Origin of the sequence: Pseudomonas sp. BN606 (assembly GCF_029873115.1) — a bacterium.
GTDB lineage: Bacteria > Pseudomonadota > Gammaproteobacteria > Pseudomonadales > Pseudomonadaceae > Metapseudomonas.
In genome coordinates, this window is sequence record NZ_SSOF01000057.1 from 114699 (window position 1) to 170197 (window position 55499).

Sequence of the window (55499 nt, forward strand, 5' to 3'; positions counted from 1 at the left end):
AAGCCCATGGCAAGCGCCCAGTCGACCAGATGGCCATAGAGTCCCATGTGGTCGTAGTAACCGTGCAGCATCACCAGGCTGGCGCGCGGCTCGGGCGGCAACCAGAGCTGGGTCACCAGCGAGTATCCGGCTGCCTCGACGCAACCCAGGCGTGCCTGCACCCCCGGATGGCGCGTAGCAAAGTCCAGCCGGTAAAAGGTGCGGTAGGTCTGTGCCTGGCGCAGGTCAGCGCCGCCTGCGGCCAAGGGTCGCAACAACGGGCGCAGGAGATCGGGCTGGAACGGGTCTGGCATCGGGCTTTCCCTGGATGAGGCAATTCTGTCCACAGGACCGCATGGGGTCCTGGCCGGCTGCCGATATTCTGCTGCCCGACGCAACGTGGCAAGCTACGCGCCCCCGCACAGGCCCGTCACAATGCGTGCACTCAATCCCAGAACCCTGATCACCAGCCTCGCCCTCCTCGCCTGCGTCGGCGCCATCCTGTTGGCCCTGCGCTGGTACGAGTCGCGCTATGTGCGCCCTTTCAATACACAGGCCACGGTGTTCTCCGGCGAGCAGCTGCGTCTACCGGCCGAGCTCGCTGGCCCGGGCCCGATCCGCCTGGTGCACTTCTGGGACCCGGCCTGCCCCTGCAACGCCGGCAACCAACAGCATCTCGCCGAACTGATTCAGCGCTTCGCGCCCCAGGGCGTGACCTTCCATGCGGTGCAGAAACCCGGCAGCAAAGGCCATTTGCCCCCTGGCCTGGAAGCTCTGCAGCCGCTGGCTATGATGCCCGGTTCCGAGCAACTGCCGGCGGTGCCCGCTGTGGGCATCTGGGACCGTGACGGCCGCCTCGCCTACTTCGGCCCCTACAGCGAAGGCGCGGTCTGCAACTCGGCCAACAGCTTCATCGAGCCCATTCTCGAAGCCTTGATCGACAACCGCCCGGTAAGCGCCAGCAGCACCCTGGCGGCGGGTTGCTTCTGCGCCTGGCGAAAGCCGAGCTAGCCAGCGCCGAGACGCGCGCGCCAGGCTTCCGGCGGCATCCCGTACCAACGACGAAAGGCCCGGTAGAAGGGCGACTGCTCGGAGAAGCCGCACTCCCGGGCCACCTCGCGCATGGCCCGGCCCTCTTGCAACAGCTCCACCGCGCGCAACTGCTGCACCGACTCGCGTACCCCCCGCAGGCTGCTGCCCTGTCCGGCCAGCGCCCGCTGCAAGCCGCCGGCGCTGAAACCCAGCTCCGCCGCGCAGGCTTCCAGCGAGCAATCCGCCTTGCCCAGGCGAACACCCAGCAGGTAACGCAGGCGATTGAGCAGGTCGTTTCCCACCAGCGCCTCCATCTGCGCCTCGGCGTGCTTCCAGAGCAGTTGGTGCAACTCTGGATTGGCGGTGCGCGACGGGCGCTTCAGCAGGGCCGTCGGGAACAGCAGGGCATCATGCTCGCGGCCGAATACCGGCAACAGACCGAACAAGCGCTGGTGTTCGCTCACCCGCGCCGGTCGGGCATGGCGGAACTGCACGCCGTCCAGACGGAACTCACCATCGGTAATGAAGCCCAGCAGCTTGGTGAAGAGCAGCGCCAGGCATTCCATCTGCTGGCGCAGCGACGAGAAGCCCAGGTAGTTGAGGTCGATCACCAGGCGCGCCACCGCACCTTCCACATGCAACTGGGCGACGAAGCCGCCGGAAAGGATGTGCTGGAAACGCAGGAAGCTCGCCAAAGCCTCGCCCAGGTCACGGCTGGCCAGTAGCAGATAGCCCACCACATCGAGCAGGCGCGGCTTCATGACCTCGCCCAGATGCAGGCCGATGTCGGGGTCGCCGATCAGTGCGTCGGCGGCCAGCCAGAATTGCGGCGCATCGTCGTGGCGTAGGCGGCCGTCCACCGGCGGTGGTCCCAGTCGGCGGTGCTGGTTGACGCCAAGATAAACCCGGCCAGGATCCAGGCCGAGCTCCGTCAGCGCTTCGTAGAGCAGGCGGCGCAAGGTAGCGGAGTGGGTCAGCGGGACGAAGCTGGCGGCGTCTGGCTCGGTGGCGGACATGGCGATTCCTCGTGCATTGACCGAAGACTTTCACCTAGCGCGTGTTTGGTCAATGCCTGCCAGCCCGGCCTTGGGGAGAATGCCGCGACCATAACAACAAGGAATTTCGTGCATGAAACGCACCCTGACCGTCCTGGCCGTCCTGATCGCAGCGGCTGCCGGCGGCGCCACCTGGTACAGCGAGAGCAAGAAGCCCGTGCGCGACGGCGAGCTTGCCATGGCCAACCTCCAGGCCCCGGTGACAGTGCGCTACGACGAGCGTGGCGTACCCCATATCCAGGCCGCCAACGAAGCCGACATGTACCGTGCCCTGGGCTTCGTCCATGCCCAGGACCGCCTGTTCCAGATGGAAATGCTGCGCCGCCTGTCGCGCGGTGAGCTTGCCGAAATCCTCGGCGCCCGCCTGGTGGACACCGACCGCCTGTTCCGCACCCTGGGAATCCGCGCCCACGCCGACGCTTACGCCAGCAAGATGGACAAGGACAGCCCGGCCACAAAGGCCCTGCAGGCCTATCTCGACGGCATCAACCAGTATCAGGACAGCCGCCCGGCACCGGTGGAGTTCGACCTGCTGGGTATCGAGAAGCGCCCCTTTACCATCGCCGACACCCTCTCCGTGGCCGGCTACATGGCCTACAGCTTCGCCGCCGCCTTCCGTACCGAGCCGGCGATCACCTACGTGCGTGATGAACTGGGCGCCGACTACCTGAAGGCCTTCGATCTCGACTGGCACCCCGAAGGCGTGATCGGCCAACCTCTCGCCCAGGGCGACTGGCAAGACCTCAACCGCCTCGCCCAGCTCAGCCAGCAAGCGCTGGTCGAAGCCGGCCTGCCACAGTTCGAGGGCAGCAATGCCTGGGCGGTTTCCGGCAGCCACACCGCCAGCGGCAAACCGCTGCTCGCCGGCGACCCGCATATCCGTTTCGCCGTTCCGGCGGTGTGGTACGAGGCGCAATTGAGCTATCCGGGCTTCGAGCTCTATGGCCACCACCAGGCCCTGAACCCGGTTGCGTCCCTGGGGCACAACCGGCAGTTCGCCTGGAGCCTGACCATGTTCCAGAACGATGACCTCGACCTGATCGCCGAAAAGAGCAATCCGGACAATCCCGACCAGGTCTGGTACCAGGGGCAGTGGGTCAACCTGGAAAGCCGCGAGGAAACCATCCAGGTCAAGGATGGCGAACCGGTGAAGCTGACCCTGCGCCGCTCGCCCCACGGCCCGATCATCAATGACGCCCTGGGCGCGGCCGCCGGCAAGACGCCGATCGCCATGTGGTGGGCCTTCCTGGAGACCGAGAACCCGATCCTCGATGCCTTCTACCAGCTCAACCGCGCGGACAGCCTGGACAAGGCCCGTGCCGCCTCCGAGAAAATCCATTCACCCGGCCTCAACATCATCTGGGCCAACGCCAGCGGTGACATCGGCTGGTGGGCTGCAGCGAAGCTGCCGCAACGCCCGGACGGCGTGAATCCCTACTTCATCCTCAACGGCAGTACCGGCGAAGCCGACAAGCCTGGCTATCTGCCCTTCAGCGCCAACCCCCACGAGGAAAATCCGCAGCGCGGCTTTATCGTCTCGGCCAACTATCAACCGCTGTCGCCGACCGGCGTCGCCATTCCGGGCTACTACAACTTGCCGGATCGCGGCGTACGCCTGAACCAGCGTCTGGCCGAGTCCGGCGTGAAGTGGGACGTGCAGAACAGCCAGGCGCTGCAACTGGACACCACCACCGGCTATGGCCCGCGCCTGCTCGCGCCGATCCTCGGCGACCTGCGTGCTGCCGCAACCGACGACGCCGAGCGCGGCCTGGTGGAGCAGCTCGCCAACTGGCAAGGCGACCACCCGCTGGATTCCACTGCCGCCACCCTGTTCAACCAGCTCACCTACGAGCTGTCCAATGCACTGATGCGCGACGAGCTGGGTGATGCCTTCTTCGACAGCCTGCTGCAGACGCGCATCCTGGACTCTGCCCTGCCGCGCCTGACCAATGAGCCGGCCTCGCCCTGGTGGGACAAACGCGATACACCGCAGAAGGAAACCCGCGCGGATGTGGTCAAGGCTGCCTGGCAGGCCAGCCTGGCGCACCTGAAGAAGACCCTCGGCGAAGACAGCTCGAAATGGCAGTGGGGCAACGGCCATACCCTGACCCACAGCCATCCGCTGGGGCAGCAGAAACCGCTGAACCTGCTGTTCAACGTCGGTCCCTTCGCCGCACCTGGCGGCCACGAAGTGCCCAACAACCTGTCCCAGCGCGTCGGCCCGGCACCCTGGGAAGTGTTCTATGGCCCCTCAACGCGCCGCCTGATCGACCTGGCGGACGCCGAACATGCCCTGGGCATCAACCCGGTGGGCCAGAGCGGCGTTCCTTTCGACCGTCACTACAAGGACCAGGCCGAGGCTTACATCCGTGGCGAGTACGTGCCGATGCACTTCGCCGAGGATGAGGTGAAAGCCAATAGCCGCGAGACGTTGAAGTTGGTGCCTGGGAACTGACTCCCTCCACCCGCCCCTCTCCCGCAAGCGGGAGAGGGGCGACTCAGGGCCTGACCTCCTGGCACAGAATGCCCCCTCTCCCTGAGGGAGAGGGCTGGGGAGAGGGGGAAGAGCCCCACCTCACGAAGTAGCGTTGACGTCCTCAAACCCTCCCCAACGCCTGCGCCAGGTCTGCGCGCAGGTCCTCCAGGTCTTCCACACCCACCGATAGCCGCACCAGCGAATCGCCAATGCCCAGCTCCGCGCGAATCTCCGCCGGGATGCTGGCATGGGTCATGATCGCCGGGTGCTCGATCAGACTCTCCACGCCGCCCAGGCTCTCGGCCAGGGTGAAGATTCGCACCGTTTCGAGGAAGCGCCGGGTTCCCGCCAGGTCGCTGGCCAGGTCCAGGGAGATCATCCCGCCGAAACCGTGCATCTGCCGCTGCGCCAGCACATGTTGCGGATGCGACTCCAGGCCAGGGTAGTAGACCCGCGCCACCTGAGGCTGGCACTCCAGCCAGCGAGCCAGTTCCAGGGCATTGCTGCAGTGGCGCTCCATGCGTAGCGCCAGGGTCTTCACCCCGCGCAGGGTGAGGAAGGCGTCGAAGGGCCCGGCGATTGCACCCACGGCGTTCTGCAGGAAACCCAGGCGCTCGCGCAGCGGCTCGCAGCGGCTGTCGCCGGAGACGATGGCGATGCCACCGATCACATCCGAGTGGCCATTGAGGTATTTGGTGGTGGAGTGCACCACCAGATCGAAGCCCAGGTCCAGCGGCCGCTGCACCCATGGGCTGGCGAAGGTGTTGTCGGCCGCGAGGATGATGCCGCGCCCTCGGCAAAGCGCCACGATGGCGCTGAGGTCGGCCAGGCGCAGCAGCGGGTTGCTCGGCGTTTCCACCCAGAGCATGCGGGTGTCGTCGGTGAGCGCCGCACCGATCGCACCGATGTCGCTGAAGTCGACGAAGCTGAAGCGGTGCCCGGCGCTGACCCTGCGCACCCGCTCGAACAGGCGGAAGGTGCCACCGTAGAGATCGTTGCTGGCGACGATGTGTGAACCGCTGTCGAGCAGCTCCAGCACCGTGGAGATTGCCGCCAACCCTGAGGCGAAGGCGAAGGCCTGGGCGCCGCCTTCAAGGTCCGCGACGCAGCGTTCCAGGGCCCAGCGCGTGGGGTTGTGGGAGCGCCCGTAGTCCAGCCCCTTGTGCACGCCGGGGCTTTCCTGCGCATAGGTGGAGTTGGCGTAGATCGGCGGCATGATGGCGCCGGTCGACGGGTCGGGCGCCTGGCCAGCATGGATCACGCGGGTGGCGAAGGCGCGCGGGAAGGTGTCGTCCTGCTGACTCATGCAAGGGTCCTCCGCAGGTGGTTAAGCAGGTCGGAACGGGTGATCAGGCCGTGGAAGCCAGACGCGTCGGCAATGATGGCGACCAGCCCACGGTCGAGCTCCGCCTGCAGTTCGGCCAGGCTGGCATTCGGCGCCAGGGTCTCCAGGCGGGCGGTCATGACGCTCGCCACCGGTTGGCGGAAGTGCGTGGCGTCGGTGTGCACGCCAAGCAGGATATCGGACTCATCCACCACCCCAGCCAGGTGCCCGTCCCGGAGCACCGGGAGCTGCGAGACATCCGCCAGGCGCATGCGCTGGAAGGCGGTGAGCAGGGTGTCGTCCGGCCCCACACTGATCACCCGGCCGTCCTCGTAACGCCGCGCGATGATGTCGCGCAGGTCGCCATAGCGCTTGCGCGCCAGCAGGCCCTGGTCGGTCATCCACTGGTCGTTGTAGATCTTAGAGAGGTAGCGGGTGCCGGTGTCGCAGACGAAGCTGACCACCCGCTTGGGCGTCTTCTGCTCGCGGCAATAGCGAAGCGCCGCGGCCAGCAGCGTGCCGGTGGATGAACCGCCGAGTATCCCCTCGTTACGCAGCAACTCGCGGGCATGGCCGAAGCTTTCCTCGTCGCTGATGGAGTAGGCACGTCCCACGCTGGAGAGGTCGGCGATCCCGGGGATGAAGTCCTCGCCAATGCCCTCCACCGCCCAGGAGCCAGGGGTACCGAGGGTGCCACTGCGGGTGTATTCGGCAACGATGGAGCCCACCGGATCGGCCAGGACCATTTCCAGGTCGGGCTGCACTCGGCGGAAATAGCGGGTCAGGCCGGTAAGGGTGCCCGCCGATCCGACACCAACCACTATGGCGTCCACGTCCTGTCCGGTTTGCTGCCAGATTTCCGGGCCTGTGGTGCATTCGTGGGCCAGCGGATTGGCCGGGTTATTGAACTGATCGGCGAAGAAGGCGCCGGGAATCTGCCCGGCGAGACGGCCAGCCAGGTCCTGGTAGTACTCCGGATGGCCCTTGCCGACATCCGAGCGGGTAATGTGCACCTCGGCGCCCATGGCCTTCAGGTGCAGCACTTTCTCGGTGGACATCTTGTCCGGCACCACCAGTACCACGCGGTAGCCCTTGGCCCGGCCCACCAACGCCAAGCCCAGGCCAGTGTTGCCGGCCGTCGCCTCGACTATGGTGCCGCCGGGCTTCAACCGGCCATCACGCTCAGCGCTGCTGATCATGGCAATGCCGATGCGGTCCTTGATGGAGCCGCCGGGGTTCTGGGATTCGAGCTTGAGGAACAGGGTGCAGGGGCCGGTATCGAAGCGGGTGACCCGCACCAGCGGGGTGTTGCCGATCAGGTCGAGAACTGCGGGACGAACATCTTTGACACTGTTCATGGCGTCACCTCCTTGCGCAACCAGGCAGGGGGGCGAAGCGGGCGCCCCACGCTGGAACATAGGCCGCAAGGTGAGGTGTCGCCATGGGTTCCGACGAAGGGGGCGGCGCATCAAGGGCCGAGGCCCCCACAAGGAAAAGCGCAGTTCAGCGAGCGTTGAGCACCGAAACCTGGGTGTTCAGGGTCCAGAAGTCGTAGAGCACGCCGATCAGGAAGAAGCCGCCGGTTAGCAGGTAGAGGATGCCGCTGATCCACTTGCCCTGATACATGCGGTGCACGCCGAAGATGCCGAGGAAGGTCAGCAGGATCCAGGCGACGTTGTAGTCGTACTGGCCGGCGTTGAAGCGCAGGGCCGCTTCACGGTCCATGGCGGGAATCAGGAACAGGTCGATGATCCAGCCGATGAAGAACAGGCCAAGGGTGAAGAACCAGATGGTCCCGGTCACTGGCTTGCCATAGTAGAAACGATGGGAACCCAGGAATCCGAAGATCCAGAGCAGGTAGCCGATGGCCTTGCTGTGGGTGTCCTGACGGGTGTTCATGCTGCCTCCTGCAGTGTGTAGTCGAATCGGGCAAGAAGAAGCCCGCCGAAGCGGGCTTTTCCCTGGAGCGCGAGCTTAACGGAAGCGGCGCCCCGGATCTTCTTCGCTCACCTGCAGCGACAGACCATCGCTCATGTGCTGCAGGTGCTCACCATCGGTTTCCGAACCGAGCTTGATCATCAGGCGCAGGTCGTTCGCCGAGTCGGCGTAGAGCAGCGCATCTTCGTAGGTGATCTCGCCCTGGGAATAGAGGTTGTAGAGCGCCTGGTCGAAGGTCTGCATGCCGTGTTCGGTAGAGCGTTTCATCAGGCCCTTGAGCTCGTGGACCTCGCCCTTGCGGATCAGATCGGCGACCAGCGGCGTGTTCAGCAGTACTTCGATCACCGCGCGACGCCCCTTGCCGTCGGGGGTCGGCACCAGTTGCTGGGCGACGATGGCCTTGAGGTTCAGCGACAGGTCCATCCACACCTGCTGCTGCCGATCGGCGGGGAAGAAGTTGATGATACGGTCCAGCGCCTGGTTGGCGTTGTTGGCGTGCAGGGTGGCCAGGCACAGGTGACCGGTTTCCGCAAAGGCGATGGCGTGGTCCATGGTCTCGCGGGTCCGCACTTCGCCGATCAGGATCACGTCTGGCGCCTGGCGCAGGGTGTTCTTCAGGGCCACCTCGAAGGATTCGGTGTCGATGCCCACTTCACGCTGGGTGACGATGCAGCTCTGATGCTGGTGGATGAACTCGATCGGGTCCTCGATGGAAATGATGTGACCGCTGCTGTTCTTGTTGCGGTGGCCGATCATCGCCGCCAGAGAGGTGGACTTACCGGTACCGGTGGCGCCGACGAAGAGCACCAGGCCGCGTTTGGTCAGCGACAGCTGCTTGAGGATTTCCGGCAGCTTCAGCTCGTCGATGGTGGGGATGGTGGTCTCGATCCGACGCAACACCATGCCTACCAGGTTGCGCTGGTAGAAGGCACTGACCCGGAAGCGACCAATGCCCCGCGCACTGATGGCGAAGTTGCACTCGTGGTTCTCTGCGAAGTCGCGCCGCTGCTGTTCGTTCATCACGCCCATCACGGTTTCCCGCGTCATTTCCGGCGACATGGGGTTCTTGGTCACCGGCATGATCTTGCCATTGACCTTCATCGATGGCGGCACGCCCGCCGTGACGAAGAGGTCGGAACCGCCTTTTTCCACCATCAGGCGCAACAGTTTCTCGAATTCCATGACGTTCTCGCTGGCCGCTCAGGCGAATCAGAAGTTTTCCGGGCTCTTGGCCTTTTCCCGCGCGCTTTCACGACTGACCAGTCCCTTGGCGACAAGCCCCTTGAGGCACATGTCGAGGGTCTGCATGCCGAGCGAGCCGCCGGTCTGGATGGCGGAATACATCTGCGCCACCTTGTCTTCGCGAATCAGGTTACGGATTGCCGGGGTGCCGATCATGATCTCGTGAGCCGCCACCCGACCGCCGCCGATCTTCTTCAGCAGGGTCTGGGAAATCACCGACTGCAGGGACTCGGAGAGCATGGAGCGGACCATGGACTTTTCCTCGGCGGGGAATACGTCGACCACGCGGTCGATGGTCTTGGCCGCGGAGGTGGTGTGCAGGGTGCCGAATACCAGGTGACCGGTTTCCGCGGCGGTCAGCGCCAGGCGGATGGTCTCCAGGTCACGCATCTCACCCACCAGGATGATGTCCGGGTCTTCACGCAGTGCCGAGCGCAGGGCTTCGTTGAAGCCGAGCGTATCGCGGTGCACTTCCCGCTGGTTGATCAGGCACTTCTTCGATTCGTGGACGAATTCGATCGGATCTTCCACGGTGAGGATGTGGTGGTACTTGGTGCTGTTCAGGTAGTCGAGCATCGCCGCCAGCGTGGTGGACTTGCCCGAGCCGGTGGGGCCGGTGACCAGCACCAGGCCGCGGGGAACGTCTGAGATCTTCTTGAAGATCTCGCCCATCCCCAGGTCCTCCATGCTCAGCACCTTGGAAGGAATGGTCCGGAACACGGCGCCGGCGCCGCGGTTCTGGTTGAAGGCGTTGACCCGGAAACGTGCGACGCCCGGGACTTCGAAGGAGAAGTCTGTCTCGAGGAACTCCTCGAAATCCTTGCGCTGCTTGTCGTTCATGATGTCGTAGATCAACGCGTGGACCTGCTTGTGGTCCAGCGCCGGAAGGTTGATCCGGCGCACGTCGCCATCGACGCGAATCATGGGTGGCAGGCCGGCCGAGAGATGCAGGTCCGAAGCGCCCTGCTTGGCGCTGAAGGCAAGCAGCTCAGTAATGTCCATGGGGCTCCCCAATTCGAAGCAAACGGTTTGCAGACCGCTGAATGATCACTGCGCCAGGCTAGCGGCTCGCGAAGCCGACCAGCCTGGCCGTCGCTCGCTACATTTTTCAGCGGCAGTTAGAATGCCGCAGACCCCACTCAGGCCGGGCTGTAGAGCGCAGGTAATGTCCACGATAGCAGACAATATTGCAAAGGTTCGCGCGCGTATCCGTGAGGCGGCGCAAGCCTCCGGGAGAGAATTTTCCAGTATCGGCCTGCTGGCCGTGAGCAAGACCAAACCCGCAGCCGCAATCCGCGACGCGTTCGCCTCAGGAATCGTCGATTTCGGCGAAAACTATCTGCAGGAAGCCCTGACCAAGCAAATCGAGCTGGCCGACCTTCCGCTGACCTGGCATTTCATCGGCCCGATTCAGTCGAACAAGACCAAATCCATTGCTGAACATTTCCACTGGGTGCATTCGGTAGACCGCCTGAAGATCGCCGAGCGCCTTTCCGCCCAGCGCCCCGCCGGGATGCCGCCGCTGAACATCTGTCTACAGGTGAACGTCAGTGGCGAGGCCAGCAAATCCGGCTGCACCCCTGAGGAGCTGCCGGCCCTTGCCGCCGCTGTGAGCGACTTGCCGAACTTGCGCCTGCGCGGCCTGATGGCTATCCCGGAACCTACTGATGACCTGGCGGAGCAGCATGCCGCCTTCGCTCGCCTGCGCCAGTTGCAGGCAGCACTGAACCCCTCCCTGGACACCCTGTCCATGGGCATGAGCCATGACCTTGAAGCGGCCATCGCCGAAGGCGCCACCTGGGTGCGGATCGGCACCGCGCTATTCGGCGCCCGCGACTACGGCCAGCCTTCGCATTCATAAGGAAGCATTGATGAGCACTCCCCGCATTGCATTCATCGGCGCCGGCAACATGGCCGCCAGCCTGATCGGCGGCCTTCGCGCCCAGGGCGTCGCCGCCGACCATATCCGCGCCAGCGACCCCGGTGCAGAGCAGCGCGCGAAAGTCGCCGCCGAGCACGGCATAGAAGTGGTGGAAAGCAACGCCGACGCTGTACAAGGTGCGGACGTGGTGGTTCTCGCAACCAAGCCGCAAGTCATGAAAACCGTTTGCCAGGCCCTTGCGCCCAGCCTCAAGGACGGCCAACTGGTGGTCTCCATTGCCGCCGGCATCACCTGCGCCAGCCTGTCCACCTGGCTTGGCGCGCGCCCGATCGTACGCTGCATGCCCAACACTCCGGCGCTGCTGCGCCAGGGCGTCAGCGGCCTGTACGCCAACGCCGAGGTCAGCGCCGCCCAGCGCGAACAGGCCGAGCAGCTGCTGTCTGCCGTGGGCATCGCACTATGGCTGGACGAAGAGAAGCTGATCGACGCCGTGACCGCTGTATCCGGCAGCGGCCCGGCCTACTTCTTCCTGCTGATGGAAGCGATGACCGCCGCCGGCGAAAAACTCGGCCTGCCCCGCGCCACCGCCGAGCAGTTGACCTTGCAAACCGCCCTGGGTGCCGCGCGCATGGCGGTATCCAGTGACGTGGACGCCGCCGAGCTGCGCCGGCGCGTCACCTCGCCCAACGGCACCACCGAAGCGGCGATCAAGACTTTCCAGGCCGGAGGCTTTGAAGCCCTGGTGCAACAGGCCCTGAACGCCGCCGACCGGCGTTCTGCCGAACTGGCCGAACAACTGGGCCAATAAGGAGCTTTCGATGACCGGACTCAACACCGCCGCCATCTACGTGATCCAGACCCTCGGCAGCCTTTACCTGCTGATCGTCCTGCTGCGTTTCATCCTGCAACTGGTGCGCGCCGACTTCTACAACCCCCTGAGCCAGTTCGTGGTGCGCGCCACCAAACCGCTGCTCAACCCTCTGCGCAAGATCATCCCCGGCTTCGGCGGGCTCGATCTCGCCTCACTGGTGCTGGCGATCCTGGTCCAGCTCCTGCTGATGGTCGTCACCCTGACCCTGATGGGCTACGGCGTCGGCGGCTACCTGCTGCAGTTGCTGATCTGGTCGATCATTGGCGTCACCTCGCTGTTCCTGAAGGTGTTCTTCTTCGCCCTGATCATCAGCGTGATCCTGTCCTGGGTCGCGCCGGGCAGCTACAACCCCGGCGCGCAGCTGGTGAACCAGATCTGCGAGCCGCTGCTGATGCCGTTCCGCAAGCTGTTACCGAATCTCGGTGGCTTGGATATTTCGCCGATCTTCGCCTTCATTGCGCTGAAACTGCTGGATATGCTGGTCATCGGCAACCTCGCCGCCATGACCGGCATGCCGCAGATCCTCAGCCCATTCCTCTGATCTCCCAATGAGCTGGTATCGCTGGGCAGGAGAGGACCTGATCCTCGACTGCCACCTGCAGCCCAAGGCGAGCCGAGACGAGTTCGCCGGGCTGCACGGCGAGCGCCTGAAGATCCGCCTCACCGCACCACCGGTGGAAGGCAAGGCCAATACCCACCTGATGGCCTTCCTGGCAGAGGCCTTCGGTGTCTCCAAGAGCCAGGTGACCCTGGAAAGCGGTGAACTGAACCGCCAGAAGCGGGTACGTATCCGGTCCCCGCGAGCCCTCCCAGACCTTCCCGGATTGACCGCTCGGCAACCCTGACCGACCTTAAGGCGGGCATCGCCTGCCCGGCGATTGACGGCCATCCCCCAAGGCGCATAATGCCGAGCAATGACAGGCTGGCACTCTGCCTTTACCTCGTCCCGGAGCCGATCTCCGGCGGGCGTGGTGCGACCACCAGCGTCGTCGACAACCCGATTCGAGTTTTATCCATTCCCGTACGCAGGATGCGTGTTCACGAGGAGAGCCTGAATGAGCATGGAGCGTCTCAGTCAGCAAGTCGACGCCTACGTCGCCTGGAAACGTGAGTTGTTGCGGGAGATCACCCGCTATAGAAGCTGGCTGGAACATAACCGGCTCAACTCCGACGCACTCTCCACCAAACTGGAACGTGCTCAGCGCCTCCTGCGCACCGACCACATCACCCTGGCCTTCGTCGGCGAGTTCTCCCGCGGCAAGACCGAGCTGATCAACTGCCTGTTCTTCTCCGAGTTTGGCCAGCGCATGCTGCCATCCCAGGCTGGGCGCACGACCATGTGCCCCACCGAGCTGTTCTACGATCCTCGCTCCGAACGCTCTTACATCCGCCTGCTGCCCATCGAGTCACGCATGGCCGAAGCCAGCGTCTCTCAGTTCAAGCGGGCGCCCCGACACTGGGTGAACATCCCTCTGGACCCAAGCGACCCGGACAACATGATCCAGGCCTTCGCCCAGGTTGCGCGTACCAAGCCGATGCCAGTGGAGCAGGCCATCCAGCTCGGTTTCCACCCGGACATGCTCGACCCCACCGGCCGCCCCGGCGAAGTGCTGGTGCCGGCCTGGCGCCACGCCATGGTCAACTTCGATCATCCGCTGCTGCGCCAGGGCCTGCGCATCCTCGACACCCCCGGCCTGAATGCCCTCGGCAGCGAACCGGAGCTGACCCTGTCGATGTTGCCCGCCGCCCAGGCCATCGTCTTCCTGCTCTCGGCCGATACCGGCGTCACCGCCAGTGACATGGACGTCTGGCAGCAGCACATCCGCCAGCTTGATGAAGACACCCAGTCTCATCTGTTCGCGGTACTGAACAAGATCGACGTGCTCTGGGACGACCTCGCCGGCGAGAAATTTGTGCAGAACGCCATCCGCCGCATCCAGGAAACCACTGCCCGCCAGCTCGGCATCCGCAGCGACGAAGTGCTGCCGTTGTCGGCCAAGCAGGCGCTGCTGGCCAAGGTGCGCAACGACAGGGAGCTTCTCGCGCGCAGCCAGATCGGCGCGCTGGAAGAGCTGCTCTGCGATCGGATCGTCACGCAGAAGGAGCGCCTGATCGAGGATCACGTGGCGCATCAGATGATGGCCCTGCTGCAGAACAGCCTGCATGTGCTCAACCTGCGCCTGGAAAAAGTGCGAGAGCAGCAGGCGATGCTCGACAGCCACCAACAGGACAACGGCCAGATGCTCTTCGAGCTGACGGCGCGCACCAAACAGGATCATGCTCAGCACCACCGCCGCCTCCTCGGCCTGAAGACTAACCAGCGCCTGCTCAAGCGCCAGGGCGACGCCCTGCGCAATGCCGCCCGTACGGAGCACCTGGAAGAACACCTGGCACGTCTGCGCCGCGAACTCACCGGCAGCTGGACAACCGTCGGCATCAACCAGGGCATCCTGCACTTCTTCCGTTCCGTGGCGCTCGACCTGCACAACCTCGAACACGAAGCCGAGATGGCCAACAAGATGGTTGCGGCCATCTACCGCCGGCACAACGAAGAGAACCCGCTGAACGGGGTCGATGCGCCGCAGTTCAATGTGCAGCGCTACCTGCGCGAGCTTGGACAGCTGCGCTCCAAGGCCGACCAGTTCCGCCTGCATCCCAAGACCCTGCTGACCGAGCAACGCCAGCTCGGCAAACGTTTCTTCGACACTCTGGTGCAGGAAGTCATCGGCATGCACCAGCGCCTGCGCCTGGAAGTCGCACAATGGGCTGGCGATGCGCTGATGCCGCTGATGCAGCACACCCTGGAGCACAAGCAGCTTCTGGAAACCCACATGTTGCGCCTGAAGGCCCTGGCCCAGGAAACCCAGCTCACCCGCCAACGCGGTCAGCAGCTGGAGCGCTACACCGAGGAACTGGAGCAGCAGATCAGCGAAGCCAACGAAATGCTCCGGACTTTCCGCCTTCCCTCGCCGATGCAGCGGATGGGCAAGGTGGTCAACCTGCCTGTGGCAGCTCGCAAACAGCACGGTGGCGAGTCCGCCTGAACGCCCGCAGCGCCTGATTATTCAACGCTTTAGCCGCCGCCCCCTGCGCTTGCCGCAGGGGGCGGCGCTCTTTAGACTGGCGCCCTTCCCAGATTGAGAGCAGGGTCGCGATGCCCACCGCCATTCCCGCAGATTCCGTCGGCCTGGTCAGCCCCCAGGTACAGCACTTCAGCGAACCGCTGGCACTGGCCTGCGGCCGCAGCCTCGCCAATTACGAACTGGTTTATGAAACCTACGGCGAGCTGAATGCCGACCACAGCAACGCAGTGCTGATCTGCCATGCGCTCTCCGGCCATCATCACGCCGCTGGCTACCACAGCATGGAAGATCGCAAGCCGGGCTGGTGGGACAGTTGCATCGGTCCGGGCAAACCCATCGACACTCTGAAGTTCTTCGTCGTCAGCCTGAACAACCTCGGCGGTTGCAACGGTTCTACCGGTCCCTCCAGCATCAACCCGGCCACCGGTACCCCCTTCGGGGCCGACTTCCCGGTGATGACGGTGGAAGACTGGGTCCACAGCCAGGCGCGCCTCGCCGATACCCTGGGCATCCAGCAATGGGCCGCAGTGGTTGGCGGCAGCCTCGGCGGCATGCAGGCCCTGCAGTGGACCATCAGCTACCCGGACCGTGTACGCCACTGCCTGGCCATTGCCTCCGCGCCAAAGCTCTCGGCACAGAACATCGCCTTCAACGAAGTGGCGCGCCAGGCCATCCTCACCGACCCGGACTTCCACGGCGGGCACTTCCAGGACCAGGGCGTGATCCCCAAGCGCGGCCTGATGTTGGCGCGCATGGTCGGCCACATCACCTACCTGTCGGACGACGCCATGGGTGAGAAATTCGGCCGTGGCCTGAAAAGCGAGAAGCTCAACTACGACTTCCACAGCGTGGAGTTCCAGGTGGAAAGCTACCTGCGCTACCAGGGCGAGGAGTTCTCCGGGCGCTTCGACGCCAACACCTACCTGCTGATGACCAAGGCGCTGGACTACTTCGACCCGGCCGGTCCTCATGACGGCGACCTGGCACGCACCCTGGCTGGAGCCAAGGCGGACTTCTGCGTGATGTCCTTCACCACCGACTGGCGCTTCTCCCCGGCCCGCTCGCGGGAAATCGTCGATGCCCTCATCGCCGCGCGAAAGAACGTCAACTACCTGGAAATCGACGCCCCCCAGGGCCACGATGCCTTCCTCATGCCGATTCCGCGCTACCTCCAGGCCTTCAGCAGCTACATGAAAAGGATTGCGGTGTAACCCATGCGTGCCGACCTAGAAATCATCCAGGACTGGATTCCCGCCGGCAGCCGGGTGCTCGACCTTGGCTGCGGCCGTGGCGAGTTGCTGGCCTGGCTGCGCGACAACAAGCAGGTCAGCGGCTATGGCCTGGAAATCGACCCGGAAAACATCGCTCACTGCATTGACCGGGGCGTGAACGTGATCGAGCAGGACCTGGACAAGGGCCTGGGCAATTTCGCCAGCAACAGCTTCGACGTCGTGGTGATGACCCAGGCGCTGCAGGCCGTGCACTACCCCGATCGCATCCTCCAGGAAATGCTGCGGGTCGGCCGTGAGTGCATCATCACCTTCCCCAACTTCGGCCACTGGCGCTGCCGCTGGTACCTCGCTCGCTACGGCCGCATGCCGGTATCGGAATTCCTGCCCTACACCTGGTACAACACGCCGAACATCCACTTCTGCACCTTCAAGGACTTCGAGGCGCTATGCCGCGAAATGCAGGTGAAAGTGCTCGACCGACTCGCCGTGGACAACGAGCACCGGCACAACCTGCCCAGCCGCGTTTGGCCTAATCTGTTGGGTGAGATCGGCATCTATCGCGTCAGCGGCCCGAGTCTTGCGGATCACCGCGTCGCGGTCTGAACAAAGGAGGCACACCATGCGTCGTCTAGCCCTGTTCCTTTTCGCCCTTTGCCTGGCGCTGCCGGCAGCCGCCGAGCGCAAACAGACCTTTGGCGACCTGGACGTGCACTACAACGCGTTCAACTCGAGTTTCCTGCAGCCGGACATCGCCGCCGCCGTGGGCCTGACCCGCAGCAAGACCCAAGGCGTGGTCAACGTCGCTGTGCTCAAGGCTGGCAAGGCCAGCACGGCCCAGGTCAGCGGCCAGGTAAAGAACCTGCTTGGCCAGGTCACGCCACTGCAGTTCAAGCAAATCAGCGAAGGCGAGGCCATTTACTACCTCGCGCAGTTCCCCTTCAACGAGCGTGAAATGCTCAATTTCACCCTCAATGTGCAACGCGGAGACGAAGCCGCCCATAGCTTCAGCTTCGACCAGGAATTCTTCCCCGACGAATGATGCCCTTCAATGAACTGGTGCTGGCCAGCCACAACGCCGGCAAACTCAAGGAACTCCAGGCCATGCTCGGCGACAGCGTGAAAGTGCGCTCCATCGCCGAGTTCAGCGACGTCGAGCCGGAAGAAACCGGCCTGTCCTTCGTCGAGAACGCCATTCTCAAGGCCCGCAATGCGGCAAAGGTGTCCGGCTTGCCGGCGCTGGCCGACGACTCCGGCCTGGCGGTGGACTTCCTCGGCGGTGCGCCGGGCATCTACTCGGCACGCTATGCCGACGGCAAGGGCGACGCGGCGAACAACGCCAAACTGCTCGAGGCCCTGAGCGACGTCCCCGAGGCCGAGCGCGGCGCGCAGTTCATCTGCAGCCTGGCGCTGATGCGCCACGCCGATGACCCGCTGCCGATCCTCTGTGAAGGCATCTGGCGCGGCAGCATCCTGTTCGAAGCCCGTGGCGAGCAGGGCTTCGGCTACGACCCGCTGTTCTGGGTCCCCGAATGCGGCTGCTCCAGCGCCGAACTGTCTCCGATCGACAAGAACCAACTCAGCCACCGCGCCCGTGCCATGGCCCTGCTCAAGCAGCGGCTGGGTATATGAAAGGCACGGCCTCGCACCCGGAGGCTGGAGACCGGGAGATCGGCTTCCAGCTCCCGCCCCTGGCGCTCTATGTCCATATCCCCTGGTGCGTGCGCAAGTGCCCCTACTGCGACTTCAACTCTCATGCCGCAGGCTCCGAACTGCCTGAAGAGGCCTACATCGATGCCCTGCTTGCGGACATGGACCAGGACCTCGGCCATGTCCATGGTCGCTCACTGACGTCGATCTTCTTCGGTGGCGGCACACCCAGCCTGTTCAGTGCCAACGCCATCGGAAGGTTGCTGGATGGCGTGGAGCAGCGGGTACCCTTCGCCCGCGATATCGAGATCACCCTCGAAGCCAACCCCGGCACCTTCGAGCAGGCCAAGTTCGCCGCGTACCGGCAGCTCGGCATCAACCGTCTCTCCATCGGCGTACAGAGCTTCCAGGAAGCCAAGCTCAAGGCCCTGGGACGCATCCACAACGGCGAAGAAGCCGTGCGCGCTGCCGACATGGCTCGCAAGGCCGGCTTCGATAATTTCAACCTGGATCTGATGCACGGCCTGCCCGACCAGTCCCAGGAAGATGCCCTGGAAGACCTGCGCACAGCCATCGCCCAGGGACCGACGCACCTCTCCTGGTACCAGCTGACCATGGAGCCAAACACGGTGTTCTGGAACCAGCCGCCGGAGCTGCCCGAGGACGACATCCTTTGGGACATCCAGGAGGCCGGTCAGGCGCTACTGGCCGAAGAGGGGTACGCGCAGTACGAAGTGTCCGCCTATGCCCGTGACGGCCAGCGCGCACGGCACAACCTCAACTACTGGAGCTTCGGCGACTTCCTCGGCATCGGTGCCGGCGCCCACGCCAAAATGAGCAGCCCGGAAGGCCGCATCATCCGCAGCTGGAAAACCCGCCTGCCGAAGGACTATCTGGATTCCTCCAAACGCTTCCAGGCCGGCGAACGCCACCTCGACCATGACGAACTGCCCTTCGAATTCCTCATGAACGTGCTGCGCCTCACGGACGGCGTGCCCGCGGAGTTGTTCACTCAGCGCACCGGCATGCCGCTGGCCAGCCTGGCAGCGGCGCGTAGCGAAGCAGAGGCCCGCGGTCTACTGCTGAAGGACCCGCAACGCCTGGTTGCCACCCGCGAAGGCCAGCTGTTCCTCAACGACCTGCTGCAGCATTTCCTGCCTTGACGGGCACACCACGGATTTGGAATCGTCTGCCCCCGAACCATTTCGCCAAGGACCCTCTGGATGGAAGTCGTACTGGACCTGATCGCCACCCTCTCGCGCTGGAGCCGCGGCCACCTGCACGATATTGCCCTGGCCATAATGGCCACCGTCCTGGTGCTGTTCGGGCCCGCCCTGAACGCCTGGGTGCAGCAGCGCATCGGTAGCCTCAACTTCCTGTTCCGCACCCTGCTCTTCGTACTGCTCTGCGCGGTGGGCTACGGACTGGCGATGATCTACCTGACGCCCTGGCTGGCCAAAGGTCTGGGCTACTTCAACAACTACACCCTGGCGCCCGTCCTGCTACTAGTCTTCTTCGTGATCGGTGTGATCGCCGATCGCAACTAGGATCGGCGGCTCCCGGCCGCCACCGCCGGGAGCACGCCCATGAAACCGATCAAGCACCTCTATCTGCACTTCCAGGACGGCCAACGCCTGGCCTTGCGCTTTCCCCAGCAAACCGCCAACCCGGTAGAAATCGCCCGGGGACTGCGTATCCAGCTGGAATCTCCCTTCCTCAGCATCGAAGTGGATGGCGACCTGCTGCTGATCCCGCGGGAAAGCATCAAGTACATGCAGATAAGCCCCGCACCGCCGACTCTGCCCGAGGCGACGCTGACTGGCGCGGAACTCATCAATTAGCGCGGCCTTCCGGATAGGGTGGACCACGCTTCACCGCTCGGGTTTGAAAGCGCTCAGCGGATGGATGTGAAAAGCGAAATCCACCCTGCGAAACGACGGAACCTGCGGTGTGGACGGTAAGGTGCGCCTCCCGCGCACAGCGCCCCTACGAAACACCCGCCCATTAAAAAGCCGCCCCGAGGGGCGGCTGGGATGGCCAGGCAGGCCGGAATCAGTTGCCTTCGCGCCGTAGCGCCTGGGGCGTGAAGTCCCTCGGGCTGAGCGGGGCGTTGAAATCATACATGGGTTCGTTGTTGTCGAGACCGTCGACGAAGTAACGGTCACCCACGAAATCGTAGATGGTTTCCAACGTACTGCCGAACATCGGCACATCGTAGTAGCTGATCGGGTGGCTTTCCTGCATGCCGCTCAAGCGCCCGTCCTTGTCGTAGAGATCTACAGCGAGAATCTGCCAGCTGTCCTCATCCAGGTAGAAACGACGCTTGGCGTAGGGATGGGTGAAGCCCTTGCGCAGGGTCGCTTCCACCACCCAGACGCGATGCTGCTCGTAGCGCAGCAGGTCGGGGTTCACGTAGCTGGACTTGAGGATCTGCTCGTAGGGAATGCCCTTCTGATGCACGGCGTAGCTGTTGTAGGGCACCAGCATTTCCTGCTTGCCCAGTAGCTGCCACTCGTAGCGGTCCGGCGCACCGTTATAGGAGTCCACTACGTCAGCCGTGGCCAGGCCATTGGTGTCGGGCTGCAGAGTGTCGTACGCCAGCATCGGCAAACGCCGGACACGACGCTCACCACGGTTGAACCGCCAGGCCTTGCGGATCGACAGCACCTGGTCGAGGGTTTCCTGTACCACCAGCGCCGAACCCGACAGCTTGGCCGGGGCGACGACGCGGTACTTGTAGAAGAACAGGGTGTTCTCCAGGTTCCCCGGAGTCATGCCGTCGCGGCCATAGACGAAGTAGATGTCCCGTTCCAGCTTCAGCAGGTTGTAGCTGCCATTGGCCAGGACTGCTGCCTGGTTGGTAGTGAAGTGAATCTGCTCACCGCGATAGCGCAGGATGTGGTTCCAGATGGCTTCCAGGCCGCTTGCCGGCATCGGGAAGGGAACACCCGCAGCCACGCCCTCGACACCGTTGCCGCCAGCGATCAGCGAACCGTTCACGGCATTGAAGCGGGTGGCGTCATAGATGCGCTGTGGCGCCGCGGCGCTGCGATGGGTCGGGAAGACCCGCAGCTTGTATTCCGGGTGCTCCTGCAGCAGGGCCTTGTATCCCGGCGTCAGGATCTGCTCGTACTGAGCGAGGTTCTTGCCGTCTATGACGAAGCGCGGGGCTTCACCGGCGTAGGGGTCAGGGTGATGCATGCCCGGCTGGTAGCCGGCCGGCGGGGTGGCAAGACCGCCATCCCAGGCCGGGATGGTGCCCGCGGTATTGCCGGCACGTTCGCCGCCAAGGGGGGTGAGGTCCTGCCCGAGACGGGCGGCCTGGGTAGCGTCGACCTTGGCCTGGGCTTGCAGGGCGCAGCCAGCCAGGAGCAGATATCCGAATGTTCTCAACAACACAGCCTTCTCCTCACGACGTAATAGGCATTACGTCGCTCTTATTCTTATGCCGCCCGCTCAATGAGCAGACGTTGCTATCGTCGGATCAGGTGAGGTGCCGGGTTGTCCCGGTCTAGTCAGGTGCGCCGGTGCGCCGCTGAGCGGCGCCCGGTCAATCGATGCGTTGGAACTTGAGGTCCCAGACGCCATGGCCGAGGCGCTCGCCGCGGCGCTCGAACTTGGTGATCGGGCGCTCTTCCGGGCGCGGCACGTAGCGGCCGTCCTCGGCCAGGTTGCGGTAACCCGGTGCGACGCTCATCACCTCCAGCATGTGCTCGGCGTAGTGCTCCCAGTCGGTGGCCATGTGCAGGACGCCGCCAACCTTGAGCTTCTGCCGCACCAGCTCGGCGAACGCCGGCTGCACGATCCGCCGCTTGTGGTGACGGGACTTGTGCCAGGGGTCAGGGAAGAACAACAGCACGCGGTCCAGGCTCGCATCTGCAACACAGTCACGCAGCACCTCAAGGGCATCGCAGCTGTACACGCGGATGTTGGAGAGCCCCTGGGTCATGGCGCCATTCAACAGGGCGCCGACGCCGGGACGGTGCACTTCGACACCGATGAAGTCCTGCTCCGGCGCGGCAGCGGCCATCTCCAGGGTGGCATGGCCCATGCCGAAACCGATCTCGAAGGTGCGCGGCGCACTGCGACCGAACAGGGCATCGAAGTCCTGCGGGCCGTCGGCCAGCTCCAGGCCGAACTTCGGCCAGCCCTGGTCGAGGCCGCGCTGTTGACCTTCGGTCATGCGCCCGGCACGCATCACGAAACTCTTGATGGTGCGGTGATGGCGCGTTTCGTCGGCGGCGGCCGGCGAGCCCTGTTCTTCAATCATCTTGCGAAAACCTTTCAGTGGAACTCAGCAGAATCTGTTCACGATCTTGCGAGTAAAAGACATGCCAGGCAAAAACAGGCGAGGAAGCGGATTTTACAGCTGTAAATGAGCATTCCGAGCCTGTTCTTAGCGCCCCATGGCCAACACGCAGCTGATCGTGACCAGTTTCTCAGCGGATCAGACCATCCAGCGGCGAAGACGCGCTGGCGTAGAGCTTGCGCGGCATACGCCCGGCCAGGTAGGCGAGGCGGCCGGCAACGATGGCGTGTTTCATGGCCTCGGCCATCATCACGGGGTTCTGCGCATGGGCGATGGCGGTGTTCATCAACACGGCTTCGCAGCCCAGTTCCATGGCGATAGTGGCGTCGGAAGCGGTGCCCACACCGGCGTCGACCAGCACCGGAACCTTGGCTTCTTCGAGGATGATGCGCAGGTTCCAGGGGTTGCAGATGCCCATACCCGAGCCAATCAGACCGGCCAGGGGCATCACGGCGATGCAGCCCATCTCGGCCAATTGGCGGGCGATGATGGGATCGTCGCTCGTGTAGACCATGACGTCGAAGCCGTCCTTGACCAGTTGCTCGGCGGCCTTGAGGGTTTCGACGACGTTGGGGAAGAGGGTTTTCTGGTCAGCCAGGACTTCCAGCTTGACCAGGTTGTGGCCATCCAGCAGCTCGCGAGCCAGGCGGCAGGTGCGCACGGCTTCTTCGGCGTTATAGCAACCGGCGGTGTTCGGCAGGATGGTGTACTTGTCCGGGGAAATCACGTCCAGCAGGTTCGGTTCGCCCGGGTTCTGGCCGATGTTGGTACGGCGCACGGCCACAGTGACGATCTCGGCGCCGGAGGCCTCGATGGCTACACGGGTTTCTTCGAGGTCCTTGTACTTGCCGGTGCCCACCAGCAGACGCGATTCATAGGTGCGGCCCGCGAGGGTAAAGGGCTTGTCGATCGGCGTTTGGCTCATGCTGGACTCCTGGCGGGCAGAGGGAATTGCTTGATACGCGGAACAGGTGCTGCGGATGGCGTGGCTGGGCAGGTTGGAAACCCACTCTACTAGCCGCCGCCTATGGCTTGGACCACCTCGACGCGATCGCCTTCGCACAGGGCGGTGGCGGCGTGCTGGCTTCGCGGCACGATATCGAGATTGAGCTCGACCGCAACGCGGCGGCCGGCCAGGTCCAGGCGGGAAATGAGGTCCGCGACGGTCTGGCCGTCGGGTAACTCGAAGGATTCGCCGTTCAACTGAATGCGCATGACGGATCAGTCACAACTGGAAAGGGGACGGCATTCTAGCCCGATAGGCGCGCGGCACCAAGGCAAAAGGACGCCATTCGTCCCGCAATTTGACGCCACGGTCAAGTTAGCGATTCGCAAGATTCCAGGCCGAGAGCCCCAGGCATAGCCAACCGGCGAGGAAGGCCAGACCGCCGAAGGGCGTGATGATGCCAAGCTTGCCGACACCGCTGAGGGTCAGCAGGTAGAGGCTTCCGGAGAACAGCAGGATACCGAGGGCGAAGAAGCCACCGGCCAGGTTCACCAGGCGGCCAGGGGCATGCAGCGCCAGCAGGGCCACGCCGAACAGAGCCAGGGCATGGATCAGCTGGTAGTGGGTGCCTGTCTGGAACACCGCCAGGTACTCGGGCGTCAGCCTGCTTTTCAGGCCGTGGGCGGCAAAAGCCCCCAGGGCCACCCCGGTAAAACCGGCGAATGCGGAAAGCAGCAGGAACAGGCGAGCCATGGGGACTCCAGACAGAGGGAAGACGGCCGCTATAATGGCGCGCTAATTTCCCCGGGCCAAGCCAGAATGTTTCACACGATTCGCCGCAGTCTATTCAAATTGCTGCTCTGGTTCGCGGCGGCGTCCGTGCTGCTGGTGATTCTGTTTCGCTGGGTACCGCCGCCCGGCTCGATGCTGATGGTGGAGCGCAAGATCGAGTCGTGGATCGACGGCAAACCGATCGACGTCAAGCGTGATTGGGTGTCCTGGGATGAACTGCCGGATGACCTGAAGATCGCGGTGATCGCCGCCGAAGACCAGAAGTTTGCCGAACATTGGGGTTTCGATATCCCTGCTATCCGCAAGGCCTTCGCGCACAACGAGCGCGGCGGGTCGATCCGTGGCGCCAGCACCCTCAGCCAGCAGGTGGCGAAGAACGTATTCCTCTGGTCCGGCCGCAATTGGATCCGCAAGGGTCTGGAGGTCTGGTTTACCGGCCTTATCGAATTGTTCTGGCCGAAGCACCGCATCCTTGAGGTCTACCTGAACAGCGTCGAGTGGGGCAATGGCGTGTTCGGTGCCGAAGCCGCAGCGCGCCAGCACTTCGGTGTCCACGCCACACGCCTATCCCGCCAGCAGGCGGCCTTGCTGGCGGCGGTGCTGCCCAACCCGCGCAAATGGAGCCCTTCCCGGCCGAGCGGCTATGTCGCGACCCGCGCCGGCTGGATTCGCCGACAAATGAGCCAGCTCGGCGGTAGCAGCTACCTGCAACAGCTTTGATGACGGGGCATCGGCGTAGCCTGCGCCAGACCTGCGCGATGCCCAACATCTCCGCCGCCGTGCCTGCTTCGTTGGGCCTGGCTATACGCAGCCACAACTTGTAGAAGCGCTCGAGCTTCAAGCTCCGATCAGTGCTTCATCGCCTCGCGCGGAACCAGATGCAGGAGCTGCACATTGCCTTCCAGCAGATGCGCGCTGAGCCCCTGCTGTGGATAGATCCACGCCTCACCCTCACCGGTACGCAGGCGAAGCCGGGGAGGCCCAATGCTTGCGGCAAGCCGTGCGGCCGACACTTCGGCCATGGGCACCATGTTCAGCACCGATACCCGGTGCCCGCCCAGCTGTTCCAGCATCTCGCCACTCAGGGGCTGCTCATCAGTGCCTTTTCCGAGGGCCTTGGACAAGCTGTCCCGCTCGCCGTCGCTGAGCTCCAGCTCCCCTTCGAGGCGCCAGACGCCCTCTTCCCGCTCTTGCTTGGTGCGATAGACCAGACGCGGGCCTTCGTCGCGAGGCTGCAACCAAAGCTCCCCCGGTGCCAGTTCGGCTAGTTTCTCCAGAGGCAGGTCACCTTCAGCCATGGGCACGATCACCGACTCCTGCCAATCCACCAGCCAGGGCAGCGGTTCAGCGCGGTCGGACTGCTTGCTCATCCACAGCGCCAGGGAAAAGAACAGCACGGCGACCGAGGCGAACAGCAGCCAATGGCTGGTACGCAGGGATGGCATGGTCATGGCGGTTTTCTCCAGGCAGAAAAAAGCCGCACCGAAGTGCGGCTTTTCCGGGTTTTAGCGTCACGCCTGAATGAAGCCCTTGAGCTTGTTCATGGCGTTCTTCTCCAACTGGCGAATACGCTCGGCGGAGACGTTGTACTTGGCCGCCAGATCGTGCAGCGTCGATTTCTCTTCTGCCAGCCAGCGCTGGTAGAGGATGTCGCGGCTACGCTCATCCAGGCCATCCAGCGCTTCGTGGAGGTTGGCGGTGGAGCTGTCGCTCCAGTCCGCATCTTCCAGCTGACGCGCCGGGTCGTAGCGGTGGTCTTCCAGGTAATGCGCCGGAGCCTGGAAGGCAGCGTCGTCGTCAGCATCTGCCGCCGGGTCGAACGCCATGTCCTGACCGGTCAGCCGGCTTTCCATCTCGCGCACTTCATGGGGCTCGACGCCAAGGGTGTTGGCCACCGCATGGACTTCATCGTTGTTCAGCCAGGTCAGACGCTTCTTCTGGCTACGCAGGTTGAAGAACAACTTACGCTGCGCCTTGGTGGTGGCGACCTTGACGATTCGCCAGTTGCGCAGGATGAACTCATGGATCTCGGCCTTGATCCAATGCACAGCGAAAGACACCAGGCGCACACCCATTTCGGGGTTGAAGCGCTTGACGGCCTTCATCAGGCCGACGTTGCCTTCCTGGATGAGGTCGGCCTGGGCCAGACCGTAGCCGGAATAACTCTTGGCGATGTGTACGACGAAGCGCAGGTGCGCCAACACCATTTGCCGTGCCGCTTCCAGATCTTGTTCATAGAAGAGGCGTTCGGCCAGTTCGCGCTCCTGCTCGACAGTCAGCAGCGGGATGCCGTTGACCGCATGCACGTATGCCTCCAGGTTCGCACCGGGGGCAAGGGCATAGACAGGTTGCAGGGAAGTGGTCATGCGAATCCTCCGATTCACTAAAGCTCGCGCAGTGTAGCACTGGCCTATATGACTGCAAGGGGGTGTAAAAGTTTCCTTACACCCCTCGCAACACCCACAGAAAACGATGGGTTCTAACGCGGCGCCAGCTCACTGAGATGACGGGCCACGGCCAGCCAGGCGCCAATGTAACCCAGCAGGACAGCGCCCAGAAGCAGGGATAGACCATCGGCTAGTGGTACGCCCACCAGGGCGAAGTCGCTGCCGTAGAGACCGGCCAGACGCACCACGGAATCGTTCAGCCAGTCCAGGCCGTAGGCCAGCACCAGCCAGGCCAGCAGGCCCGCACCAGTGCCGTAGAGCGCGCCCATATAAAGGAAGGGACGGCGCACGTAGCTATCGGTCCCGCCCACTAGCTTGATCACCTCGATCTCGGTGCGGCGGTTCTCGATATGCAGACGAATGGTATTACCGATGACCAGCAGCAAGGCCAGGATCAGCAATACCGCCAGGCCGAAGACGAAACGCTCCCCCAGCTTGAGGATCGCCGACAGGCGCTCGACCCAGACCAGGTCCAGCTGCGCCTGCTCGATGCCGGACATTTCCGACAAGCGTTGACGCAGTGCTTCCAGAGCAGCCTTGTCGACTTCCTTGGGCGTCACCAGGATCACACCGGGCAGCGGGTTCTGCGGCAGTTCCTTAAGGGCCTCGCCCAGGCCGGACTGCTGCTGCAGCTCGGCCAGCGCCTGCTCGCGGCTGATCCACTCTGCCTCGGCAACATCCGGCATGCCGGCAATTTCGTCTCGCAGCTTCTGCCCCTGGGACTCGCTGGCATCCATTTTCATGAACAGAGAAATCTGCGCCGCGCGCTGCCAGGACCCACCCAGTCGCTCAACGTTGCTGAGCAGCAGGGACAGCCCCATAGGCAGGCTAAGGGCGATAGCCATCACCAGGCAGGTAAAGAAACTACCAACCGGCTGGCGACCCAGGCGACGCAGGCTGTCCATCAGGCTGGCGCGGTGGCTTTCCAGCCAGGCATGCAGCAGGGTTCTGAAATCCGGGCCGTCGTCGCCTTTCTCCGGCGAATCAACATGCCGGGGCGAGGCCCCTACTCGTTCGGCGGGCTTCGGCGGCGGCATCTGCTTGGCGCTCATCAGACTGCCTCCCCGTCGCCGATCAGGCGGCCGCGTTGCAGGGTGAGCAGACGGTGGCGCATGCGCGCGATCAGCGCCAGATCGTGACTGGCGATCAGCACTGTGGTGCCCAAGCGATTGATGTCCTCGAATACGCCCATGATCTCGGCGGCTAGGCGCGGGTCCAGGTTACCGGTGGGTTCGTCCGCCAGCAGCAGGGCCGGGCGGTGAACGACGGCGCGAGCAATGCCTACTCGCTGCTGCTGACCGGTGGAAAGGTCGGCCGGGTAGAGCTCGGCCTTGTCCGCCAGGGACACGCGTTCCAGCGCCACACTCACCCGCTTGGCGATCTCCGCCTTGGACAGGCCGTGGATCTGCAGCGGCAACGCGACGTTGTCGAACACACTGCGGTCGAACAGCAACTGGTGATTCTGGAACACGACACCAATCTGGCGGCGCAGGAAAGGAATCTGCGAGTTGGTGATGGTCGACAGGTCCTGCCCGGCCAGCAGCAGTTTGCCGGTGGTAGGACGCTCCATTGCCAGCAGCAGACGCAATAGGGTGCTCTTGCCGGCGCCGGAGTGACCGGTGACGAAGAGGAACTCGCCGCGGCGAACGCGGAAGCTCAGTTCGTGCAGGCCAACGTGGCCATTTGGATAGCGTTTGCCGACCTGCTCGAATCGAATCATGCGGACTCCCGCTCAGCGAAGAGGGCCTTCACGAAGGCGTCGGCTTCGAAGGTACGCAGGTCGTCGATGCCTTCGCCCACGCCGATGTAACGGATCGGCAGGCTGAACTGCTTGGCCAGGGCGAAGATCACCCCACCCTTGGCGGTGCCGTCCAGTTTGGTCAGTGCCAGGCCGGACAGGCTGACCGCCTGGTGGAACTGCTTGGCCTGGTTGATGGCGTTCTGCCCGGTACCGGCATCCAGCACCAACAGCACTTCGTGGGGAGCGGTCTCGTCCAGCTTGCCGATCACGCGGCGCACCTTCTTCAGCTCCTCCATCAGGTTGTCCTTGGTGTGCAGGCGACCGGCGGTGTCGGCGATCAACACATCGACACCCCGGGCCTTGGCAGCCTGCACGGCATCGAAGATGACCGAAGCGGAGTCGGCGCCAGTGTGCTGAGCGATTACGGCGATGTTGTTGCGCTCGCCCCAGATCTGCAATTGCTCCACCGCCGCGGCGCGGAAGGTGTCACCGGCGGCCAGCATGACTTTCTTGCCATCGAGCTGCAGCTTCTTGGCCAGCTTGCCGATGGTGGTGGTCTTGCCAACGCCGTTAACGCCGACCACGAGGATTACATAGGGTGAGCAGCCGCTGTCGATCTTCAGCGGCTGCTCGACCGGACGCAGCAGCGCCGCCAGCTCGTCCTGCAAGGCCTTGTAGAGAGCGTCGGCATCGGCCAGCTGCTTGCGCGCGACTTTCTGGGTCAGGCTCTGGACGATGGCGGTGGTGGCTTCCACACCGACATCAGCGGTCAGCAGGCGGGTCTCGATCTCATCCAGCAAGTCGTCGTCGATGGCTTTGCGGCCAAGGAACAGGCTGGCCATGCCTTCGCCGATACTGGCGCTGGTCTTTGACAGGCCCTGCTTGAGACGGGAGAAGAAGCTGGACTTGGCGGGCTCGGCCTGGACGGCGGGAACGGCGGTTGGCTCGACAACCAGAGCGGGGGCGACCACCGGAGTCGGTTGCTCGGCGACAGGTGCAGGTGCAGGTGCAGGTGCAGGTGCAGGTGCAGGTGCAGGTGCAGGTGCAGGTGCAGCAGGCTCGGCGACTACCGGCGCTTCGGCAATAACCGAAGCGGACGCTTCATTTACGACCGGGGCGGGGACCGGCGCGGGCACTTCGACGGGCGCGGGCGCTGACGCCGGGGCTTCGGTAACGATCGGAGCCGGCGCAGTTACCGGCTCAACGACCGGTTGCACGGCCGAAGCAACTTCAGTCGTGGGAGCAGGTGCGGCCGGCGCCTCGGCCTCGACAGGGGCCACCGGTTCCGCCGGAGCGACGGGAGCGGTTTCCTGGGGCTTTTTGCGCAGCCAGCCGAACAAGGATTTCTTTTCCCCGGCCTGGGCCGGAGCTTTCTTGTCGTCGTTGGAACCAAACATGAGTCGATTGCATCTCAAGGGAGCGGCCGTACTGGCTCTATGCCGGCCAGCTTCGCCGCCCCGGGAAAGGATGGGGTATCCTAGCACCTCTTCGCCCGCAGGCGGTACGACCGCCGGGGCCGTCCGACAGGTCAAGAACATCAATGAAAGCCATTGCCCGACAAGCCGCCGGCTTGCTGTACTGCGCTCTCTGTCTGCCCGTTTTGGCTATCGCTGCAGACAATCAGCCCACCCACGAGTTCACCCTGGACAACGGCCTCAAGGTCGTCGTCCGTGAAGACCATCGCGCGCCCGTAGTGGTGTCCCAGCTCTGGTACAAGGTCGGCTCGAGCTACGAAACATCTGGCCAGACCGGCCTCTCCCACGCCCTCGAGCACATGATGTTCAAGGGCAGCCGCAAGCTCGGCCCCGGTGAAGCCTCGCGCATCCTGCGAGAACTCGGCGCCGAAGAAAATGCCTTCACCAGCGACGACTACACCGCCTATTACCAGGTGCTGGCCCGCGACCGCCTAGGCGTCGCATTCGAGTTGGAAGCCGACCGCCTCGCCAGCCTCAAGCTGCCGCCGGAGGAGTTCACCCGCGAGATCGAAGTGATCAAGGAAGAGCGCCGTCTTCGCACAGACGACAAGCCCACTGCCAAGGCCTTCGAGCGCTTCAAAGCAATGGCCTATCCGGCAAGCGGCTACCACATCCCCACCATTGGCTGGATGGCCGACCTCAACCGCATGAAGGTCGAGGAACTGCGCCACTGGTACGAATCCTGGTACGTGCCGAACAACGCCACTCTGGTGGTGGTGGGCGATGTCACCCCGGATGAGGTCAGGGGCCTCGCCGAACGCTATTTCGCCAGCATTCCGAAGCGTGATGTGCCGCCCGCGAAGAAACCGCTGGAACTGGCCACCCCTGGGGAGCGTCGCCTCACGCTGCACGTGCGCACCCAGTTGCCGAGCCTGCTCATGGGCTTCAACGTGCCAGGCCTCGCCACCGCCAAGGACGCCCGCCAGGTCCATGCGCTGCGCCTGATCTCCACCCTGCTCGACGGTGGCTACAGTGCCCGTCTGGCCAGCCGGCTGGAACGCGGCGAAGAACTGGTCAGCGGCGCTTCCGCCTGGTATGACGGTTTCCCTCGTGGCGACAGCCTGTTCGTCATCAGCGCGACCCCCAACACGCAGAAGGGCAAGACCCTCGATCAGACCGAGGCCGGCATCTGGCGCCAGCTGGAAGACCTGAAGAACACACCTCCCAGTGCCGAAGAGCTGAAGCGCGTTCGGGCCCAGGCGATTGCCGACCTGGTCTACCAGCGCGACTCCATCACCAGCCAAGCCACCACCATCGGCCAACTGGAAACCGTAGGCCTTTCCTGGAAACTGATGGATCAGGACCTCGCAGCACTCGAGTCCGTGACCCCCGCCGATATCCAGGCCGCCGCCAAGACCTTCTTCACCCGCGACCGCCTTAGCGTCGCCCACATCCTGCCCGAGGAGGCTCGCAATGAGTGAGCGCAACGGCCTGCGTTACGGCCTGCTCGGCCTGGCCCTGATCGTCCTGCTCGGCGTGCTCGGCTTCATCGCCAATCGCCCGGAAACCACCGCCACCGCCGAAACCACCACCCCTGCACCGACCGAGGGGCTGCAATCGCTGGCAGAGCTGGGCAGCAAGGCGCCTAGCCGCCGCAGCCTGGACATCCAGAGCTGGACCACTGCCGAAGGGGCCAAGGTGCTCTTCGTCGCCGCTCCCGAGCTGCCGATGTTCGACCTGCGCCTGACCTTCGCTGCCGGCAGCAGCCAGGACGGCGCTACTTCCGGCCTGGCGACCCTGACCAACGCCATGCTCAACGAGGGCGTGAAAGGCAAGGATGTCACCGCCATCGCCGAGGGCTTCGAGAGCCTGGGCGCGGAGTTCGGCAACGGTGCCTATCGCGACATGGCTATCGCCAGCCTGCGCAGCCTCACCGCCCCCGAGCAGCGCACGCCGGCCCTGGAACTGTTCACCCAGGTAATCGGGGCGCCAACTTTCCCTGAAGACTCCCTGGCGCGAATCAAGAATCAGATGCTCGCTGGCTTCGAGTATCAGAAGCAGAACCCCGGCAAGCTCGCCGGCCTGGAGCTCTTCGAGAAACTCTACGGCCAGCATCCGTACGCGCACTCCAGCGAAGGCGACGCAAAGTCCGTCCCCGGCATTACCGTGGCCCAGATGCGTGCGTTCCACCAAAAGGCCTATGCCGCCGGCAATGTAGTGATCGCCCTGGTCGGCGACCTGTCCCGTGCCGACGCCGAAGCCATTGCCAACCAGGTATCCCGCGCACTGCCGAAGGGCCCGGCCCTGGCCAAACTGCCGGAGCCTGATGTACCCAAACCCGGCCTCAACCACATCGAGTTCCCGTCCAAGCAGACCCACCTGATGCTGGCCCAGCTGGGTATCGACCGGAACGACCCCGATTACGCCGCGCTCTACCTGGGCAACCAGATTCTCGGCGGTGGCGGCTTCGGCACCCGACTGATGGAAGAGGTGCGCGAGAAGCGCGGCCTGACCTACGGTGTCAGCTCCGGCTTTACCGCCATGCAGGTGCGCGGCCCGTTCATGATCGGCCTGCAGACCCGCGCCGAGATGAGCCAGGGCACCCTCAAGCTGATCCAGGACATCGTCCGCCAGTACCTGGCCGACGGCCCGACCCAGAAAGAACTGGATGATGCCAAGCGCGAGCTGGCGGGCAGCTTCCCACTGTCCACCGCGAGCAATGCCGACATCGTCGGCCAGCTGGGTGCCATCGGCTTCTACAACCTGCCGCTGACCTACCTGGAAGACTTCATGACCAAGGTCCAGGCACTCGATGTCGCCCAGGTGAAGGCCGCCATGGCCAAACATCTGAACCCCGACCAGTTCGTCATCGTCACCGCCGGTCCGACCGTTCCCCAAAAGGACCTGCCGCCGCCCACCGACAAGCCCGCCGAAATGCCCAGCGGCGTACCGGAGCACTGATGCGCAAGCCGACCCCCAGACCCGCCACGCCGAAACACGGCGGCCAGGGCCAACTCCGCATCATCGGCGGCGAATGGCGCTCGCGGCGCTTCGCCTTCCCCAATGGCCCCGGCCTGCGCCCCACTCCCGACCGGGTACGCGAGACGCTGTTCAACTGGCTTGCACCCTATATGGAAGGCGCGCGGGTGCTCGACCCCTTCGCAGGCAGCGGCGCGCTCTATCTGGAGGCACTGTCCCGGGGTGCCGTCGAGGGCCTGGCGCTGGACCTGAACCCCGACTCGGTAGCCGCCTTGCGCGGTCACCTGGAGACGTTGCGCTGCGGCAAGGGCCAACTGCTGCAGAGCGACGCACTGCGCTACCTGGACACGCAGTCGCCCAGCGTCTTCGACGTCGTTTTCCTCGACCCGCCCTTCAACAAAGACCTGCTGCAACCCGTCTGCGACCTCCTGGAGAGTCGCGGCTGGCTCGCCCCCCGAGCCTGGGTCTATACCGAAAGCGAGAACCCGCCCTCCGCGCTGGGTCTACCGGGTAACTGGCGCCTGCACCGCGAGAAGAAAGCCGGACAGGTGTATTACGCCCTGTGGCAACGCTCGGCCGGGGAAACCTCCGACGCCTGATCGACGGCACGCCGATGAATCAGTTCCATCCGCCAGCGGCCACCCGTGCCGGCTTCCAGCCGGCCTGGTGGTTGCCGGGGCCGCACCTGCAGACCTTGTGGTCGCCCTTTTGTCGCAAGCCACCCCGGCTTTCGCGACAGCGGGAGCGCCTGTGGCTGGAAGATGGAGATTTCCTCGATCTGGACTGGCACGGCCCCCACGAAGCCGACGCGCCACTGGTGCTGGCTCTGCATGGACTGACCGGCTCATCCAGCTCGCTGTATGTGCTTGGCCTGCAACAGGAGTTGGCCGCTCGTGGCTGGGCCAGCGTGGCCATCAACTGGCGTGGCTGTTCGGGCGAACCCAACCTGTTGCCCCGCGGCTACCACTCGGGCGTCAGCGAAGACCTGGCCACCACCGTCCAGCACCTGCGCGCCAGCCGTCCACTGGCGCCTCTCTATGCGGTGGGTTATTCGCTGGGCGGCAACGTGCTGCTCAAGTACCTCGGAGAAACGGGTGACGACTGCGGCCTGCAAGGCGCAGTGGCGGTCTCGGTACCTTATCGGCTGGACCAATGTGCCGACCGCATCGCCCTGGGATTCTCACGGGTCTACCAGGCACACTTCATGCGGGAGATGGTGGCCTACGTGAAGAACAAGCAGCGCCTGTTCGCCCACCAGGGCCAGGGCGAGCACCTGTCTACCCTGGAACGGCTCGGTTCACTGGAAAACATGCGTACCTTCTGGGACTTCGACGGCCGCATCACTGCGCCCTTGCATGGTTTCAGCGATGCCCACGACTACTACCGCCGGGCGTCCAGCCGCTACTACCTTGGTGGTGTACGCATTCCCACCCTGCTGATCCAGTCCGTCGACGACCCCTTCGTCTTTCGCCATAGCCTGCCAGAGGCCCATGAGCTTTCGGCCTCGACCCGCATGGAACTGCATGCGCGTGGCGGTCACGTGGGTTTCGTCGAAGGGTCTCCGCAGCAGCCCGCCTATTACCTGGAACGGCGAATTCCGGACTGGCTGGGAAGCTGCCGCTAGGGCTGCTCGCACGTCAGCCGCAAGCAACAGCTGGCTACAACACTAGTTCGGCACTACCTGATCCAACGGCACGTACAGCTTCTCGTATAGCGCCTTGACCGCAGGCTGTGCCTCGGGCGCAAGGTAGCCGCCTTCCAGCGCCAGAACCTGATAAATGCCCCGACGCAGCAGTTCCTGGCTGAGATCGCCGGCATCACCACGGGTGGTGCAGAGGAAGCGCACCCAGGAGGTAACGATGATCCAGCTGTTAAGGGTCAGTGCCTCGACCTGGGCGGGATTCATGCGCAAGATGCCGGCGCCGACGAAGCCGCGGTAGATGGCCTGGGCATGATCCAGACAGCGCTGAGCGAACAGGCGATAGCGCGAGGCAAGCTCGGCATCCGATTCCAGCAGGTGCTCCAGGTCCCGGTGCAGGAAGCGGAAATCCCACATGGCCGCCAGCAGCGACTCGAGGTAGAAGGTCTTGTCCTCCACCGTCACGGGCCGACCTTCCGGCAGGCGCAAGAAGCTATCCACCCTCGCCTCGTACAGTCCGAACAGCTCGGCGATGATCTCCTGCTTGTTGCGGAAGTGGTAATAGAGATTGCCCGGCGACATGCCCAGGTGAGCGGCGATGTGGTTCGTGGTGACGTTACGCTCGCCCTGGGTGTTGAACAGCCCTAGGCTCTCCAGAACGATTCGGTCGCGGGTCTTGGGTCGTGGGGACATCAGGTGGAAATTCCTGCAATCGATGGAACGCGGCGAGCGCTAAAGGTACACCGCAAGGCGCTCCGGAAACACCCGGTGTTACCGGGACCGGGCACGCCCAGCTTTTCGATGGGCTGCCGACGGACGGGCCACAGGGCAAGCTAATTTGACAGATTAGAGCAATTGCTCTAAAAATCCAGCGACATCACAAGAACAGAGCCTTACCGTGTCCGTACAGCGGATGCGAGTGGCTCGTCCGGAGCCGCCGAGGAGCAGCGCCATGGTCGCCGACATCGCTTACCTGCAACAGACTCAACAGCAGATCAGCCAGCTGGAGTCTCTCTTCCAGCGCCAGCGCGAAGCATTTCGCGCCAACCCCATGCCCAGCGCAGCGCAACGCATCCAGTGGCTGAAATCGCTGCGCGAGCTCCTGCTCACCGAGAAGGAAGCCCTGATCGCGGCCATTTCCCAGGACTTCAGCAATCGCGCGGCGGAAGAGACGCTGCTCGCAGAGATCATGCCCAGCCTCCATGGCATCCACTACGTCAGCAAGCGCATCCGCAAATGGATGAAGCCCTCCCGACGCAGCGTCGGCATGGCCTTCCAACCGGCGTCGGCCAAGGTGGTCTACCAGCCCCTGGGCGTCGTCGGCGTCATCGTGCCCTGGAACTATCCCCTGTACCTGGCCATCGGCCCGCTGGTCGGCGCCCTGGCGGCGGGCAACCGGGTAATGATCAAGATGAGCGAATCCACCCCGGCAACTGCCCAGTTGCTCCAGGACCTGCTGGCCCGCGTCTTCCCTGAAGACCTGGTTGCAGTGGTCCAGGGCGAGGCCGAGGTCGGGGTGGCGTTCTCCCGCCAGCCCTTCGACCACCTGCTGTTCACCGGTGCAACCAGCATCGGCAAGCACGTGATGCGCGCGGCCGCCGAGAACCTGACTCCGGTGACCCTGGAACTGGGCGGCAAGTCGCCAGCCATCGTCTCCGCAGACGTGCCCCTGGCCGACGCCGCCGAGCGCATCGCCTTCGGCAAGACCATGAATGCGGGCCAGACCTGCGTGGCCCCGGACTACGTGCTGGTACCGGAAGATCGCATCGACGGCTTCGTCGAGGCCTATCGTCTGGCCGTGAAGGGTTTCTACCCGCAGCTGACCGACAATCCCGACTACACCGCCATCATCAATGAACGCCAGTTGAGCCGCCTCAGGGGCTACCTGGTCGACGCCGAAGCCAAGGGCGCGCGCCTGGTCCCGCTGTTCCCGGAAGCCCAGGGACGCCGCCTGCCGCACACCGTCGTGCTGGGAGCCACCGATGAGATGAAGCTGATGCAGGAGGAGATCTTCGGCCCCCTGCTGCCGATCGTTCCTTATCGCGCCATCGACGATGCCTTCGCCTACATCAACGATCGTCCGCGCCCGCTGGCCCTTTACTACTTCGGCTACGGCAAGGCCGAACAGCAGCGCGTGCTGCACGAGACCCACTCTGGCGGCGTGTGCCTGAACGACACACTGCTCCATGTGGCTCAGGACGACATGCCGTTCGGCGGCATCGGTCCCTCCGGCATGGGTCACTATCACGGCCATGAAGGTTTCCTCACCTTCAGCAAGGCCAAGTCGGTGTTCATCAAGCAGCGTTTCAATGCCGCGAAGATGATCTATCCGCCCTACGGCAAGGCCATCCAGAAGCTGGTCTATAAACTTTTCGTCCGCTGAACCGGGCCTTCGCAGGCAGATAATAAAAATGAGCGAAACCACCCTCGAAGCGCCGGGGCTATCCCGGCGCAACCTGCTCAAGGTCGGCCTGCTCGGCTCGGCCTTTCTCGCCACCGCCGGTGTGACCGCAAGCCTCACCGGCTGCTCGGCCAGCGTTCCCGCAGGTGGCTTTGCCGTGCTCCGTGAGTCCGACCTGCCCTTCCTGCGCGCGCTGGTGCCAGTGATGCTGGACGGCGCCGTGCCGGCCCAAGGCATGCCGACGGCGGTGGATGGTGCCCTGCAAAGCCTGGATTACGCCCTGCATCGCCTGTCCCCGGAAATGCTCAAGCTGACCATGCAACTGTTCGATGTGCTCGCGCTACCGGTCACCCGTGGCCCGCTGACGGGCGTCTGGGGCAGTTGGGAGAAGGCCAGCGCCCAGCACGTCCATGACTTCCTCACGCGCTGGGAAAACAGCTCCATCGGCCTGTTGAAGATGGGCCACGCGTCCCTGCTGCAACTGGTGATGATGGCCTGGTACGGCAGGCCGGAGTCCTGGGCGCACTGCGGCTACCCCGGCCCGCCCAGCGTGTGATCCACGCCGATAACGACAAGAACTCGCTCGAGACCCTGACATGCCTGTACCCGATCTGTTCGCCGAAGGCCTTGCCCGCGGCTGGAAAACCCACAACGGCTCGCGCCTGGAGCAAGACCTGACGCTGGAGGCCGACGTCGCGATCGTCGGCAGCGGCGCCGGCGGAGGTACCACCGCGGAAATTCTCAGCGCGGCAGGCTTCAAGGTATTGCTGATCGAGGAAGGCCCGCTCAAGACCAGCTCCGACTTCAAGATGCAAGAGGCCGAGGCCTACCCGAGCCTGTACCAGGAAGGCATTGGCCGCATGACCAAGGATGGCGCCATCACCATCCTCCAGGGTCGCGCCGTGGGCGGCACCACCTTGGTGAACTGGACGTCCAGCTTCCGTACTCCGGACCTGACGCTGGAGCACTGGGCCAGCGAACACGGCGTAAAGGGCCTGTCGGTGGCCGAGATGGCGCCTTGGTTCGAGAAGATGGAGCAACGCCTTGGCGTCGCGCCCTGGGCAATTCCGCCAAACCCGAACAACGATGTGATCCGCCTCGGCTGCGAAAAACTCGGGCTGCACTGGAAGGTGATTCCACGCAACGTGCGCGGCTGCTGGAACCTCGGTTACTGCGGCATGGGCTGCCCGACCAACGCCAAGCAGTCGATGCTGGTCACCACCATTCCAGCCACCCTGGAGAAGGGCGGCGAGTTGCTCTATCTGGCCCGAGCGGAAAAGCTGCTGATCGAGGGAGACAAGGTCACCGGCATCGAATGCCTTGGCCTGGACGAGCGCTGCGTGGCACCCAATGGCCGCAAGATCACCGTCAAGGCGCGCCACTATGTGCTTTCCGGCGGTGGCATCAACACCCCGGGCCTGCTTCTGCGCTCCAACGCACCGGACCCGCACGGCCGCGTCGGAAAGCGCACATTCCTGCACGTTGTGAACTTCTCCGCGGCGCAGTTCGACCGGGTGATCAACCCCTTCTACGGCGCGCCGCAGTCGATCTACTCAGACCATTACCAGTGGGATGACGGCGCCACCGGACGCATGTCCTACAAGCTCGAAGTGCCGCCACTGCAACCGGCGCTCACCAGCACCCTCCTGGGTCGCTTTGGCGTCGACAACGCACTGCGCATGGAACAGCTACCGCACACCAACGTGATGCTTGCCCTGATGCGCGACGGTTTCCACCCGGACAGCGCCGAGGGCTCGGTGGTACTGCGCGGCGACGGCAGCCCGGTGCTCGACTACCGCATGACCGACTACACCTGGGACGGCATTCGCCGGGCATTCCACGTCATGGCCGAGATCCAGTTTGCCGCTGGCGCACGCGCCGTCCTCCCCATGCACAATGACGCCGACTACGTGAAGACTCTGGCCGAAGCCCGCAGCCTGATCGACAACCTGCCGCTGGAGCTCTACCGCGCCCGTCTTGGCAGCGCCCACGTGATGGGCGGCTGCGCCATGGGTGAGGACCCGAAGCTGGCAGTGACCGACAGCCAGGGCCGCCACCACCAGTTGGCCAACCTGTCGATCCACGACGGCTCGCTGTTCCCCACCAGCATCGGCGCCAATCCCCAGCTCTCGGTCTATGGCCTGACGGCGAAGCTGGCCAGCGCGCTGGCCGGGCGGATAGGCAAGGCGTGACGGGCTACCGCTCGAGGACAAAACCATGGACAAGCTCATCTCCGCGCTGCTGATCGTCGCCGGCATCATTCACCTGCTACCGATCAGCGGCCTGCTCGGGGCTGAACGACTCGCGGCGCTCTATGGCCTGTCGTTCAGCGAACCCAACCTGCTGCTCCTGATGCGCCACCGCGCGGTGCTCTTCGGGCTGCTCGGCGCGCTGCTCGTCTGGGCCGCCTTTCGTCCGTCGCTGCAACCGGCGGCCATGCTGGGCGGGCTGGTAAGCGTGTTGTCGTTCCTCCTGCTGGCCTGGCTCACGCCGGGCTACAACGCCGCGCTACGCAAGGTGGTGATCGCCGACTGGGTAGCCTTGGTCTGCCTGGCATTGGCCATCGTGATCTGGCTGGTGCGCCGGCCGGCTGCGACCTGATGAGCGCACTTCTTGGCCGCGGGGTTTCGCTGCGCTACCATCCGATTCCCTTTCGGTCCCCTGCCAGGACGTCGCGATGAACCGAGTGTTGTATCCGGGCACTTTCGACCCCATCACCAAGGGTCATGGCGATCTGATCGAACGCGCCTCGCGCCTGTTCGATACCGTGATCATCGCCGTTGCCGCGAGCCCGAAGAAGAATCCGCTGTTCAGCCTGGAGCAGCGTGTGGAGCTGGCGCGCGAAGTCACCAAACACCTGCCGAACGTCGAAGTGGTGGGCTTCTCCACCCTGCTGGCGCATTTCGTCAAGGAGCAGAACGCCAATGTCTTCCTGCGTGGCCTGCGCGCGGTATCCGACTTCGAGTACGAATTCCAACTGGCCAACATGAACCGCCAGTTGGCGCCGGATGTGGAGAGCATGTTCCTCACCCCGTCGGAACGGTATTCCTTCATCTCCTCCACCCTGGTACGTGAAATAGCGGCCCTGGGCGGCGATATCAGCAAGTTCGTCCATCCGGCCGTCGCGGCGGCATTGGCCGAGCGTTTCAAGCGCTGATACTGAAGGCTCGCCAGGGCCGGCCCTGAACCATGGCGATCGGCGCGTGCGCCGATCGCGGCAATCCGGCACAATTCCGCTATTTTCTGTTCAAGGCCGCCGCTGCCTGGCGACGGCAGGAGTTGTTCCCATGTCCCTCAAGATCACCGACGACTGCATCAATTGCGACGTCTGCGAACCCGAGTGCCCGAATGGCGCGATCTCCCAGGGCGAAGAGATCTACGTGATCGATCCCAACCTGTGCACCGAATGCGTCGGCCACTACGACGAACCCCAGTGCCAACAGGTCTGCCCCGTCGATTGCATTCCGCTCGACGAAACCCATGTCGAAAGCAAGGATGAGCTGATGCAGAAGTACCTGAAGCTCACCGGCAAGGCCTGACCCATGGGCCGCCCGGTACGCGGCTCCTATCGTGGCGCGTTGCTGGCGTCGCTGCTTCTGCTCGCGGGCATTTCCCAAGCTGCCGAGCCTGGCCGCGCGGCAGTCGCCACGCCGCATCCGTCAGCCACCGTGGCAGGCCTGGAAACCCTGGCCCAGGGCGGCAACGCCTTCGATGCCGCGGTGGCCATCAGCGCCGCCCTGGCAGTCGCCGAACCTTACGGTTCAGGCCTGGGCGGCGGTGGATTCTTCCTGCTCCGTCAGGGGGGCGAAAAACCCGCCTACCGCTTCCTCGATGCCCGCGAACGCGCGCCGCTGGCCGCGAACGCGCGCCTGTACGTCCGCGACGGAAAGGTCGATCCGGCCCTGTCCCTGGACGGCCCGCTGGCCGCCGCAATTCCCGGCCTGCCTGCCGCCCTCGTGGACCTCGCCAGCCGCTACGGCCGCCTGCCGCTGGCCGACAGCCTGACACCGGCCATCCGCCTGGCTCGCGACGGCATTTCGGTGGATCGCATCTACCGCGAACGCGCCTCCTGGCGGCTGTCGTCCATGCGCGACGACCGGGAGACGGCGCGCCTGTTCCTCGACCACAAGGGTGAAATCCCGGAGGAATTCAGCCTGCTGCGCCAGCCGGAGCTGGGCAACACCCTCGAGCGCATCGCCCGTTATGGCAAGGCCGGGTTCTATAGCGGCCCCACCGCGGAGAAGCTGGTGCAAGGTGTGAACGCCGCCGGCGGCATCTGGAGCCTGCGCGACCTGGCCGAATACCAGACCGTGGAACGCCAGCCGATTCGCTTCCGCCTTGCCGATGGCCGTGAGCTGATCGGCGCCCCGCCGCCCTCGGCCGGCGGCATCGCCCTGGCCCAGAGCCTGGCCATGCTGCAGGAACTGCCGTGGCGCAAGGCCGAGCGCGTACAGCGCACCCACTACGTGGTAGAGGTACTGCGCCGCGCGTACCGCGACCGTGGGCTGCTCGGCGATCCGGATTTCGTCGCGATTCCACAGGCCCGGCTGCTCGATGTCGGCTACCTGAAAGACCTCGCCAAAGGTATCGATGCCCGCCGTGCTACCCCGAGCAGCAGCCTGCCGCCATCACCGCCGTGGCGCGAGGGTGACCACACTACTCACTTCGCAGTCATCGACAAGGATGGCAACGCAGTGGCCGCCACCCTGTCCATCAACCTGCCCTTCGGCGCCGCCTTCACCGTGCCCGGCACCGGCGTGTTGCTGAACGACGAGATGGACGACTTCGCCGCGAACCCCGAAGGTGCCAACGCCTATGGACTCGCCGCCAGCCAGGCCAATGCTGTGGGTTCGGGAAAACGCCCACTGTCGTCCATGAGCCCGACCTTCATCGAGAGCGAAGAGGAGTTCGCCGCGTTCGGCACTCCAGGTGGCAGCCGGATTCCCAGCATGGTGCTGTTGTCGGTGCTGGAGTACCTGGACGGTCAGCCAGTGAACCGCTGGCCGGCGGTGGCGCGCTATCACCACCAGTACCTGCCGGACCAGATCGAGCACGAGCCCGGCGCCTTCAGCAGCAGCGAAATCGCCGAACTGCGCGCCCGCGGCTACAGCCTCAAGCCGCTGGAACGCAACTACGGCAATCAGCAGGTGCTGTTCTGGAACAAGGCCAAGGGCAACCTCGAAGCCGCCAGCGATCCGCGCGGGCTGGGCCTCTCTGAAATACTCGAAATCGAGCAGATCAAGTAGGAGCGAATTCATTCGCCCCTACTGTAGGTTGGCGCCGAGTCCGCGAGGCCCAACACGCAAGGCCGAGGCCTGGCATCGTTGGGCTTCGCTGCGCCCTGCACCAACCTACGGGCGCTCCGCCTCCAGGCATTGCACGGTATACCGGCACTCACCGCACACCTTACGGACGATCGCCGTCCAGCACGATCAGTGACTCTTCATCCTGTTCCAGCCGTCGCAGCTCGCGGAACAGCAACTGCCCTTCACCCAGCATCAGCACATTTCGCAGGCTCTGGAAAATCCGGCTCGCATATCCCAGATCGTTCATTAGGGAACTGGTCATCAGGCCATCCAGTTCACCTTTGCGCACTGAATTGAACAGCCGGGTACGGAAGCTGCCATCGAAGGTCGCGGCCTGCTCGTCCAGCCAACCCAGACGCTCGTTCCATGCCTCTTCCGGCAGGTCGGAGCGGCCCAGCTCGCGCAGCTCATGGAGCATCGCCAGCAAGTGGCGGCGCAGGTCCACATAGGCATCACGAAGGGGAGCAGGCTCCTGGTCCAGGTAACGCCCGAGGTTCTTCTGCAGGTGCTTGGCATCCTTCACCGCATCCACCAGTTGCAGCGCGGCCAGCTGGCAACTGACCCAGAACTGTTGGTGTGCCTCATCCAGAGGCAGATCGAGCCGCCCCATGAAGCTCAGCAGGTCGCCATACACACCTTTGATATGCCGCTGGTAGAGCGCTTCGGCGTCCAGATGATGGCGCTCCGGCCGAGCCTGCAGCAGGCGCTCATCGCCTTGCGCCTTTGCCAGTTGGTCCACCGGCAGGTAAAGCGCGTGGCAGATCACTTCCATGCTCAAGCGACCGAGGTGGCGCAGTTCGCGCACCACGGCGCTGGCAGCGGCATCCACCGAATCCAGGGCGCGCTCGTTGAGGTAGCGCGCGCGGGTACGCAGCAGTTCCTCCGGCCCGACAGCCAGCTCGGTGATCAGCACCTGGGGCTCTTCGCGTTCCGGCAACCAGCGCACCAGCCAGTAAGCGAGGCGTTCTTGCAGCGGCCAGAACAGCAGCACACCCATGGCGTTGATAAGGCTGTGGAACATGGCCAGCTGGATCAGCTCGTTGTCGCCCAGCCCGGTGATGCCGGCGATCCGATCGACCATCAAGCTCAACGGCCCCAGCAGGATGAAAGCCAAGGTGCAGGTAACTACGTTGAACAACACGTGGGCCAACGCCAGCCGTTGTCCACTGCGGTTTCCGCCAAGGGAGCCGACGAAGGCGGTGGTGACGCTGCTGCCGACGTTGGAGCCGATGGCAATGGCGAAAGCCTGGGCCAGCTCCAGCTGACCACCGGCCAGGGCCGCCAGCGTCAGCATCAGCGTGGCATGGCTGGATTGCAGTACCACGGTCACCAGCAGCCCCACCAAAGCGAACAGCAAGCTTCCCATCAGCCCGTCGGCCTGGAAGGCGGTGAGGTCGAGGCCGTCGCCGAAGCTGGCGAAGCCGTCCTTGATCTGGTCGATGCCGAGGAAGATGAAGGCAATTCCGAGGACGATGCGCCCGGCCGCCTTGCTCTTCTCGCCGAGGAAACCACCGAGCACGCCGAAGACCAGCAGCGGCAACGCCAGCGGGCTCAGGCTGAGGTTCTGCCCCGCCAAGGCCAGCAGCCAGATACCACTGGTAGCCCCCAAGTTGGCACCGAAGAGGATGGCGATACCGCCGGCGAGCTGGATCAGCCCGGCACTGATGAAGGCGATGGTGAGCAGCGATACCAGCGTGCTGGACTGCAACAGCAAGGTGCCGCAGATGCCGAACATCAGCCCCTTGAAGGAGGTGGCGGTGCTGCTGGCCAGTAGTTGCTCGAGCTTGCTGCCGGCCAGCTGGCGCAGCCCCTCTTCCAGGCACTGCATCCCGAACAGGAACAGCGCAAGGCCGGCGCAGAGCTCCAGCCAGCCGGAACTGAACCAGAAACTCAATGCCAGCCCGACAGTAGCCAGGGCAAGCAGGATGATGCGCGAGTTGTGCTTCACGGGCGGTATTCCTTCACCAGACAGGGCTCAGCTATTACCCGATACAGTCGTCTGACGGCAACCCGCATGGCGCCCGAAAACGCCGACGGCCCCGAAAGGGGCCGTCGCAATGGAGTCGGGGGAAGGAATCAGTCGTGCTTGTAGCCACTGATCGTGCAGCCCAGGCAGCGCACGAAGGCTTCTCTGCCCGGCTCGACGACCAGCGCATTGGCCGCCTCGCCGACATTACCGCCCAGCGCGGAGAACGGCAGGCTGATGATGAACAGGCCCGCACCGATCACGGTGGCGCCGATCAGCAGCGGGCGGGCGATGATGATATCGCCGGCCATGCTGTAACCGGTGGGAGCATTGGCTGTGTACATCGGGTCACCGCTGGTGTTTTCCTGAACCACTTCCGCGTGAGCCGGCAGCGCCAGCAGGCCAGTGGTCAGCGCCAGGACAGCAGCGGTTGTGCGGAGCAGGTTCATACGGGCGATCCTTCAGATAGTGGTGTACGAAAAACTATAACAGCGCATGGCACATTGGCAGCGTGACGGCCTTCAATCGCCATTGAAAGCGTAGTCGGGTTTTTTCGGCACGTAAGGGCGGTAGAAGGTCAGCAACTGGCGCAGATCGGCGTGCTCGTCACCCGTGGGGTAGAACGGCTCGCCGATCACCACCCGGCGATTGGCGTAGTCCAGGGCAGCCGGGACTATAGGCACTCCGGCGCCGCAAGCGATGTGGTAGAAGCCCATTTTCCAGCGATCCACGCGTTTGCGGGTGCCTTCCGGCGAGATCACCAGCATGAACTCGCGATTCTCGCGGAAGCGCTCCACCGCTTGATCCACCATGTTCAGCTTGAGATGCCGATGGATCGGCACGCCTCCCCAGCGTTGCAGCAGCCCGGCGAAGGGCCAGCGGAAGATGGTGTGCTTGCCGAACCAGCGGGCATTCAGACGCAGCACGAACTTCACTGCGAGGAACAACACGAAGTCCCAGTTGGAAGTGTGGTGGGCGCCGATGATCACGAACTTGTCGAGGGGTGGCAGGCGCCCCTCGATACGCCAGCCCATCAGACGCAGCACGCCGTGGCCAATCGCCTCGGCAAAGGGATTGCGGGGCAGGTAATTACCGTACATAGGACAGACTTCTTTTCTTGTTCTAGGAATGCTCGACGCCGAGTCTCGCGACCCGGCGAGGGATTAGCGTTGGCAGCGCGGACAATAGACGCTGGCGCGCTGGCCCAGGCGGATTTCCCGCAAGGTCGAGCCGCACTGCTTGCAGAACTCGCCAGCACGGCCGTAGACGAACAACTCCTGCTGGAAGTAGCCCGGTTTGCCGTCGCCGCCGACAAAGTCGCGCAGGGTAGTGCCACCACACTCGATGGCCTGCGCAAGGATGCGTTTGATTTCCTCGGCCAGCTTCAGGTAGCGGGCCCGCGAGATGGAGCCCGCTTCGCGGCGCGGGTCGATTCCGGCGGCGAACAGCGCCTCGCTGGCGTAGATGTTGCCGACCCCGACCACCACGGCGTTGTCCATGATGAAGGGTTTCACCGCCATGCTGCGGCCACGGGACAGCTGGAACAGGCGCTCGCCGTCGAACAGGCCAGTCAGCGGCTCCGGCCCCAGGTGGCGCAACAGCTCGTGGTTCAGTGGGTCATCGCTCCAAAGCAGCGCGCCGAAGCGGCGTGGGTCGGTGTAGCGCAGGGCCATGCCCGACTCCAACTCGATATCCACATGCTCGTGCTTGGCCGCGACCAACCCAGCCTCCACCAGGCGCAGGCTGCCGGACATGCCGAGGTGGCTGATCAGGGTGCCGACTTCGGCCTGCAGCAACAGGTACTTGGCACGGCGCTCCACATGCAGGATGCGCTGGCCGGACAGGCGCATATCCAGGTCTTCGGGAATCGGCCAGCGCAGGCGGCGCTCACGCACGATCACCCGGCTGACGCGCTGGCCTTCGAGGAAGGGCGCGATGCCGCGGCGGGTCGTTTCGACTTCGGGTAGTTCAGGCATCTGAATCTCGGTACTCGGCGCGACTCAGCTAACGCCAAGCTCGCGGATGCTTTCCTTGAGGTTCTCGAAGTCGTACTCCGACAACCCGACATAGTCCAGCACCTGGGAGCGGATGCTCATCCACTCGTAATCCTCCGCCTGGTTACCCAGCACCAGATGCGAGGCGCAGATGTGCTCCGCCATCTTCAGGATGGCCAGCAGGGTCTTGAGCTGGGCATCGCGCCCGGAGTCGTCGGTGAAGATCGACAGGGCGTTGTGATGGTTGGCGATGGCTTCGCAGAGGTGTTCCGGCAGGCGCCATGAGCGCGCAGTGAAATAACCGACCACGGCGTGGTTGGTGTTCAGCAGGCGGTTCTCGGTGTCCACCACGCGGCGCTCGGGGCCTGCGCTGGCGTAGGCCTCCTCCAGCACCATCATGTAGTCCGGGAAGCGCTTGAGCATCAGCGGGATGCCGCAATTGTGGAACAGGCCGAGCGCGTAGGCTTCGTCGGCGGACTGGTAGCCGATGCGCTTGGCCAGGGTCAGGCTGGTCATGGCCACGTCCTGGGCGGTGTCCCAGAAGCGGTTCAGCGTAACGATGGTCTCATCGGTCATCTCGCCCTTGATCGACTGCGCGTTGATCAGGTTGATCACCGTGTTGCAGCCCAGCAGATTCACCGCCTGCTGGATCGAGGCAATGCGGTTGGTCAGGCCGAAAAAGGGTGAATTGACGATCTTCAGCAACGCACCGGACAGGCCCGGGTCCTGGCTGATCAGGCGGGCGATGGATTTCAGGTCCGGGGTCGGCATGACCTGCTCCATTTGCAGGTCGACCATGATCTGCGGCTGCGGCGGCACGCTGATGCCCTGCAGGACCTGACGGATCTGATCTGCGGATAGTTCTTGAGCCATGGGAATGGGGGGGAAGTTTGACCGAATCGACAGTCTACCCGGTTGCACCTGCCGTTTGCGCGGGATTTCCGGCGATTTTCCGACCATCGTGCCAGGTCGCCCATGGCACCGCCGGGCGGCCCCCGGAGCCCGCACGGGCTGGGGTATAATCCCCGCCTTTTTCCGGAGAGCGACACATGTCCCTGCCCAGCCTGCGCCTCAAAGCCAATGCCGATCGACGCCTGCGCGCCGGCCACCTGTGGGTCTACAGCAACGAAGTGGACGTGGTCGCCACCCCGCTGAACCTCTTTCAGCCGGGTGACCAGGCCATCCTCGAAGCCGCTGGCGGCAAACCCCTGGGCGTTGTCGCCATCTCTCCGAACAACCTGATCTGCGCTCGCCTGGTATCCCGCGACACCAAGCACACCCTGGACAAGTCCCTGCTGGTGCACCGCATCAACGTCGCCCTGAGCCTGCGCGAGCGTCTTTTCGACAAGCCCTTCTACCGCCTGGTCTACGGCGACTCCGACCTGCTGCCGGGCCTGGTGGTGGACCGCTTCGGCGATCACCTGGTGGTGCAGCTCGCCTCCGCCGCCATGGAGCGCAACAAGGCCGCCGTGCTCGACGCCCTGGTGCAAGTCCTCAAGCCGCGCGGTGTGCTCTGGAAGAACGACTCCAGCGCGCGTGAAGCCGAAGGCCTGGAGCGTTACGTGGACACCGCCTTCGGCGTGGTGCCCGAGTGGGTCGCCCTGGAAGAGAATGGCGTGAAGTTCGAGGCCCCGGTGATGGAAGGCCAGAAGACCGGCTGGTTCTATGACCACCGCATGAACCGTGCACGCCTGGCGCCCTACGTCAAAGGCAAGCGCGTACTCGACCTGTTCAGCTACATCGGCGGCTGGGGCGTGCAGGCTGCAGCCTTCGGCGCCAGCGAAGTGTTCTGCGTCGACGCCTCCGGTTTCGCCCTCGACGGTGTAGAGCGCAACGCCACCCTCAATGGCGTGGCTGAGCAGGTTACCTGCGTGGAAGGTGACGTGTTCGAAGCCCTCAAGGAACTGAAAGCCGCCGAAGAGCGCTTCGACGTGGTCGTCGCCGACCCGCCGGCCTTCATCAAGCGCAAGAAGGACCTGAAGAACGGCGAGGCCGCCTATCGCCGCCTCAACGAGCAAGCCATGCGCCTGCTGAACAAGGACGGCATCCTGGTCAGCGCCTCCTGCTCCATGCACCTGCCGGAAGACGACCTGCAGAACATCCTGCTCAACAGCGCCCGTCACCTGGACCGCAATATCCAGCTGCTGGAGCGCGGAGGCCAGGGCCCGGACCACCCGGTGCACCCGGCCATCGTCGAGACCCGCTACATCAAGAGCCTGACCGTTCGCCTGCTGCCCAACAGCTAAGCACCTCTGCCCGGCACTGGGCCGGCCGCTGCGCCGGCCCGACCGCCAGCCTTTCCCTGCCGGCCAGGCCCGGCGTAGAATCGGGCAATTCCTCGCCAACCATCCTCCGGCGGGCCAGTGAGCCCCGGCCGAGCGAGCGGTGACCCCGCCCCGCCTTCCGGCCACCACCGACCGAATGGCCATCTGCCGTTTGCATCCGGTATGTTCCGCGCTCACGATGAGACTCTTACAGACACCTGATTAGCCGCAGGAAACCGTCATGCCCGATTACCGCTCGAAAACCTCCACCCACGGCCGCAACATGGCTGGCGCTCGTGCCCTGTGGCGCGCCACCGGGATGAAGGACGAGGACTTCAAGAAGCCGATCATTGCCATCGCCAACTCCTTCACCCAGTTCGTGCCCGGCCATGTGCACCTGAAAGACCTGGGCCAGCTGGTCGCCCGCGAGATCGAGAAGCACGGCGGTGTGGCGAAGGAATTCAACACCATCGCCGTAGACGACGGCATCGCCATGGGCCACGACGGCATGCTCTATTCCCTGCCGAGCCGCGAGATCATCGCCGACTCCGTGGAATACATGGTCAACGCTCACTGCGCCGACGCCATCGTCTGCATTTCCAACTGCGACAAGATCACCCCCGGCATGCTGATGGCCGCCCTGCGCCTGAACATCCCGGTGGTCTTCGTCTCAGGTGGCCCAATGGAAGCCGGCAAGACCAAGCTGGCCAACCACGGCCTGGACCTGGTAGACGCCATGGTCGTGGCGGCCGACGATTCCTGCTCCGACGAAAAGGTCGCCGAGTACGAGCGCAGCGCCTGCCCGACCTGCGGTTCCTGCTCCGGCATGTTCACCGCCAACTCCATGAACTGCCTGACCGAAGCCCTCGGCCTGTCGCTGCCGGGCAACGGCTCCACCCTGGCCACCCACGCAGACCGCGAGCAGCTGTTCCTGCGCGCCGGCCGCCTGGCCGTCGAGCTGTGCCAGCGCTACTACGGCGAGGGCGACGACAGTGTGCTGCCGCGCAACATCGCCAACTTCAAGGCATTCGAGAACGCCATGACCCTGGACATCGCCATGGGCGGCTCCACCAACACCATCCTGCACCTGCTGGCCGCAGCACAGGAGGGCGAGGTGGCGTTCGACCTGCGCGACATCGATCGCCTGTCCCGCAAGGTCCCGCAGCTGTGCAAGGTGGCGCCGAACATCCAGAAGTACCACATGGAAGACGTGCACCGTGCCGGCGGCATCTTCTCGATTCTCGGTGAACTGGCCCGTGGCGGCCTGCTGCACACCGACGTCGCCACCGTGCACAGCCCGAGCATGGCCGACGCCATCGCCCAGTGGGACATCACCCAAACCAAGGATGAAGCCGTCCACACCTTCTTCAAGGCGGGCCCGGCCGGCATCCCCACCCAGGTTGCCTTCAGCCAGTCCACGCGCTGGGACACCCTGGACGACGACCGCGCCGAAGGCTGCATCCGCAGTGTCGAGCACGCCTACTCCCAGGAAGGCGGCCTGGCTGTCCTTTACGGCAACATCGCCCTCGACGGCTGCGTGGTGAAAACCGCTGGCGTGGATGAGTCCATCCATGTCTTCGAAGGCACCGCGAAGATCTTCGAAAGCCAGGACAGCGCCGTGAAAGGCATCCTCGCTGACGAAGTGAAGGCCGGCGACATTGTGATCATCCGCTACGAAGGCCCGAAAGGTGGCCCGGGCATGCAGGAAATGCTGTACCCGACCAGCTACCTGAAGTCCAAGGGCCTGGGCAAGCAATGCGCCCTGCTCACCGACGGCCGCTTCTCCGGTGGCACCTCCGGCCTGTCCATCGGCCACGCCTCTCCGGAAGCCGCCGCAGGCGGCGCCATCGGCCTGGTGCAGGACGGCGACAAGGTCCTTATCGACATCCCCAACCGCAGCATCAACCTGCTGGTTTCGGATGAAGAACTGGCCGCCCGCCGCGTGGAACAGGACAAGAAAGGCTGGAAGCCGGTCGCCCCGCGTGCGCGCAAAGTGACCACCGCGCTGAAAGCCTACGCCCTGCTCGCCACCAGCGCCGACAAGGGCGCGGTACGCGACAAGTCGATGCTCGACGGCTGAGCCTGGTAGCAGATGGTAGAAAGCCCGGCCATACGCCGGGCTTTCTGCTTTCCGTGGGGGCGATTTCAATCGCCAACGGGCGTTAGCGGTTGCGAGAGATCTACCATCGGGTCAAGAACCTTGTAGGAGCTGGCTTGCCGGCGAAACGGGGCCATTCGCTGGCAAGTCAGCTCCTACGGCCAGTACATCTGCTTGAAACACGTAATGCAGAAATAACCAATGAATTGCCCCCACAAGATCCAGCCTCCCTCACCAAACCTGACCACTCAGGTAGAATCGCCGCTTTTTTGCGGTCGATCACCATGACTTCACTGGAAAAGCCCCCCGTCCCCGAGACTCGCAACGAGCTGCTCTACGGCCTGGAAGACAAGCCACGCCCCGTCGCCGCCCTGCTCGCCGCGCTGCAGCACCTGCTGGCCATCATCGTCCCCATCGTCACCCCTGGCCTGCTGATCTGCCAGGCGCTGGGCGTGTCGGCGCGGGATACCAACCTGATCGTCTCCATGTCCCTGGTGGTGTCTGGTATCGCCACCTACGTTCAATGCAAGCGCTTCGGGCCGTTCGGCGCCGGGCTGTTGATCGTCCAGGGCACCAGCTTCAACTTTGTCGGCCCGCTGATCGCCGGTGGTGCACTCATGGTCAAGCAAGGCACTCCGGTTGAGGCAGTGATGGCCGCTATCTTCGGCGTGGTAATGGCCGGTGCCTTCGTCGAAATGGGCATTTCCCGCGTGCTGCCCTTCGTCAAACGACTGATCAATCCGCTGGTGACCGGTATCGTCGTGCTGATGATCGGCCTGACCCTGATCAAGGTGGGCCTGATCAGCATGGGTGGCGGCTTCGGCGCGATGGCCAACGGCACCTTCGCCAACGGCGAGAACCTGCTGCTGTCCGGTACCGTGCTCGGCGTGATCCTGCTGCTCAACCGCATCCCGCTGGTGTGGATGCGCAGCTGCGCCATCGTCATCGCACTGCTGGCGGGCTACGCCCTGGCCGCCTGGCTCGGCCGCCTCGATTTCAGCGGCCTGCACGACGCGCCGCTGCTGCAGGTGCCGGTACCGTTGCACTTTGGCCTGGGGTTCTCCTGGTCACTGTTCGTACCGATGCTCGTGATCTACCTGGTCACTTCGCTTGAAGCCATCGGTGACGTCACCGCCACCAGCAAGGTTTCGCGCCAGCCGGTGGAAGGCCCGTTATGGATGCAAAGGATCAAGGGCGGCGTGCTGGTCAACGGCGCCAACTCCCTGCTTGCCGGCCTGTTCAATACCTTCCCTAGCTCAGTCTTCGCCCAGAACAACGGCGTGATCCAGCTCACCGGCATCGCCAGCCGCCATATCGGCATCTGGATTGCTCTTATGCTGGTGTTGCTGGGCCTGTTCCCGGCCGTGGCTGGCGTGCTGCAAGCCATTCCCGAACCCGTGCTGGGGGGCGCCGCCATGGTGATGTTCGGTGCAGTAGCCGCTTCCGGCATCAATATCCTCGCTGGCACCACCCTGGATCGCCGAGCGCTGCTGATCATCGCCGTATCGCTCGCCCTGGGTCTCGGCGTGTCGCAGGTGCCGGAATTCCTCGCCCATATGCCGGCGGCACTGCGCAACATCCTCGAATCCGGTGTGGCCACCGGCGGTCTCTGCGCCCTGCTGCTGAACTGGTTCCTGCCAGAAACCACGCGCACGTAAGAGTGATGCAGAATGGGCCTCGTTTCCCGCCGAGGCCCATGCCATGAAGCCCCTCCGTATCGGCCTGATCTCCGACACCCACGGCCTGCTACGTCCGCAGGCGCTTGCGGCGCTGGAGGGCTGCGACCACATTCTCCACGCTGGCGACATCGGAAAAGCCGAAATACTCGACACCCTTTCCGGGCTGGCGCCGCTGACGGCCGTGCGAGGCAACAACGACGAGGGGCCCTGGGCGCAGGCCATTCGCAAGGTGGAAGCGGTTCAACTGGGCGGGATCGGCATCTATTTGGTGCATGACCAGGCGGATATTCCTGACGACCTTGCCCAGCGCGGCTTCAGGGTCGTGGTCACTGGCCATTCGCACAAACCCCTGATCAACGAGCATTCAGGATTACTGCACGTGAACCCAGGCAGCGCAGGCCCGCGCCGTTTCAAGCTGCCAGTGTCGGTGGGGTTTCTCTTGATTGACGATGACGCTCGGGCGGAGCTTCGCGAGCTGGTCCTATAACCTGTGTGAGCAAATTCTTTCGCGAATGAATTCGCTCACACAGGACAGGATCGGGGGCCTCAGCGCTTTTCCCACACCTCGAAGGCGTAGGCCGGCGTGTCCGTCGTCGCCTCGTGCTCGATGCTGGAGGCCAAGCGCCAGTCCTGCTGCGACACTTCAGGGAAGAATGCATCGCCCTCCGGAGCCAGCTCAACGCGAGTCAGGTAGAGGCGGTCGGCCTGGACCAGGCCCTGGGCATAGAGTTCTGCGCCGCCGATCAGCATCAGTTCCTCGGCCTCTTCCGCACGCGCCCAGGCATCAGCGCGTTCGATCGCAGCTTCCAGGCTCGGAAAGACTTCCGCGCCTTCCAGCACCAGAGAGCTCTGGCGGCTGACCACCAGATTGAGCCGGCCCGGCAGCGGGCGACCAAGGGAGTCCCAGGTCTTGCGGCCCATGATGATCGGCTTGCCGAGGGTCATGGCCTTGAAGTGCTTGAGGTCCGCCGGCAGGTGCCAGGGCAGTTGGTTGTCGCGACCGATCACGCGGTTCTGCGCGAGGGCGGCAATCAGGCATAGGGGCAGGGTCTTTTTCATGGCGGCGAGAATACCGGCTGCCGTCCGTGAGAGAAAGCCAACGGAGGATGGGCGCCCGAATCACACATTTCCGGCACGGCCTATGCATCCCCAAAATGAATGGTTCGACGAGCGACCTCCATTCGTCGCCAATCACTTTCCTGACCACATGGTCAATGATTGATTCTACTTATTTCGGCGCCTTTATAAGAATTAACGCAGGAGATAGGCGAAAAAGCTTGCCTAAAAAATTGTATACAAACCACTAGTCAATAGGCCGGTTAATTGTCTACAGTTGCCAGCACAATAACAAAACCGAGAGCCCACCATGACAGTCCCATCCGCAAGTCCGTCTCCGGTGCAACGACCGGAAGATGAAAACCTCGGCATTGGAGCCAACCTCGCCTACGGTCTGCAGCATGTGCTGACCATGTACGGCGGAATTGTCGCGGTACCCCTGATCATCGGCCAGGCTGCCGGGCTTTCGCCCGCAGACATCGGCCTGCTGATCGCAGCCTCACTGTTCGCCGGTGGCCTGGCCACCTTGCTACAAACGATCGGTCTCCCCTTCTTCGGCTGTCAGCTGCCTCTGGTGCAAGGCGTGTCCTTCGCTGGTGTGGCAACCATGATCGCCATCATCGGCAGCGACGGCGCCGGTGGAATCCCCGCAGTGCTGGGCGCGGTAATCGCTGCCTCGCTGATAGGCCTGCTGATTACCCCGGTGTTCTCACGGATCACCAAGTTCTTCCCGCCACTGGTGACCGGCATCGTGATCACCACCATTGGCCTCACCCTGATGCCCGTCGCGGCACGCTGGGCCATGGGCGGCAACAGCCAGTCGCCGGAATTCGGCAGCGTGGCAAACATAAGCCTGGCTGCCTTCACCCTTGGAACCGTGCTGCTGCTGAGCAAACTGGGCAGCGCCAGCATTTCGCGCCTGTCCATCCTCCTGGCGATGATCATCGGCACCGTGGCGGCAGTGTTCTTCGGCATGGCGGACTTCTCCAAGGTGCTTGAAGGCCCGCTGGTCGCCATGCCTTCGCCGCTGCACTTCGGCATGCCGGAGTTCCATATCGCGGCGATCCTGTCGATGCTGATCGTGATCATCGTGACCCTGGTGGAGACCTCCGCAGACATTCTTGCCGTGGGCGAGATCATCGGCACCAAGGTCGACTCCAAGCGCCTCGGCAACGGCCTGCGCGCCGACATGATTTCCAGCTCGCTGGCCCCGCTGTTCGGCTCCTTCACCCAGAGCGCCTTCGCCCAGAACGTCGGTCTGGTAGCCGTGACCGGCGTGAAGAGCCGCTACGTGGTCGCCACCGCCGGCCTGATCCTGGTGACCCTCGGTCTGTTGCCGGTTATGGGCCGCCTGATCGCCGCTGTCCCCACTTCGGTACTGGGTGGCGCAGGCGTGGTGCTGTTCGGCACCGTGGCCGCCTCCGGCATCCGTACCCTGGCGCAGGTGGACTATCGCAACAACATGAACCTGATCATCGTCGCCACCTCCATCGGCTTCGGCATGATCCCGATCGCCGCGCCGACCTTCTACCACCACTTCCCCGCCTGGTTCGAAACCATCTTCCACTCCGGCATCAGCTCAGCCGCGATCATGGCGATCCTGCTGAACCTGATCTTCAACCACCTGAAGGCCGGCAACTCGGACCAGCAGTCGGTATTCGTCGCCGCCAACGAACGCACCCTGCGCTACCAGGACGTCGCCGCCCTGAACGAGGGTGATTACTTCCGCGACGGCAAGCTGTATGACTGCGACGGCAACGAAGTGAAAGTGGTGACCGACCACGACGACCACCACGACGCGCCAACAGCCCCCCGAGTGAAAGTGGCGGCAGGTTCCCACAGCCACTGACAGGTATAGGCCGGCGCACAGTGCCGGCCTTCTCTTGATGAAGGGCCCGCCTTCAGCGGTTATTCTCAGTGCTCACCCTTGGCCAAGAGGCCCTTCGTGAGCGAACCCAATCGAGCCTCCCTCCCTCCTCTCTCCGCCCTCGACCGGCTCTGGCTGACCGAGGCCATCCGCCTGCGCGAAGAACACGCCGGCCCTCTCGAAGACTCAGAGGCAAACCGTCGTGCCAATGCCGCAGGGGGAAATCTGGCGGCGCGCATCGAAGCCCGCGCCCTCTGGCTGGCCCAACGCGACGGGCAGCTCCCGGCCCTGCAGCACTGGCGCCAGGGCGCACGACTCGCCGGCCTGTTACTGGTGATGCTTGCGCTGATCAGCGGTGCTGGCCTGGCCGTTGCCGCACTCGGTGATGGCCAGCGTCCGGTCAACCTGTTCTGGGCCCTGGGCAGCCTGCTCGGCTTGCACTTGCTGATGCTGCTCGGCTGGGCCCTGTCGCTCTGCCTCGGCAACAGCGCCAGCGTGCTGGGTCGCATCTGGTTATGGCTAAGCGGCAAGCTCGCCCGCGACGCCCAGGCTGCGCACCTGGCTCCCGCGCTGCTCCTGCTGCTGCAGCGCCAGCGCCTGACCCGCTGGGGACTGGGCGCCCTGGTGCACGGAGCATGGTTGCTGACCCTGGGCAGCGCTCTGGTGGTGCTCCTGCTCCTGCTCGCGACCCGTCGCTATGGTTTCGTCTGGGAAACCACCATCCTCGGCAGCGATACATTCGTCTTCCTGACCCAAGCCCTCGGCGCCCTTCCCAGCCTTCTCGGGTTCAGCCTGCCGGACGCCGCGACCATCCGCGCCAGTAGTGCCGTGGTCAGCGA

Annotated in this window: 56 protein-coding genes (2 of these 56 cut by a window edge); 32 read left to right on the forward strand and 24 right to left on the reverse strand. The window is 64.2% G+C overall.

Features of this window, described 5'->3' with window-relative positions:
• A protein-coding gene (locus E8E75_RS09890; RefSeq protein ID WP_120653579.1) for an alpha/beta hydrolase crosses the window boundary here: on the reverse strand, positions 1–293 show its start. Its footprint begins 649 nt before the window's first position; 293 of the gene's 942 nt are visible here — the first part of the coding sequence; its start codon is at positions 291–293; its stop codon lies off the left edge, out of view.
• 121 nt (positions 294–414) lie between these two features.
• Between E8E75_RS09890 and E8E75_RS09895 the strand changes: the two genes are divergently transcribed.
• The gene (locus tag E8E75_RS09895; protein WP_120653580.1) at positions 415–990 is read left to right on the forward strand and encodes a DUF6436 domain-containing protein; all 576 of its coding nucleotides are present in this window, start codon (positions 415–417) and stop codon (positions 988–990) included.
• On the opposite strand, the gene E8E75_RS09900 is transcribed toward E8E75_RS09895, so the two are convergent.
• On the reverse strand, positions 987–2027 hold the full coding sequence (locus tag E8E75_RS09900; RefSeq protein ID WP_153918722.1) for an AraC family transcriptional regulator: 1041 nt from the start codon (positions 2025–2027) through the stop codon (positions 987–989). The genes E8E75_RS09895 and E8E75_RS09900 overlap by 4 nt on opposite strands.
• A gap of 112 nt (positions 2028–2139) precedes the next feature.
• Here E8E75_RS09900 and E8E75_RS09905 point away from each other — a divergent pair, with 112 nt between their 5' ends.
• The gene (locus tag E8E75_RS09905) at positions 2140–4521 is read left to right on the forward strand and encodes a penicillin acylase family protein (RefSeq protein WP_153918720.1); all 2382 of its coding nucleotides are present in this window, start codon (positions 2140–2142) and stop codon (positions 4519–4521) included.
• 142 nt (positions 4522–4663) lie between these two features.
• Here the strand turns inward: E8E75_RS09905 and E8E75_RS09910 are convergent, their stop codons facing one another.
• The 5 genes from E8E75_RS09910 to pilT form a co-directional block, all read right to left on the reverse strand.
• A complete protein-coding gene (locus E8E75_RS09910; protein WP_120653583.1) occupies positions 4664–5848 on the reverse strand; it encodes a PLP-dependent aspartate aminotransferase family protein in 1185 nt (394 codons plus the stop codon).
• Positions 5845–7224: a pyridoxal-phosphate dependent enzyme gene (locus E8E75_RS09915; protein WP_120653584.1), complete on the reverse strand. Its 1380-nt coding sequence runs from the start codon at positions 7222–7224 to the stop codon at positions 5845–5847. The genes E8E75_RS09910 and E8E75_RS09915 overlap by 4 nt, the downstream gene beginning before the upstream one ends.
• A 145-nt stretch (positions 7225–7369) precedes the next feature.
• The gene (locus tag E8E75_RS09920; RefSeq protein WP_120653585.1) at positions 7370–7765 is read right to left on the reverse strand and encodes a TM2 domain-containing protein; all 396 of its coding nucleotides are present in this window, start codon (positions 7763–7765) and stop codon (positions 7370–7372) included.
• Positions 7766–7840: 75 nt separating this feature from the next.
• Positions 7841–8986, reverse strand: coding sequence for a PilT/PilU family type 4a pilus ATPase (locus E8E75_RS09925; RefSeq protein WP_120653586.1), 1146 nt, complete (start codon positions 8984–8986; stop codon positions 7841–7843).
• 27 nt (positions 8987–9013) lie between these two features.
• Positions 9014–10048, reverse strand: coding sequence for a type IV pilus twitching motility protein PilT (gene pilT / locus E8E75_RS09930; protein WP_028629028.1), 1035 nt, complete (start codon positions 10046–10048; stop codon positions 9014–9016).
• Positions 10049–10211: 163 nt separating this feature from the next.
• On the opposite strand from pilT, the gene E8E75_RS09935 reads away from it, so the two are divergent.
• The 12 genes from E8E75_RS09935 (at position 10212) to E8E75_RS09990 (ending at position 19602) form a co-directional block, all read left to right on the forward strand.
• A complete protein-coding gene (locus tag E8E75_RS09935) occupies positions 10212–10907 on the forward strand; it encodes a YggS family pyridoxal phosphate-dependent enzyme (RefSeq protein WP_153918718.1) in 696 nt (231 codons plus the stop codon).
• A 10-nt stretch (positions 10908–10917) separates the two neighbouring features.
• Positions 10918–11736, forward strand: a complete 819-nt coding sequence (gene proC / locus E8E75_RS09940; RefSeq protein ID WP_120653588.1) for a pyrroline-5-carboxylate reductase — start codon at positions 10918–10920, stop codon at positions 11734–11736.
• Positions 11737–11746: 10 nt separating this feature from the next.
• Complete coding sequence (locus E8E75_RS09945; protein WP_120653589.1) at positions 11747–12340, forward strand: YggT family protein; 594 nt, start codon at positions 11747–11749, stop codon at positions 12338–12340.
• Between the two features lie 7 nt (positions 12341–12347).
• Positions 12348–12644, forward strand: coding sequence for a DUF167 domain-containing protein (locus E8E75_RS09950; protein ID WP_120653590.1), 297 nt, complete (start codon positions 12348–12350; stop codon positions 12642–12644).
• A gap of 210 nt (positions 12645–12854) precedes the next feature.
• Positions 12855–14843, forward strand: a complete 1989-nt coding sequence (locus E8E75_RS09955) for a dynamin-like GTPase family protein (protein ID WP_120653591.1) — start codon at positions 12855–12857, stop codon at positions 14841–14843.
• A 110-nt stretch (positions 14844–14953) separates the two neighbouring features.
• Positions 14954–16093, forward strand: coding sequence for a homoserine O-acetyltransferase (locus E8E75_RS09960; protein WP_120653592.1), 1140 nt, complete (start codon positions 14954–14956; stop codon positions 16091–16093).
• Between the two features lie 3 nt (positions 16094–16096).
• A complete protein-coding gene (gene metW / locus E8E75_RS09965; RefSeq protein ID WP_120653593.1) occupies positions 16097–16717 on the forward strand; it encodes a methionine biosynthesis protein MetW in 621 nt (206 codons plus the stop codon).
• Between the two features lie 16 nt (positions 16718–16733).
• The gene (locus E8E75_RS09970) at positions 16734–17153 is read left to right on the forward strand and encodes a DUF4426 domain-containing protein (protein WP_077524144.1); all 420 of its coding nucleotides are present in this window, start codon (positions 16734–16736) and stop codon (positions 17151–17153) included.
• Positions 17150–17743: an RdgB/HAM1 family non-canonical purine NTP pyrophosphatase gene (rdgB, locus tag E8E75_RS09975; RefSeq protein ID WP_120653594.1), complete on the forward strand. Its 594-nt coding sequence runs from the start codon at positions 17150–17152 to the stop codon at positions 17741–17743. Before E8E75_RS09970 ends, rdgB begins: the two co-directional genes overlap by 4 nt.
• Positions 17740–18924, forward strand: a complete 1185-nt coding sequence (gene hemW, locus E8E75_RS09980) for a radical SAM family heme chaperone HemW (RefSeq protein WP_120653595.1) — start codon at positions 17740–17742, stop codon at positions 18922–18924. The genes rdgB and hemW overlap by 4 nt, the downstream gene beginning before the upstream one ends.
• A 60-nt stretch (positions 18925–18984) precedes the next feature.
• The gene (locus E8E75_RS09985) at positions 18985–19308 is read left to right on the forward strand and encodes a DUF3392 domain-containing protein (protein WP_120653596.1); all 324 of its coding nucleotides are present in this window, start codon (positions 18985–18987) and stop codon (positions 19306–19308) included.
• A gap of 39 nt (positions 19309–19347) precedes the next feature.
• A complete protein-coding gene (locus E8E75_RS09990; protein WP_120653597.1) occupies positions 19348–19602 on the forward strand; it encodes a hypothetical protein in 255 nt (84 codons plus the stop codon).
• Between the two features lie 211 nt (positions 19603–19813).
• Here E8E75_RS09990 and E8E75_RS09995 read toward each other — a convergent pair whose 3' ends face one another.
• From E8E75_RS09995 to E8E75_RS10015, 5 genes are all read right to left on the reverse strand, one after another.
• Entirely contained in the window at positions 19814–21157 is a 1344-nt protein-coding gene (locus E8E75_RS09995) for a DUF1329 domain-containing protein (RefSeq protein ID WP_120655304.1), read from the reverse strand.
• A gap of 154 nt (positions 21158–21311) precedes the next feature.
• Positions 21312–22031 (reverse strand): tRNA (guanosine(46)-N7)-methyltransferase TrmB, encoded by a 720-nt coding sequence (trmB, locus tag E8E75_RS10000; RefSeq protein ID WP_153918716.1) that lies wholly within the window; start codon positions 22029–22031, stop codon positions 21312–21314.
• Between the two features lie 169 nt (positions 22032–22200).
• Positions 22201–22995: a thiazole synthase gene (locus E8E75_RS10005; RefSeq protein WP_077524138.1), complete on the reverse strand. Its 795-nt coding sequence runs from the start codon at positions 22993–22995 to the stop codon at positions 22201–22203.
• 89 nt (positions 22996–23084) lie between these two features.
• A complete protein-coding gene (gene thiS / locus E8E75_RS10010) occupies positions 23085–23285 on the reverse strand; it encodes a sulfur carrier protein ThiS (protein WP_120653599.1) in 201 nt (66 codons plus the stop codon).
• A 106-nt stretch (positions 23286–23391) separates the two neighbouring features.
• Positions 23392–23769: a DUF423 domain-containing protein gene (locus E8E75_RS10015; protein ID WP_120653600.1), complete on the reverse strand. Its 378-nt coding sequence runs from the start codon at positions 23767–23769 to the stop codon at positions 23392–23394.
• Between the two features lie 66 nt (positions 23770–23835).
• Here E8E75_RS10015 and mtgA point away from each other — a divergent pair, with 66 nt between their 5' ends.
• The gene (gene mtgA / locus E8E75_RS10020; RefSeq protein WP_120653601.1) at positions 23836–24528 is read left to right on the forward strand and encodes a monofunctional biosynthetic peptidoglycan transglycosylase; all 693 of its coding nucleotides are present in this window, start codon (positions 23836–23838) and stop codon (positions 24526–24528) included.
• Between the two features lie 128 nt (positions 24529–24656).
• Here the strand turns inward: mtgA and E8E75_RS10025 are convergent, their stop codons facing one another.
• From E8E75_RS10025 to ftsY, 5 genes are all read right to left on the reverse strand, one after another.
• Complete coding sequence (locus E8E75_RS10025; RefSeq protein WP_120653602.1) at positions 24657–25259, reverse strand: hypothetical protein; 603 nt, start codon at positions 25257–25259, stop codon at positions 24657–24659.
• Positions 25260–25319: 60 nt separating this feature from the next.
• Positions 25320–26174: an RNA polymerase sigma factor RpoH gene (rpoH, locus tag E8E75_RS10030; protein ID WP_120653603.1), complete on the reverse strand. Its 855-nt coding sequence runs from the start codon at positions 26172–26174 to the stop codon at positions 25320–25322.
• Positions 26175–26287: 113 nt separating this feature from the next.
• Complete coding sequence (gene ftsX / locus E8E75_RS10035; protein ID WP_153918714.1) at positions 26288–27307, reverse strand: permease-like cell division protein FtsX; 1020 nt, start codon at positions 27305–27307, stop codon at positions 26288–26290.
• A complete protein-coding gene (gene ftsE / locus E8E75_RS10040; protein ID WP_069081568.1) occupies positions 27307–27975 on the reverse strand; it encodes a cell division ATP-binding protein FtsE in 669 nt (222 codons plus the stop codon). The genes ftsX and ftsE overlap by 1 nt, the downstream gene beginning before the upstream one ends.
• Positions 27972–29393 (reverse strand): signal recognition particle-docking protein FtsY, encoded by a 1422-nt coding sequence (ftsY, locus tag E8E75_RS10045; RefSeq protein WP_280358646.1) that lies wholly within the window; start codon positions 29391–29393, stop codon positions 27972–27974. The genes ftsE and ftsY overlap by 4 nt, the downstream gene beginning before the upstream one ends.
• Before the next feature lie 143 nt (positions 29394–29536).
• Here ftsY and E8E75_RS10050 point away from each other — a divergent pair, with 143 nt between their 5' ends.
• The 4 genes from E8E75_RS10050 to E8E75_RS10065 are packed head-to-tail and all read left to right on the forward strand — an operon-like array spanning position 29537 to position 34014.
• Positions 29537–30892 (forward strand): pitrilysin family protein, encoded by a 1356-nt coding sequence (locus E8E75_RS10050; RefSeq protein WP_120653606.1) that lies wholly within the window; start codon positions 29537–29539, stop codon positions 30890–30892.
• Positions 30885–32372: a pitrilysin family protein gene (locus E8E75_RS10055; protein WP_120653607.1), complete on the forward strand. Its 1488-nt coding sequence runs from the start codon at positions 30885–30887 to the stop codon at positions 32370–32372. Before E8E75_RS10050 ends, E8E75_RS10055 begins: the two co-directional genes overlap by 8 nt.
• On the forward strand, positions 32372–32989 hold the full coding sequence (gene rsmD / locus E8E75_RS10060) for a 16S rRNA (guanine(966)-N(2))-methyltransferase RsmD (protein ID WP_120653608.1): 618 nt from the start codon (positions 32372–32374) through the stop codon (positions 32987–32989). Before E8E75_RS10055 ends, rsmD begins: the two co-directional genes overlap by 1 nt.
• 14 nt (positions 32990–33003) lie before the next feature.
• Complete coding sequence (locus E8E75_RS10065) at positions 33004–34014, forward strand: hydrolase (RefSeq protein ID WP_153918710.1); 1011 nt, start codon at positions 33004–33006, stop codon at positions 34012–34014.
• A 42-nt stretch (positions 34015–34056) separates the two neighbouring features.
• Here E8E75_RS10065 and E8E75_RS10070 read toward each other — a convergent pair whose 3' ends face one another.
• A complete protein-coding gene (locus tag E8E75_RS10070; RefSeq protein WP_120653610.1) occupies positions 34057–34722 on the reverse strand; it encodes a TetR/AcrR family transcriptional regulator in 666 nt (221 codons plus the stop codon).
• A gap of 259 nt (positions 34723–34981) precedes the next feature.
• On the opposite strand from E8E75_RS10070, the gene E8E75_RS10075 reads away from it, so the two are divergent.
• The 7 genes from E8E75_RS10075 (at position 34982) to ggt (ending at position 41676) form a co-directional block, all read left to right on the forward strand.
• Positions 34982–36412 carry a coniferyl aldehyde dehydrogenase gene (locus E8E75_RS10075; RefSeq protein WP_153918708.1) on the forward strand — a complete coding sequence of 477 codons (1431 nt, stop codon included), beginning with the start codon at positions 34982–34984 and terminating at the stop codon, positions 36410–36412.
• Positions 36413–36440: 28 nt separating this feature from the next.
• Positions 36441–36986 (forward strand): twin-arginine translocation pathway signal protein, encoded by a 546-nt coding sequence (locus E8E75_RS10080; RefSeq protein WP_120653612.1) that lies wholly within the window; start codon positions 36441–36443, stop codon positions 36984–36986.
• Between the two features lie 40 nt (positions 36987–37026).
• Positions 37027–38622: a GMC family oxidoreductase gene (locus E8E75_RS10085; RefSeq protein WP_153918705.1), complete on the forward strand. Its 1596-nt coding sequence runs from the start codon at positions 37027–37029 to the stop codon at positions 38620–38622.
• Between the two features lie 25 nt (positions 38623–38647).
• The gene (locus tag E8E75_RS10090) at positions 38648–39031 is read left to right on the forward strand and encodes a phosphopantetheine adenylyltransferase (RefSeq protein WP_153918703.1); all 384 of its coding nucleotides are present in this window, start codon (positions 38648–38650) and stop codon (positions 39029–39031) included.
• Between the two features lie 76 nt (positions 39032–39107).
• The gene (coaD, locus tag E8E75_RS10095; protein ID WP_028629060.1) at positions 39108–39587 is read left to right on the forward strand and encodes a pantetheine-phosphate adenylyltransferase; all 480 of its coding nucleotides are present in this window, start codon (positions 39108–39110) and stop codon (positions 39585–39587) included.
• Positions 39588–39717: 130 nt separating this feature from the next.
• Positions 39718–39969, forward strand: coding sequence for a YfhL family 4Fe-4S dicluster ferredoxin (locus E8E75_RS10100; RefSeq protein ID WP_028629061.1), 252 nt, complete (start codon positions 39718–39720; stop codon positions 39967–39969).
• A gap of 3 nt (positions 39970–39972) precedes the next feature.
• Positions 39973–41676: a gamma-glutamyltransferase gene (ggt, locus tag E8E75_RS10105; protein ID WP_153918701.1), complete on the forward strand. Its 1704-nt coding sequence runs from the start codon at positions 39973–39975 to the stop codon at positions 41674–41676.
• Positions 41677–41836: 160 nt separating this feature from the next.
• Here ggt and E8E75_RS10110 read toward each other — a convergent pair whose 3' ends face one another.
• The 5 genes from E8E75_RS10110 to E8E75_RS10130 all read right to left on the reverse strand — a co-directional run bounded on the left by E8E75_RS10110 (position 41837) and on the right by E8E75_RS10130 (position 46515).
• Entirely contained in the window at positions 41837–43684 is a 1848-nt protein-coding gene (locus E8E75_RS10110; RefSeq protein ID WP_280358650.1) for a Na/Pi symporter, read from the reverse strand.
• A 128-nt stretch (positions 43685–43812) separates the two neighbouring features.
• Positions 43813–44151 carry a multidrug transporter gene (locus tag E8E75_RS10115; protein ID WP_153918699.1) on the reverse strand — a complete coding sequence of 113 codons (339 nt, stop codon included), beginning with the start codon at positions 44149–44151 and terminating at the stop codon, positions 43813–43815.
• Between the two features lie 72 nt (positions 44152–44223).
• The gene (locus tag E8E75_RS10120) at positions 44224–44802 is read right to left on the reverse strand and encodes a lysophospholipid acyltransferase family protein (protein ID WP_153918697.1); all 579 of its coding nucleotides are present in this window, start codon (positions 44800–44802) and stop codon (positions 44224–44226) included.
• Between the two features lie 63 nt (positions 44803–44865).
• Entirely contained in the window at positions 44866–45678 is an 813-nt protein-coding gene (mutM, locus tag E8E75_RS10125; protein WP_153918695.1) for a bifunctional DNA-formamidopyrimidine glycosylase/DNA-(apurinic or apyrimidinic site) lyase, read from the reverse strand.
• 24 nt (positions 45679–45702) lie between these two features.
• A complete protein-coding gene (locus E8E75_RS10130) occupies positions 45703–46515 on the reverse strand; it encodes an HDOD domain-containing protein (protein ID WP_162945905.1) in 813 nt (270 codons plus the stop codon).
• A gap of 230 nt (positions 46516–46745) precedes the next feature.
• On the opposite strand from E8E75_RS10130, the gene E8E75_RS10135 reads away from it, so the two are divergent.
• From E8E75_RS10135 to E8E75_RS10150, 4 genes are all read left to right on the forward strand, one after another.
• The gene (locus E8E75_RS10135) at positions 46746–47942 is read left to right on the forward strand and encodes a class I SAM-dependent rRNA methyltransferase (protein ID WP_153918693.1); all 1197 of its coding nucleotides are present in this window, start codon (positions 46746–46748) and stop codon (positions 47940–47942) included.
• A 259-nt stretch (positions 47943–48201) separates the two neighbouring features.
• Positions 48202–50040 carry a dihydroxy-acid dehydratase gene (gene ilvD, locus E8E75_RS10140; RefSeq protein WP_153918691.1) on the forward strand — a complete coding sequence of 613 codons (1839 nt, stop codon included), beginning with the start codon at positions 48202–48204 and terminating at the stop codon, positions 50038–50040.
• Positions 50041–50342: 302 nt separating this feature from the next.
• Positions 50343–51716, forward strand: a complete 1374-nt coding sequence (locus E8E75_RS10145; protein WP_120653623.1) for a nucleobase:cation symporter-2 family protein — start codon at positions 50343–50345, stop codon at positions 51714–51716.
• A 43-nt stretch (positions 51717–51759) separates the two neighbouring features.
• Positions 51760–52224: a metallophosphoesterase family protein gene (locus E8E75_RS10150; RefSeq protein WP_153918689.1), complete on the forward strand. Its 465-nt coding sequence runs from the start codon at positions 51760–51762 to the stop codon at positions 52222–52224.
• Between the two features lie 59 nt (positions 52225–52283).
• On the opposite strand, the gene E8E75_RS10155 is transcribed toward E8E75_RS10150, so the two are convergent.
• Positions 52284–52796: a dihydrofolate reductase gene (locus E8E75_RS10155; protein WP_120653625.1), complete on the reverse strand. Its 513-nt coding sequence runs from the start codon at positions 52794–52796 to the stop codon at positions 52284–52286.
• 307 nt (positions 52797–53103) lie between these two features.
• Here E8E75_RS10155 and E8E75_RS10160 point away from each other — a divergent pair, with 307 nt between their 5' ends.
• A complete protein-coding gene (locus E8E75_RS10160) occupies positions 53104–54642 on the forward strand; it encodes a nucleobase:cation symporter-2 family protein (RefSeq protein WP_120653626.1) in 1539 nt (512 codons plus the stop codon).
• A 96-nt stretch (positions 54643–54738) separates the two neighbouring features.
• Positions 54739–55499, forward strand: the 5' portion of a protein-coding gene (locus tag E8E75_RS10165) for a DUF2868 domain-containing protein (protein ID WP_280358654.1). 637 nt of this gene lie beyond the right edge of the window; 761 of the gene's 1398 nt are visible here — the first part of the coding sequence; it begins with the start codon at positions 54739–54741; its stop codon lies beyond the right edge, outside the window.

Coding starts and splice junctions, on each gene's coding strand:
- E8E75_RS09895 (WP_120653580.1), top strand. CDS start 415: ATGCGTGCACTCAATCCCAGAACCCTGATCACCAGCCTCGCCCTCCTC.
- E8E75_RS09900 (WP_153918722.1), bottom strand. CDS start 2,027: ATGTCCGCCACCGAGCCAGACGCCGCCAGCTTCGTCCCGCTGACCCAC.
- E8E75_RS09905 (WP_153918720.1), top strand. CDS start 2,140: ATGAAACGCACCCTGACCGTCCTGGCCGTCCTGATCGCAGCGGCTGCC.
- E8E75_RS09910 (WP_120653583.1), bottom strand. CDS start 5,848: ATGAGTCAGCAGGACGACACCTTCCCGCGCGCCTTCGCCACCCGCGTG.
- E8E75_RS09915 (WP_120653584.1), bottom strand. CDS start 7,224: ATGAACAGTGTCAAAGATGTTCGTCCCGCAGTTCTCGACCTGATCGGC.
- E8E75_RS09920 (WP_120653585.1), bottom strand. CDS start 7,765: ATGAACACCCGTCAGGACACCCACAGCAAGGCCATCGGCTACCTGCTC.
- E8E75_RS09925 (WP_120653586.1), bottom strand. CDS start 8,986: ATGGAATTCGAGAAACTGTTGCGCCTGATGGTGGAAAAAGGCGGTTCC.
- pilT (WP_028629028.1), bottom strand. CDS start 10,048: ATGGACATTACTGAGCTGCTTGCCTTCAGCGCCAAGCAGGGCGCTTCG.
- E8E75_RS09935 (WP_153918718.1), top strand. CDS start 10,212: ATGTCCACGATAGCAGACAATATTGCAAAGGTTCGCGCGCGTATCCGT.
- proC (WP_120653588.1), top strand. CDS start 10,918: ATGAGCACTCCCCGCATTGCATTCATCGGCGCCGGCAACATGGCCGCC.
- E8E75_RS09945 (WP_120653589.1), top strand. CDS start 11,747: ATGACCGGACTCAACACCGCCGCCATCTACGTGATCCAGACCCTCGGC.
- E8E75_RS09950 (WP_120653590.1), top strand. CDS start 12,348: ATGAGCTGGTATCGCTGGGCAGGAGAGGACCTGATCCTCGACTGCCAC.
- E8E75_RS09955 (WP_120653591.1), top strand. CDS start 12,855: ATGAGCATGGAGCGTCTCAGTCAGCAAGTCGACGCCTACGTCGCCTGG.
- E8E75_RS09960 (WP_120653592.1), top strand. CDS start 14,954: ATGCCCACCGCCATTCCCGCAGATTCCGTCGGCCTGGTCAGCCCCCAG.
- metW (WP_120653593.1), top strand. CDS start 16,097: ATGCGTGCCGACCTAGAAATCATCCAGGACTGGATTCCCGCCGGCAGC.
- E8E75_RS09970 (WP_077524144.1), top strand. CDS start 16,734: ATGCGTCGTCTAGCCCTGTTCCTTTTCGCCCTTTGCCTGGCGCTGCCG.
- rdgB (WP_120653594.1), top strand. CDS start 17,150: ATGATGCCCTTCAATGAACTGGTGCTGGCCAGCCACAACGCCGGCAAA.
- hemW (WP_120653595.1), top strand. CDS start 17,740: ATGAAAGGCACGGCCTCGCACCCGGAGGCTGGAGACCGGGAGATCGGC.
- E8E75_RS09985 (WP_120653596.1), top strand. CDS start 18,985: ATGGAAGTCGTACTGGACCTGATCGCCACCCTCTCGCGCTGGAGCCGC.
- E8E75_RS09990 (WP_120653597.1), top strand. CDS start 19,348: ATGAAACCGATCAAGCACCTCTATCTGCACTTCCAGGACGGCCAACGC.
- trmB (WP_153918716.1), bottom strand. CDS start 22,031: ATGATTGAAGAACAGGGCTCGCCGGCCGCCGCCGACGAAACGCGCCAT.
- E8E75_RS10005 (WP_077524138.1), bottom strand. CDS start 22,995: ATGAGCCAAACGCCGATCGACAAGCCCTTTACCCTCGCGGGCCGCACC.
- thiS (WP_120653599.1), bottom strand. CDS start 23,285: ATGCGCATTCAGTTGAACGGCGAATCCTTCGAGTTACCCGACGGCCAG.
- E8E75_RS10015 (WP_120653600.1), bottom strand. CDS start 23,769: ATGGCTCGCCTGTTCCTGCTGCTTTCCGCATTCGCCGGTTTTACCGGG.
- mtgA (WP_120653601.1), top strand. CDS start 23,836: ATGTTTCACACGATTCGCCGCAGTCTATTCAAATTGCTGCTCTGGTTC.
- E8E75_RS10025 (WP_120653602.1), bottom strand. CDS start 25,259: ATGACCATGCCATCCCTGCGTACCAGCCATTGGCTGCTGTTCGCCTCG.
- rpoH (WP_120653603.1), bottom strand. CDS start 26,174: ATGACCACTTCCCTGCAACCTGTCTATGCCCTTGCCCCCGGTGCGAAC.
- ftsX (WP_153918714.1), bottom strand. CDS start 27,307: ATGAGCGCCAAGCAGATGCCGCCGCCGAAGCCCGCCGAACGAGTAGGG.
- ftsE (WP_069081568.1), bottom strand. CDS start 27,975: ATGATTCGATTCGAGCAGGTCGGCAAACGCTATCCAAATGGCCACGTT.
- ftsY (WP_280358646.1), bottom strand. CDS start 29,393: ATGTTTGGTTCCAACGACGACAAGAAAGCTCCGGCCCAGGCCGGGGAA.
- E8E75_RS10050 (WP_120653606.1), top strand. CDS start 29,537: ATGAAAGCCATTGCCCGACAAGCCGCCGGCTTGCTGTACTGCGCTCTC.
- E8E75_RS10055 (WP_120653607.1), top strand. CDS start 30,885: ATGAGTGAGCGCAACGGCCTGCGTTACGGCCTGCTCGGCCTGGCCCTG.
- rsmD (WP_120653608.1), top strand. CDS start 32,372: ATGCGCAAGCCGACCCCCAGACCCGCCACGCCGAAACACGGCGGCCAG.
- E8E75_RS10065 (WP_153918710.1), top strand. CDS start 33,004: ATGAATCAGTTCCATCCGCCAGCGGCCACCCGTGCCGGCTTCCAGCCG.
- E8E75_RS10070 (WP_120653610.1), bottom strand. CDS start 34,722: ATGTCCCCACGACCCAAGACCCGCGACCGAATCGTTCTGGAGAGCCTA.
- E8E75_RS10075 (WP_153918708.1), top strand. CDS start 34,982: ATGGTCGCCGACATCGCTTACCTGCAACAGACTCAACAGCAGATCAGC.
- E8E75_RS10080 (WP_120653612.1), top strand. CDS start 36,441: ATGAGCGAAACCACCCTCGAAGCGCCGGGGCTATCCCGGCGCAACCTG.
- E8E75_RS10085 (WP_153918705.1), top strand. CDS start 37,027: ATGCCTGTACCCGATCTGTTCGCCGAAGGCCTTGCCCGCGGCTGGAAA.
- E8E75_RS10090 (WP_153918703.1), top strand. CDS start 38,648: ATGGACAAGCTCATCTCCGCGCTGCTGATCGTCGCCGGCATCATTCAC.
- coaD (WP_028629060.1), top strand. CDS start 39,108: ATGAACCGAGTGTTGTATCCGGGCACTTTCGACCCCATCACCAAGGGT.
- E8E75_RS10100 (WP_028629061.1), top strand. CDS start 39,718: ATGTCCCTCAAGATCACCGACGACTGCATCAATTGCGACGTCTGCGAA.
- ggt (WP_153918701.1), top strand. CDS start 39,973: ATGGGCCGCCCGGTACGCGGCTCCTATCGTGGCGCGTTGCTGGCGTCG.
- E8E75_RS10115 (WP_153918699.1), bottom strand. CDS start 44,151: ATGAACCTGCTCCGCACAACCGCTGCTGTCCTGGCGCTGACCACTGGC.
- E8E75_RS10120 (WP_153918697.1), bottom strand. CDS start 44,802: ATGTACGGTAATTACCTGCCCCGCAATCCCTTTGCCGAGGCGATTGGC.
- mutM (WP_153918695.1), bottom strand. CDS start 45,678: ATGCCTGAACTACCCGAAGTCGAAACGACCCGCCGCGGCATCGCGCCC.
- E8E75_RS10135 (WP_153918693.1), top strand. CDS start 46,746: ATGTCCCTGCCCAGCCTGCGCCTCAAAGCCAATGCCGATCGACGCCTG.
- ilvD (WP_153918691.1), top strand. CDS start 48,202: ATGCCCGATTACCGCTCGAAAACCTCCACCCACGGCCGCAACATGGCT.
- E8E75_RS10145 (WP_120653623.1), top strand. CDS start 50,343: ATGACTTCACTGGAAAAGCCCCCCGTCCCCGAGACTCGCAACGAGCTG.
- E8E75_RS10150 (WP_153918689.1), top strand. CDS start 51,760: ATGAAGCCCCTCCGTATCGGCCTGATCTCCGACACCCACGGCCTGCTA.
- E8E75_RS10155 (WP_120653625.1), bottom strand. CDS start 52,796: ATGAAAAAGACCCTGCCCCTATGCCTGATTGCCGCCCTCGCGCAGAAC.
- E8E75_RS10160 (WP_120653626.1), top strand. CDS start 53,104: ATGACAGTCCCATCCGCAAGTCCGTCTCCGGTGCAACGACCGGAAGAT.